This window comes from Pseudomonas sp. B19125, from assembly GCF_044218855.1.
GTDB classification, from domain to species: domain Bacteria; phylum Pseudomonadota; class Gammaproteobacteria; order Pseudomonadales; family Pseudomonadaceae; genus Aquipseudomonas; species Aquipseudomonas edaphica.
In genome coordinates, this window is record NZ_CP162589.1 from 5,942,412 (window position 1) to 5,998,139 (window position 55,728).

Annotated in this window: 57 protein-coding genes and 3 pseudogenes (1 of these 60 cut by a window edge); 21 read left to right on the plus strand and 39 right to left on the minus strand. The window is 59.5% G+C overall.

Translation table 11 applies throughout. The features are described from left to right. A protein-coding gene (gene hisG / locus AB4P96_RS27160; protein ID WP_003188599.1) for an ATP phosphoribosyltransferase crosses the window boundary here: on the minus strand, positions 1-381 show its 5' portion. 255 nt of this gene lie to the left of the window's left edge; 381 of the gene's 636 nt are visible here — the first part of the coding sequence; the start codon lies at positions 379-381; its stop codon lies off the left edge, out of view. Between the two features lie 121 nt (positions 382-502). Between hisG and AB4P96_RS27165 the strand changes: the two are divergent. Next, a pseudogene (locus AB4P96_RS27165) lies at positions 503-598 on the plus strand (N-acetyltransferase); the annotation flags it as partial. Positions 599-622: 24 nt separating this feature from the next. Here the strand turns inward: AB4P96_RS27165 and murA are convergent. The 7 genes from murA to AB4P96_RS27200 all read right to left on the minus strand — a co-directional run bounded on the left by murA (position 623) and on the right by AB4P96_RS27200 (position 5,306). Further along, entirely contained in the window at positions 623-1,888 is a 1,266-nt protein-coding gene (murA, locus tag AB4P96_RS27170; protein WP_017138227.1) for a UDP-N-acetylglucosamine 1-carboxyvinyltransferase, read from the minus strand. A gap of 23 nt (positions 1,889-1,911) precedes the next feature. Then, positions 1,912-2,151, minus strand: coding sequence for a BolA family protein (locus AB4P96_RS27175; RefSeq protein ID WP_017138228.1), 240 nt, complete (start codon positions 2,149-2,151; stop codon positions 1,912-1,914). A 114-nt stretch (positions 2,152-2,265) separates the two neighbouring features. Next, a complete protein-coding gene (locus AB4P96_RS27180; protein WP_099548392.1) occupies positions 2,266-2,571 on the minus strand; it encodes a lipid asymmetry maintenance protein MlaB in 306 nt (101 codons plus the stop codon). Then, positions 2,568-3,221 carry a phospholipid-binding protein MlaC gene (locus AB4P96_RS27185; RefSeq protein ID WP_017138230.1) on the minus strand — a complete coding sequence of 218 codons (654 nt, stop codon included), beginning with the start codon at positions 3,219-3,221 and terminating at the stop codon, positions 2,568-2,570. The genes AB4P96_RS27180 and AB4P96_RS27185 overlap by 4 nt, the downstream gene beginning before the upstream one ends. Positions 3,222-3,232: 11 nt before the next feature. Then, positions 3,233-3,700: an outer membrane lipid asymmetry maintenance protein MlaD gene (gene mlaD / locus AB4P96_RS27190; protein WP_010170575.1), complete on the minus strand. Its 468-nt coding sequence runs from the start codon at positions 3,698-3,700 to the stop codon at positions 3,233-3,235. Further along, positions 3,700-4,497, minus strand: a complete 798-nt coding sequence (mlaE, locus tag AB4P96_RS27195) for a lipid asymmetry maintenance ABC transporter permease subunit MlaE (protein WP_017138231.1) — start codon at positions 4,495-4,497, stop codon at positions 3,700-3,702. Before mlaE ends, mlaD begins: the two co-directional genes overlap by 1 nt. Then, complete coding sequence (locus AB4P96_RS27200; protein WP_005784851.1) at positions 4,497-5,306, minus strand: ATP-binding cassette domain-containing protein; 810 nt, start codon at positions 5,304-5,306, stop codon at positions 4,497-4,499. Before AB4P96_RS27200 ends, mlaE begins: the two co-directional genes overlap by 1 nt. A gap of 287 nt (positions 5,307-5,593) precedes the next feature. Here AB4P96_RS27200 and AB4P96_RS27205 point away from each other — a divergent pair, with 287 nt between their 5' ends. The 10 genes from AB4P96_RS27205 to AB4P96_RS27250 all read left to right on the plus strand — a co-directional run bounded on the left by AB4P96_RS27205 (position 5,594) and on the right by AB4P96_RS27250 (position 12,643). Continuing rightward, positions 5,594-6,568 carry a KpsF/GutQ family sugar-phosphate isomerase gene (locus tag AB4P96_RS27205; protein ID WP_395600310.1) on the plus strand — a complete coding sequence of 325 codons (975 nt, stop codon included), beginning with the start codon at positions 5,594-5,596 and terminating at the stop codon, positions 6,566-6,568. Then, a complete protein-coding gene (locus AB4P96_RS27210; RefSeq protein ID WP_017138233.1) occupies positions 6,569-7,093 on the plus strand; it encodes an HAD family hydrolase in 525 nt (174 codons plus the stop codon). It abuts the gene before it with no gap. 8 nt (positions 7,094-7,101) lie between these two features. Further along, positions 7,102-7,674, plus strand: a complete 573-nt coding sequence (gene lptC / locus AB4P96_RS27215; protein ID WP_017138234.1) for an LPS export ABC transporter periplasmic protein LptC — start codon at positions 7,102-7,104, stop codon at positions 7,672-7,674. Next, positions 7,661-8,233 (plus strand): lipopolysaccharide transport periplasmic protein LptA, encoded by a 573-nt coding sequence (gene lptA, locus AB4P96_RS27220; RefSeq protein ID WP_099548390.1) that lies wholly within the window; start codon positions 7,661-7,663, stop codon positions 8,231-8,233. Before lptC ends, lptA begins: the two co-directional genes overlap by 14 nt. Beyond that, the gene (lptB, locus tag AB4P96_RS27225; protein ID WP_016974288.1) at positions 8,233-8,958 is read left to right on the plus strand and encodes an LPS export ABC transporter ATP-binding protein; all 726 of its coding nucleotides are present in this window, start codon (positions 8,233-8,235) and stop codon (positions 8,956-8,958) included. The genes lptA and lptB overlap by 1 nt, the downstream gene beginning before the upstream one ends. Positions 8,959-9,142: 184 nt before the next feature. Continuing rightward, a complete protein-coding gene (locus AB4P96_RS27230; protein WP_017138236.1) occupies positions 9,143-10,636 on the plus strand; it encodes an RNA polymerase factor sigma-54 in 1,494 nt (497 codons plus the stop codon). Between the two features lie 75 nt (positions 10,637-10,711). Then, positions 10,712-11,017 (plus strand): ribosome hibernation-promoting factor, HPF/YfiA family, encoded by a 306-nt coding sequence (gene hpf, locus AB4P96_RS27235; RefSeq protein WP_017138237.1) that lies wholly within the window; start codon positions 10,712-10,714, stop codon positions 11,015-11,017. A gap of 12 nt (positions 11,018-11,029) precedes the next feature. Further along, positions 11,030-11,494, plus strand: a complete 465-nt coding sequence (gene ptsN, locus AB4P96_RS27240; RefSeq protein ID WP_177033662.1) for a PTS IIA-like nitrogen regulatory protein PtsN — start codon at positions 11,030-11,032, stop codon at positions 11,492-11,494. Positions 11,495-11,496: 2 nt separating this feature from the next. Next, complete coding sequence (rapZ, locus tag AB4P96_RS27245; RefSeq protein WP_017138239.1) at positions 11,497-12,354, plus strand: RNase adapter RapZ; 858 nt, start codon at positions 11,497-11,499, stop codon at positions 12,352-12,354. Between the two features lie 16 nt (positions 12,355-12,370). After that, positions 12,371-12,643, plus strand: coding sequence for an HPr family phosphocarrier protein (locus AB4P96_RS27250; protein WP_017138240.1), 273 nt, complete (start codon positions 12,371-12,373; stop codon positions 12,641-12,643). Positions 12,644-12,680: 37 nt separating this feature from the next. On the opposite strand, the gene AB4P96_RS27255 is transcribed toward AB4P96_RS27250, so the two are convergent. From AB4P96_RS27255 to pmbA, 6 genes are all read right to left on the minus strand, one after another. Continuing rightward, positions 12,681-13,574 carry a ZIP family metal transporter gene (locus AB4P96_RS27255; protein ID WP_177033664.1) on the minus strand — a complete coding sequence of 298 codons (894 nt, stop codon included), beginning with the start codon at positions 13,572-13,574 and terminating at the stop codon, positions 12,681-12,683. Positions 13,575-13,606: 32 nt separating this feature from the next. Then, the gene (locus AB4P96_RS27260) at positions 13,607-14,218 is read right to left on the minus strand and encodes a superoxide dismutase (RefSeq protein WP_017138242.1); all 612 of its coding nucleotides are present in this window, start codon (positions 14,216-14,218) and stop codon (positions 13,607-13,609) included. 1 nt (position 14,219) lies between these two features. After that, complete coding sequence (locus AB4P96_RS27265) at positions 14,220-14,648, minus strand: hypothetical protein (protein ID WP_017138243.1); 429 nt, start codon at positions 14,646-14,648, stop codon at positions 14,220-14,222. Positions 14,649-14,675: 27 nt separating this feature from the next. After that, positions 14,676-16,052, minus strand: coding sequence for a lyase family protein (locus AB4P96_RS27270; protein WP_099548386.1), 1,377 nt, complete (start codon positions 16,050-16,052; stop codon positions 14,676-14,678). Next, entirely contained in the window at positions 16,045-16,440 is a 396-nt protein-coding gene (locus tag AB4P96_RS27275) for a FagA protein (protein ID WP_138449097.1), read from the minus strand. The genes AB4P96_RS27270 and AB4P96_RS27275 overlap by 8 nt, the downstream gene beginning before the upstream one ends. Before the next feature lie 134 nt (positions 16,441-16,574). Then, a complete protein-coding gene (gene pmbA, locus AB4P96_RS27280; protein WP_138449094.1) occupies positions 16,575-17,921 on the minus strand; it encodes a metalloprotease PmbA in 1,347 nt (448 codons plus the stop codon). A 108-nt stretch (positions 17,922-18,029) separates the two neighbouring features. Here pmbA and yjgA point away from each other — a divergent pair, with 108 nt between their 5' ends. Then, positions 18,030-18,551: a ribosome biogenesis factor YjgA gene (gene yjgA / locus AB4P96_RS27285; protein WP_017138246.1), complete on the plus strand. Its 522-nt coding sequence runs from the start codon at positions 18,030-18,032 to the stop codon at positions 18,549-18,551. A gap of 45 nt (positions 18,552-18,596) precedes the next feature. Here the strand turns inward: yjgA and tldD are convergent, their stop codons facing one another. From tldD to mreB, 8 genes are all read right to left on the minus strand, one after another. Further along, a complete protein-coding gene (gene tldD, locus AB4P96_RS27290; protein ID WP_064450712.1) occupies positions 18,597-20,039 on the minus strand; it encodes a metalloprotease TldD in 1,443 nt (480 codons plus the stop codon). A gap of 16 nt (positions 20,040-20,055) precedes the next feature. Next, positions 20,056-20,904: a carbon-nitrogen hydrolase family protein gene (locus AB4P96_RS27295; protein WP_017138248.1), complete on the minus strand. Its 849-nt coding sequence runs from the start codon at positions 20,902-20,904 to the stop codon at positions 20,056-20,058. 48 nt (positions 20,905-20,952) lie between these two features. Further along, positions 20,953-24,768: a YhdP family protein gene (locus AB4P96_RS27300; protein ID WP_177033671.1), complete on the minus strand. Its 3,816-nt coding sequence runs from the start codon at positions 24,766-24,768 to the stop codon at positions 20,953-20,955. Between the two features lie 76 nt (positions 24,769-24,844). After that, entirely contained in the window at positions 24,845-26,302 is a 1,458-nt protein-coding gene (gene rng / locus AB4P96_RS27305; protein ID WP_010213134.1) for a ribonuclease G, read from the minus strand. Positions 26,303-26,373: 71 nt separating this feature from the next. Continuing rightward, positions 26,374-26,970: a Maf family protein gene (locus AB4P96_RS27310; protein WP_395600311.1), complete on the minus strand. Its 597-nt coding sequence runs from the start codon at positions 26,968-26,970 to the stop codon at positions 26,374-26,376. A 51-nt stretch (positions 26,971-27,021) separates the two neighbouring features. Then, positions 27,022-27,510, minus strand: coding sequence for a rod shape-determining protein MreD (gene mreD / locus AB4P96_RS27315; protein ID WP_017138250.1), 489 nt, complete (start codon positions 27,508-27,510; stop codon positions 27,022-27,024). Continuing rightward, entirely contained in the window at positions 27,510-28,592 is a 1,083-nt protein-coding gene (gene mreC, locus AB4P96_RS27320; RefSeq protein ID WP_017138251.1) for a rod shape-determining protein MreC, read from the minus strand. Before mreC ends, mreD begins: the two co-directional genes overlap by 1 nt. 168 nt (positions 28,593-28,760) lie before the next feature. Next, the gene (mreB, locus tag AB4P96_RS27325) at positions 28,761-29,798 is read right to left on the minus strand and encodes a rod shape-determining protein MreB (protein WP_002555108.1); all 1,038 of its coding nucleotides are present in this window, start codon (positions 29,796-29,798) and stop codon (positions 28,761-28,763) included. A gap of 210 nt (positions 29,799-30,008) precedes the next feature. Here mreB and gatC point away from each other — a divergent pair, with 210 nt between their 5' ends. From gatC to AB4P96_RS27355, 6 genes are all read left to right on the plus strand, one after another. Next, positions 30,009-30,296, plus strand: coding sequence for an Asp-tRNA(Asn)/Glu-tRNA(Gln) amidotransferase subunit GatC (gene gatC / locus AB4P96_RS27330; RefSeq protein WP_003188556.1), 288 nt, complete (start codon positions 30,009-30,011; stop codon positions 30,294-30,296). Between the two features lie 16 nt (positions 30,297-30,312). Then, a complete protein-coding gene (gene gatA, locus AB4P96_RS27335; protein ID WP_065911562.1) occupies positions 30,313-31,764 on the plus strand; it encodes an Asp-tRNA(Asn)/Glu-tRNA(Gln) amidotransferase subunit GatA in 1,452 nt (483 codons plus the stop codon). Positions 31,765-31,774: 10 nt separating this feature from the next. Beyond that, on the plus strand, positions 31,775-33,220 hold the full coding sequence (gatB, locus tag AB4P96_RS27340; RefSeq protein WP_017138253.1) for an Asp-tRNA(Asn)/Glu-tRNA(Gln) amidotransferase subunit GatB: 1,446 nt from the start codon (positions 31,775-31,777) through the stop codon (positions 33,218-33,220). Positions 33,221-33,351: 131 nt separating this feature from the next. Continuing rightward, positions 33,352-33,723, plus strand: coding sequence for a septal ring lytic transglycosylase RlpA family protein (locus AB4P96_RS27345; RefSeq protein WP_026013786.1), 372 nt, complete (start codon positions 33,352-33,354; stop codon positions 33,721-33,723). Between the two features lie 56 nt (positions 33,724-33,779). Then, positions 33,780-34,826 (plus strand): calcium/sodium antiporter, encoded by a 1,047-nt coding sequence (locus tag AB4P96_RS27350; RefSeq protein WP_032865800.1) that lies wholly within the window; start codon positions 33,780-33,782, stop codon positions 34,824-34,826. After that, positions 34,823-35,203 (plus strand): carboxymuconolactone decarboxylase family protein, encoded by a 381-nt coding sequence (locus AB4P96_RS27355; RefSeq protein ID WP_017138256.1) that lies wholly within the window; start codon positions 34,823-34,825, stop codon positions 35,201-35,203. The genes AB4P96_RS27350 and AB4P96_RS27355 overlap by 4 nt, the downstream gene beginning before the upstream one ends. 112 nt (positions 35,204-35,315) lie before the next feature. Here the strand turns inward: AB4P96_RS27355 and AB4P96_RS27360 are convergent, their stop codons facing one another. The 5 genes from AB4P96_RS27360 to kdgD all read right to left on the minus strand — a co-directional run bounded on the left by AB4P96_RS27360 (position 35,316) and on the right by kdgD (position 41,958). After that, positions 35,316-36,257 carry an AEC family transporter gene (locus tag AB4P96_RS27360; RefSeq protein WP_017138257.1) on the minus strand — a complete coding sequence of 314 codons (942 nt, stop codon included), beginning with the start codon at positions 36,255-36,257 and terminating at the stop codon, positions 35,316-35,318. Between the two features lie 186 nt (positions 36,258-36,443). Continuing rightward, a complete protein-coding gene (gene garD / locus AB4P96_RS27365; RefSeq protein WP_017138258.1) occupies positions 36,444-37,997 on the minus strand; it encodes a galactarate dehydratase in 1,554 nt (517 codons plus the stop codon). Between the two features lie 11 nt (positions 37,998-38,008). Beyond that, on the minus strand, positions 38,009-39,373 hold the full coding sequence (locus AB4P96_RS27370) for an MFS transporter (protein ID WP_017138259.1): 1,365 nt from the start codon (positions 39,371-39,373) through the stop codon (positions 38,009-38,011). A 173-nt stretch (positions 39,374-39,546) separates the two neighbouring features. After that, complete coding sequence (locus tag AB4P96_RS27375) at positions 39,547-40,992, minus strand: aldehyde dehydrogenase family protein (RefSeq protein WP_017138260.1); 1,446 nt, start codon at positions 40,990-40,992, stop codon at positions 39,547-39,549. A 54-nt stretch (positions 40,993-41,046) separates the two neighbouring features. Next, a complete protein-coding gene (gene kdgD, locus AB4P96_RS27380) occupies positions 41,047-41,958 on the minus strand; it encodes a 5-dehydro-4-deoxyglucarate dehydratase (RefSeq protein WP_017138261.1) in 912 nt (303 codons plus the stop codon). A gap of 236 nt (positions 41,959-42,194) precedes the next feature. Here kdgD and AB4P96_RS27385 point away from each other — a divergent pair, with 236 nt between their 5' ends. Continuing rightward, positions 42,195-43,349, plus strand: coding sequence for a hypothetical protein (locus tag AB4P96_RS27385; RefSeq protein WP_017138262.1), 1,155 nt, complete (start codon positions 42,195-42,197; stop codon positions 43,347-43,349). A gap of 293 nt (positions 43,350-43,642) precedes the next feature. Here the strand turns inward: AB4P96_RS27385 and AB4P96_RS27390 are convergent. From AB4P96_RS27390 to rplM, 10 genes and pseudogenes are all read right to left on the minus strand, one after another. After that, a pseudogene (locus AB4P96_RS27390) lies at positions 43,643-43,750 on the minus strand (GntR family transcriptional regulator); the annotation flags it as partial. A 274-nt stretch (positions 43,751-44,024) separates the two neighbouring features. Continuing rightward, a pseudogene (locus AB4P96_RS27395) lies at positions 44,025-44,129 on the minus strand (GntR family transcriptional regulator); the annotation flags it as partial. Between the two features lie 277 nt (positions 44,130-44,406). Continuing rightward, complete coding sequence (locus AB4P96_RS27400; protein WP_170036261.1) at positions 44,407-45,156, minus strand: FadR/GntR family transcriptional regulator; 750 nt, start codon at positions 45,154-45,156, stop codon at positions 44,407-44,409. A gap of 158 nt (positions 45,157-45,314) precedes the next feature. After that, positions 45,315-45,734, minus strand: coding sequence for a ClpXP protease specificity-enhancing factor (locus tag AB4P96_RS27405; protein ID WP_017138265.1), 420 nt, complete (start codon positions 45,732-45,734; stop codon positions 45,315-45,317). A gap of 17 nt (positions 45,735-45,751) precedes the next feature. Continuing rightward, complete coding sequence (locus tag AB4P96_RS27410) at positions 45,752-46,369, minus strand: glutathione S-transferase N-terminal domain-containing protein (protein ID WP_017138266.1); 618 nt, start codon at positions 46,367-46,369, stop codon at positions 45,752-45,754. Between the two features lie 149 nt (positions 46,370-46,518). Continuing rightward, a complete protein-coding gene (locus tag AB4P96_RS27415; RefSeq protein WP_017138267.1) occupies positions 46,519-47,298 on the minus strand; it encodes a cytochrome c1 in 780 nt (259 codons plus the stop codon). After that, positions 47,298-48,509: a cytochrome bc complex cytochrome b subunit gene (locus AB4P96_RS27420; RefSeq protein WP_017138268.1), complete on the minus strand. Its 1,212-nt coding sequence runs from the start codon at positions 48,507-48,509 to the stop codon at positions 47,298-47,300. Before AB4P96_RS27420 ends, AB4P96_RS27415 begins: the two co-directional genes overlap by 1 nt. Then, positions 48,509-49,105 (minus strand): ubiquinol-cytochrome c reductase iron-sulfur subunit, encoded by a 597-nt coding sequence (petA, locus tag AB4P96_RS27425; RefSeq protein WP_395600312.1) that lies wholly within the window; start codon positions 49,103-49,105, stop codon positions 48,509-48,511. Before petA ends, AB4P96_RS27420 begins: the two co-directional genes overlap by 1 nt. 265 nt (positions 49,106-49,370) lie before the next feature. Further along, the gene (rpsI, locus tag AB4P96_RS27430; protein ID WP_003216038.1) at positions 49,371-49,763 is read right to left on the minus strand and encodes a 30S ribosomal protein S9; all 393 of its coding nucleotides are present in this window, start codon (positions 49,761-49,763) and stop codon (positions 49,371-49,373) included. Between the two features lie 14 nt (positions 49,764-49,777). Further along, a complete protein-coding gene (rplM, locus tag AB4P96_RS27435; RefSeq protein WP_003171742.1) occupies positions 49,778-50,206 on the minus strand; it encodes a 50S ribosomal protein L13 in 429 nt (142 codons plus the stop codon). 248 nt (positions 50,207-50,454) lie between these two features. Between rplM and AB4P96_RS27440 the strand changes: the two genes are divergently transcribed. Then, on the plus strand, positions 50,455-51,495 hold the full coding sequence (locus AB4P96_RS27440) for an NADP(H)-dependent aldo-keto reductase (RefSeq protein WP_017138269.1): 1,041 nt from the start codon (positions 50,455-50,457) through the stop codon (positions 51,493-51,495). Positions 51,496-51,629: 134 nt separating this feature from the next. Here the strand turns inward: AB4P96_RS27440 and AB4P96_RS27445 are convergent, their stop codons facing one another. Next, positions 51,630-52,766 carry an acyl-CoA dehydrogenase family protein gene (locus AB4P96_RS27445; protein ID WP_056859049.1) on the minus strand — a complete coding sequence of 379 codons (1,137 nt, stop codon included), beginning with the start codon at positions 52,764-52,766 and terminating at the stop codon, positions 51,630-51,632. A 220-nt stretch (positions 52,767-52,986) separates the two neighbouring features. Between AB4P96_RS27445 and AB4P96_RS27450 the strand changes: the two genes are divergently transcribed. Further along, positions 52,987-53,907, plus strand: coding sequence for a GlxA family transcriptional regulator (locus AB4P96_RS27450; protein ID WP_169986983.1), 921 nt, complete (start codon positions 52,987-52,989; stop codon positions 53,905-53,907). A 714-nt stretch (positions 53,908-54,621) separates the two neighbouring features. Here the strand turns inward: AB4P96_RS27450 and zapE are convergent. Further along, complete coding sequence (gene zapE / locus AB4P96_RS27455) at positions 54,622-55,716, minus strand: cell division protein ZapE (RefSeq protein ID WP_138451290.1); 1,095 nt, start codon at positions 55,714-55,716, stop codon at positions 54,622-54,624. Positions 55,717-55,728 lie beyond the last annotated feature (12 nt).

The following is a 55,728-nucleotide window of genomic DNA, read 5'->3' on the forward strand; positions in this document are numbered from 1 at the left end:
TTGCTCGGCGTAGTAGCGCTTGGCGACGTTGACGAACTTGGTGGCCACGCGCAGGCGGCCTTTAGGCTCAACGTCACCGACACGGCCGGCGGTCATCAGCTTGCACAGCGCAATACGCAGGTCCAACGGCTCGTAAAGGCCCTGGCCACCGTATTCCATCAGCACATCTTTACCCGCAACACCGAGGTCGGCGGCGCCATGCTCAACGTAGGTCGGCACGTCGGTAGCCCGCACGATCAGCAGGCGAACGTCGTCCTGGGTCGTGGGGATGATCAGCTTGCGGCTCTTGTCCGGATTCTCGGTTGGCACGATGCCCGCTTCAGCCAGAAGCGGCAAAGTGTCGTCAAGGATGCGGCCCTTGGACAGTGCGATGGTCAACATGGGAAACGTCAGTCCTTCATCAGGCTATTGCTGCCCGGTCGCAAACGGCGCCAGACACAGATCGAGGCCATTACAGCCTCGACTTGAAACAAATTCAGCAGGATTAGCTGAAAACACAACCCTGTGGCGAGGGAGCTTGCTCCCGCTGGGTCGCGAAGCGGCCCCCAAGAACGGGACTGCTGCGCAGTCCAGCGGGAGCAAGCTCCCTCGCCACAGGTGACGGTGTTTACAGTTCCAGGAGCTAGCCCGGTACGCGGCGGATTTTAGCGCCGAGCATCTGCAGCTTTTCTTCGATGCACTCGTAACCACGGTCGATGTGGTAGATGCGGTCGATCAAGGTGTCGCCGTCGGCGCACAACGCCGAAATCACCAGGCTGGCCGAGGCACGCAGGTCGGTCGCCATCACTGGCGCGCCCTTGAGCTTGTCGATGCCGGTAACGATGGCGGTGTTGCCTTCGACCTGGATCTTGGCGCCCATGCGGTGCAGTTCATACACGTGCATGAAGCGGTTTTCGAAGATGGTCTCGATCACGGCGCCTGTGCCTTCGGCAATCGCGTTCAAGGAAATGAACTGCGCCTGCATGTCGGTCGGGAACGCCGGGTAAGGAGCCGTACGCACGTTTACGGCTTTTGGCCGCTTGCCGTGCATGTTCAGCTCGATCCAGTCTTCACCGGTAGTGATTTCAGCACCGGCTTCCTTGAGTTTTTCCAGCACGGCTTCCAGGATGGTCGGATCGGTGTCCTTGACCTTGACGCGGCCACCGGTAACGGCAGCGGCAACCAGGTAGGTGCCGGTCTCGATACGGTCCGGCATCACTTTGTAGGTGGCCGAGTGCAGACGCTTCACACCGTCGATAGTGATGGTGTCGGTGCCGGCGCCGGTGATGTTGGCACCCATGGCGATCAGGAAGTTGGCCAGGTCGACTACTTCAGGCTCGCGCGCTGCGTTTTGCAGCACACTGCGACCGTTCGCCAGGGCGGCAGCCATCATGATGTTCTCGGTACCGGTGACGCTGACGGTATCAAAGAAGAAGTTGGCACCGCGCAAACCGCCTTCCGGCGCCTTGGCCTTGATGTAGCCACCTTCTACGTCAATGACCGCGCCCATGGCTTCAAGGCCACGGATGTGCAGGTCGACAGGGCGCGAACCAATCGCGCAACCGCCAGGCAGTGCTACTTCAGCTTCGCCGAAACGGGCAACCATCGGGCCCAGCACCAGGATCGAGGCACGCATGGTTTTCACCAGTTCGTACGGAGCGATCAGGGTCTTGATGGTGCGCGGGTCGATTTCGACAGACAGCTTCTCGTCGATCACCGGCTCAATACCCATGCGACCGAACAGCTCGATCATGGTGGTAATGTCGTGCAGGTGCGGCAGGTTGGCCACAGTTACCGGGCCATCGCACAGCAGGGTCGCTGCCAGGATCGGCAAGGCGGAGTTTTTTGCACCGGAAATGCGGATCTCGCCATCGAGGCGGGCACCACCGGTAATAATCAATTTATCCATAAGAATCTCGACGCCTTGGGGGCTCAGGTACGCTCGGCCCAGGCCGCGCGGCTGAAAAATTTCATAGTAACCGCGTGGATGCTGCCATCGGTGATCCACGGGTTCAAATGGGCATAGATCTGCTGTTGACGCTTGACCGGGCTCAATTTCGCCAGTTCATCGCTAATCACGTTCAGCTGGAAATTGCAGCCTTCGCCTTCAACTTCTACGATCGTTTCCGGCAGCTTTCCTTCAAGGAAGCTTTTAACTTCTAGGGCCTGCATGCTCAACCTCTATCGGCGCCCAGTGCGCACGGGTCGCACATCATACAAAAAAGCCCCGCGCCTGCGAACCCCGCATAGCAGGACTCTGACGGGGGGCTTCTTTAATAATGTGTATTAAGGATGCGCCAACAGTTCGGTAATACCGGAAACCTGAGCGATTTCACGCATGTCCTCGGGCATTGAGCGGATGCTGACCGGCTTCTTGGCGGCTTGCGCATCACGCATGAAGCACAGCAACAACGACAAGCCGACGCTGCTGGACTTGGTCACCGCCGAGCAATCAAGCACCAACGCAGGTGCGTTACTGCTGTTGATCAGCGCCTGACCCTGCTTGCGCAGGTCAGGCCCGGTGCGGTAATCCAGCACGCCACTGAGGAACAACTCGCCGGCGTCACCCAAACGAACAGCCGACTCGGTCATTGCGCAGGCTTCCCGGCTTGTTTGTCGGTTTCTTCCTTGGCTTTGGCGACTTCACCGGCCCAACCATTGATGGTTTTGTCCAGGTTATTGCCATTACGCTGCATCGCATCAGCGAACTGATCGCGGAACAGCTTGCCGATGTTGATGCCGTTGATGATCACGTTGCGCAGTTTCCACTCGCCGTTGACCTTCTCCAGCGTGTACTGCACAGGGTAGATGGCGCCGTTGTTGCCTTTGACGCTCATGTTAACGCTGGTGCGATCACCCGACTCATCCCCGGCTGGGGCGACGGTAATACCTTGGTTGTTGTACTCCAGCAGGGCGTTGCCGTAGAACTGGAACAGGCCCTTCTTGAAGTTTTCCTGGAATGTTTGCATTTGCGCAGGGGTAGCCTTGCGCGAATACTTGACCGTCATGATGCTACGGGAAATGCCTTCGGCATCGACCACCGGGCCCACAATGGTATTCAGTGCTTCGTAAAACCTGGTCGGGTCTTGCTTGTACTGCTCTTTGTTGGCAGTCAGGTCAGCCAACATCTTGTTGGTGGTGTCCTGCACCAGATCGTGCGCAGAACCGCCGGCAGCGGCATTAGCCATCAGCGGCAGCGCTGCCAGCAGCACCAGCAGGCCACGTCGCAAGGTAGAGATCATGAACAGGTTCCTCATTTGGCGTCTTTATTGACCGTATTGAGCAGGAATTTACCGATCAAGTCTTCAAGCACCAGCGACGACTGTGTGTCGTGGATTGTCGAACCATCCTTGAGCAGGGCTGTTTCCCCACCCACGCTGATGCCGATGTACTTCTCGCCCAGCAGCCCAGCAGTGAGGATAGATGCAGTGGAGTCAGTCGGCAGATTATCTACCTTCTTGTCGACTTGCATGGTCACCCGGCCAGTGAAGCTGTCGCGATCCAGATCGATTGCCGTGACCTTGCCGATGGTTACACCGGCCATGGTCACTTTAGCTCTGACCGTCAAACCAGCAATATTGTCGAAGTACGCGTAAAGCTTATAAGTATCGGCGGTGGGGCTGGCCGAAAGGCCGCTGACTCGCAGGGCGAGCAACAGTAAAGCCAGGATGCCAGCCAGCAAGAAAAGGCCGACACCGATTTCCACAGTGCGGTTTTGCATCAGAAATCTCCAAACATCAAGGCGGTCAAAATGAAGTCAAGGCCCAGTACCGCCAGCGAGGCGTACACAACGGTCTTGGTGGTGGCGCGACTGATCCCTTCTGAAGTGGGCTCACAGTCATAGCCTTGGAATACGGCGATCCAGGTCACTACAAAGGCGAAAACGATGCTTTTGATGATGCCATTGAGCACGTCGCCGCTGAAGGTCACGCTGTTTTGCATGTTGCCCCAGTAGGAGCCGTCATAGACGCCCAACCAGTCAACCGCCACCCACGAACCACCCCAGATGCCCACCACGCTGAAAATCATCGCCAGCAGCGGCAGGGATATGAAGCCGGCCCACAGGCGCGGGGCAACAATATACTTGAGCGGGTCGACGCCGATCATTTCCAGGCTGGACAACTGCTCGGTGGACTTCATGTTGCCGATTTCGGCGGTCAATGCAGAACCCGCACGGCCAGCGAACAGCAAAGCGGTGACCACCGGCCCCAGCTCACGCAGCAGCGTCAGGGCAACCATCTGCCCGACTGCCTGCTCCGAACCGTAGCTGGAGAGGATATTGAACCCCTGCAACGCCAGCACCATACCGATGAATATCCCGGACACCACGATGATGACCAGGGACATCACGCCCACCGAATGCAGCTGTCTCAACAACAGGCCAAAACCGCCGCCAATGCCGCCACGCCCGAGCAGCGCGTGAAACAGAAAAATTGTCGAACGCCCCAGGACCTCGACCAAGTCAATGCCGGAACGGCCGAAAAGGCGAACCTTCTCGAGTAAAGATGTCTTGCGCATCAGCGCTTCCCCAGAAGATCTGAGCGGTAGTCCGCTGCCGGAAAATGAAAAGGCACCGGGCCATCGGGATCGCCGGTCATGAATTGGCGAATGCGCGGGTTATCAGCGTTCATCAGTTCTTCAGGCGTACCCTGCCCCAGCACCTGGCCATCGCCGACCACATAAAGGTAGTCAGCAATGCTCGCGGTTTCGGCCAGGTCGTGGGAAACCACGATGCTGGTGATCCCCAACGCATCGTTGAGCAGGCGGATCAGGCGCACCAGCACGCCCATGGCGATCGGGTCCTGGCCTACGAACGGCTCGTCATACATGAGGATCTGCGGATCGAGAGCAATAGCCCGCGCCAGCGCAACACGACGCTTCATGCCACCGGACAACTCGTCGGGCATCAGGTCGATGGCACCGCGCAAGCCCACGGCTTGCAGTTTGAGCAGCACAATGTCACGAATCATTTCATCGGACAGCTGGGTATGCACCCGCAGCGGAAACGCTACGTTTTCGAAAACGTCGAGGTCGGTAAACAGGGCGCCGCTCTGGAACAGCACGCCCATATGCTTGCGCGCATCGAACAGATCGCTGCGCGACAGGGTCGGCAGGTTCTGGCCGTTGACCCACACTTCGCCGGCGCTGGGCCGCAATTGCATGCCCATCAGGCGCAACAAAGTGGTCTTGCCGCAACCGGAAGGCCCCATGATGCCCGTGACTTTGCCGCGGGGAATGCGAATATCGACGTTATTGAAGATGCTGCGCGAACCGCGCTTGAAGGTAAGACCCTTCAGCTCGACCGCGTAGGCGTTATCGGCACTCATCTAATCTCCTTGGGATGCAGCCTTTCACTCAGACACCATGCTTGCGACTTTCGTTTGCAACAGATGCACAAAAGTTAGCGGCATGGGGTGGGCCGACCGAACTGGCGGCGAACTATATCACTGCTGGTACAGAGCCCCCAAGGCCGGAACAGCGCTTGTTCAGATTCGGGACAGGGAAAACACGTGGCTGAGCATAAATCCCAGGCACCTGCAGAATAACTAGCGTGAGGGATTTGATCATTACCGCTATAATCGCCGACTTTTCGTCAGGCTATACGATTTCAGACATGAGCCAATCCAGCGACCTTATTCAATCCGCACAACGCACCATCCGCCTCGAGCTTGAAGCCGTAGAAGGTTTACTGGCCCATATCGACGCAGATTTCGTACGCGCCTGCGAGATGATTCTGGCCAGCACGGGCCGCGTTGTGGTGGTCGGCATGGGCAAATCCGGCCACGTCGGCAACAAGATCGCCGCCACCCTGGCCAGCACCGGGACCACGGCGTTTTTCGTGCACCCGGCCGAAGCCAGCCACGGTGACATGGGCATGATCACCAAGGATGACATTATCCTGGCGCTGTCGAACTCGGGCACCACCAACGAAATCGTGACCTTGCTGCCCTTGATCAAGCGCCTGGGCATCAAGATGATCAGCCTCACCGGCAACCCGGAATCCACGCTGGCCAAGGCTGCCGAAGTCAATTTGAACGTGCACGTGGCCCACGAAGCCTGCCCGCTTAACCTGGCACCGACCTCCTCCACCACCGCCGCCCTGGTCATGGGCGACGCCCTGGCCGTGGCGTTGCTGGAAGCTCGTGGCTTTACCGCTGAAGACTTCGCGTTTTCGCACCCTGGCGGCGCGCTGGGTCGTCGCCTGCTGCTCAAAGTGGAAAACGTCATGCACTCGGGGGATGAGCTGCCCCACGTGCAACGCGGCACCTTGCTCAAAGACGCGCTGATGGAAATGACCCGCAAGGGCCTGGGCATGACCGTAATCCTGGAAGCCGACGGGCGTCTGGCCGGAGTCTTCACCGACGGCGACCTGCGCCGCACCCTGGACCGCACCATCGATATCCACACCGCGACCATTGATGCGGTGATGACGCCCCACGGCAAGACCGCCCGCCCCGAGATGCTTGCAGCCGAAGCGCTGAAGATCATGGAAGACCATAAGATTGGCGCGCTGGTGGTGGTCAATAGTGACGACCGTCCGATCGGCGCCCTGAACATGCACGACTTGCTGCGTGTGGGAGTGATGTAAATGACCAGCGACCTGATGCAACGCGGCAAACACATCAAACTGGCGATTTTCGACGTGGACGGCGTGCTGACCGACGGCCGCCTGTACTTTCTCGAAGATGGCAGCGAATTCAAGACCTTTAACACCCTCGACGGCCAGGGCATCAAAATGTTGATGGCCGCCGGTGTGCAAACGGCAATTATCAGTGGTCGAAAGACACCGGTTGTGGAACGCCGCGCACAAAACCTGGGGATTCCTCACCTGTATCAAGGCCGTGAGGATAAACTGGTGGTTCTGGACGAGCTTCTTGGCCAACTCAACCTAAGCTATGAGCAGGTTGCATACCTGGGTGATGATCTGCCTGACCTGCCGGTCATTCGCCGAGTGGGCCTGGGCATGGCCGTCGCCAATGCAGCGGCATTTGTTCGTGAACACGCCCATGGCATTACTGTCGCACGTGGCGGTGAAGGCGCTGCCCGCGAGTTCTGCGAATTGATCCTGCGTGCCCAGGGCAGTCTTGAAGCGGCCCACGCCGCCTACTTATAGAGCGTTTTATGCTGAGCAAAAAGATTCGCAACTTCCTGTTATTCGGGGTCATCGCCGCGCTGTTCCTGGCGGTGGGCTACTGGAATATCAGCCCGGAGCGCTTTCTCGACAAGCCTGTAGCACAGGTTGACGAGGGGCTGATCGACAATTTCGCCACCAATGCCTATACGGTGCAGTTCATGCCTGACGGCAAGGTCCAATACGAGATGACCTCCGATAAGGTGGAGCACGTCAAAGCCTCCGACGTCAGCTTGCTGACCAACCCGGACCTGAACCTGTTCCGCGGCACCGACTTTCCGTGGCACGTCACCAGCAAACGTGGCGAGGTCAATGCGGACGGCACCCAGGTTGAGTTGATCGACTCGGTACGCGTTGCGCGCACCGATGAACACAAGCGTGACACCATCATCACCAGCAGTCGCATGACCGTTTTCCCACAACAGCAATATGCGCAGACCGAGCAAGACGTTAGAATTGACGGCGCTGGCGGTGTATCGACTGGCAAGGGAATGAAAGCGTATTTGAAAGAAAGCAGGATACACCTGCTATCGAACGTAAGAGGACAGTATGAGGCTCGTTAAAACCCTCCCTATTTTGCTCGGTCTGGGCGCAGCACTGGGAAGCGTGAGCGCCTGGGCTCTGCCGAACGATAGCCAGCAACCGATCCATATCTCGGCTGACGATGCGCAGCTGGATGATAAACAAGGCGTCGCGACCTACACCGGTGGCGTGATCATCACCCAGGGCTCGATGAAGATTACCGGCAACACGGTAACGCTGACTCGCACCCCGGCTGGCGACATCGACGTGGTGACTTCGGTGGGCAACCTGGCTTACTTCGAACAGAAGCAGGCGGCTGCCGACCCGGCACCGATGAAAGGCTACGGCAAGACCATCCAGTATCACGCCCAGCAGAACCGCATTATCCTGATTGACCAGGCACGGGTTGTCAGTACTGACGGCAATACCACCGAAGGTGAAAAAATCACCTACGACACCGTCAAGCAGATCGCTACCGCCGGTCGCGCCAATGGCACAAAAATCGGCACACCGAAGCCGCGCATCGACATGGTTATCCAGCCGAAGCAGAAAGACGCTGCCGCCCCTGCGCCAAAACCCGCTGCGAAGAAGACGAACTGATGGCAACCCTGAAAGCCCAGCATCTGGCCAAAGCTTATAAAAGCCGTCAGGTCGTACGCGACGTCAGCCTGTCGATCGACAGCGGCCAGATCGTCGGCTTGCTCGGCCCCAACGGCGCCGGCAAGACCACCTGCTTCTATATGATTGTTGGCCTGGTCCAGGCGGATCAGGGCCGTGTATTGATTGACGACCTGGACGTAAGCCACCAGCCCATGCACGGTCGTGCACGCGCCGGCATCGGCTATCTTCCCCAGGAAGCGTCGATCTTCCGCAAACTGTCAGTGTCCGACAACATCATGGCGATCCTCGAGACCCGCAAGGAACTCGACCGTGACGGCCGTCGCAAAGAGCTGGAAAGCCTGTTGCAGGAGTTCCATATCAACCACATCCGCGACAACCTCGGCATGAGCTTGTCCGGTGGCGAGCGTCGCCGTGTGGAAATCGCACGTGCCCTGGCCACCGCACCGAAGTTCATCCTGCTGGACGAACCTTTCGCCGGTGTCGACCCGATCTCGGTTGGCGATATCAAGCAGATCATCCATCACCTCAAGGCCAAGGGTATCGGTGTACTGATCACCGACCACAACGTGCGTGAGACCCTCGATATCTGCGAAACCGCCTATATCGTTAACGATGGGCAACTGATTGCAGAAGGTGACTCCGCCACTATCCTGGCCAATGAACTGGTGAAGGAAGTGTACCTGGGTCACGAGTTCCGCCTGTAAACACGGTGGTATCAGGCCATTGCCCGGGGCGCGTGCAAGTCAATAAAAACCTCAGTTTTTTTATTGTTACCGCGCTCTAGGCAAAGCCCCTGATATCAGGCATATAATTTGCTTATGTTTGGCGCTCACGCGCCCTGTCGTGGATGGCGCATTGCGCCGGCGAATAAGGTGTTAAGCCCCTGCCATGAAACCATCGCTAGTCCTGAGAATGGGCCAGCAGCTGACGATGACACCGCAGCTGCAACAGGCCATCCGCCTGCTCCAATTGTCGACCCTGGACCTGCAACAGGAAATCCAGGAGGCCCTGGAGTCCAATCCGATGCTCGAACGCCAGGAAGAAGGCGACGACTTCGACAATGCAGACCCGCTGGCCGACAACATCGAGCAAAAACCCAACCCCGACGTGCAGGAACCGTCCTATCAGGAAACCGCCCCTACGGTGGACAACCTTGAGGAAGGTGAATGGAACGAACGCATTCCCAACGAGCTTCCCGTGGACACCGCCTGGGAAGACGTCTACCAGACCAGCGCCAGCAGCCTGCCCAGCAATGACGACGACGAGTGGGACTTCACCACTCGCACGTCCGCCGGTGAGAGCCTGCAGAGCCACTTGCTGTGGCAACTGAACCTGGCGCCGATGTCCGATACCGATCGCCTGATCGCCGTAACCCTGATCGACTGCATCAACAATCAGGGCTACCTGGACGAAACGCTCGACGAGATTCTTGAAGCCTTCGACCCGGAACTGGACATCGAACTGGACGAAATCGAAGCCGTCCTGCATCGCATCCAACAGTTCGAGCCTGCCGGCATTGGCGCTCGCACCTTAAGCGAATGCCTGTTGCTGCAACTGCGCCAACTGCCGGCCAAGACCCCGTGGCTCGCCGAAGCCCAGCGCCTGGTCACCGACTACATCGACCTGCTGGGCAGCCGCGACTACAGCCAGTTGATGCGCCGCATGAAGCTCAAGGAAGACGACCTGCGCCAGGTCATCGAGCTGGTACAGAGCCTCAACCCGCGCCCCGGCTCGCAGATCGAGTCCAGCGAAGCCGAATATGTCGTGCCCGACGTGATCGTGCGCAAAGACAACGAACGCTGGCTGGTGGAGTTGAACCAGGAATCGGTGCCTCGCCTGCGGGTCAACCCACAATACGCAGGCTTTGTGCGCCGCGCCGACACCAGTGCCGACAACACCTTCATGCGCAACCAGTTGCAGGAAGCGCGCTGGTTCATCAAGAGCCTGCAAAGCCGTAACGAAACCCTGATGAAAGTGGCCACCCAGATCGTCGAGCACCAGCGCGGCTTCCTGGAATATGGCGACGAGGCGATGAAGCCACTGGTTCTGCACGACATTGCCGAAGCGGTAGGTATGCATGAATCGACGATTTCACGGGTAACCACGCAGAAATTCATGCATACCCCACGGGGTATTTATGAGCTGAAATACTTTTTCTCCAGCCACGTCAGCACCTCCGAAGGCGGTGAATGCTCGTCCACGGCGATCCGCGCGATCATCAAAAAACTGGTTGCGGCGGAAAATCAGAAAAAGCCATTGAGTGACAGTAAGATCGCTGGTTTACTGGAGGCACAAGGCATTCAGGTCGCCCGTCGAACCGTCGCCAAGTACCGCGAGTCCCTCGGGATCGCGCCTTCCAGCGAGCGTAAGCGTTTGATGTGACGGGCGGGCCATAGCGTTCCAGTGGTGGGTATTCCTACCCACCGCTTTATGCACTGGCAACGAAGGAGAAGCTGTATGCAAGTCAACATCAGTGGACACCATGTAGAAGTCACCCCTCCATTGCGCGAATACGTCGAGCAGAAGCTGAAACGGCTTGAGGGTCATTTCGACAAAATCACCAATGTGCAAGTCATCATGAAGGTCGACAAGCTTCAGCAGAAAATTGAGGCGACTCTCCAGATACCCGGTGGCGAAGTAGTCGCCAATGCCGAGCATGAAGACATGTATGCATCAATTGATGCCTTGACTGACAAGCTTGACCGCCAACTTAAAAAGCATAAGGAAAAGCAGCAGAGCCTTCTTCAAGGCACAGGCCGCTAACACTCCCCACCCATGATCCGACTTGAAACTATCCTGACCCCCGGCCGTTCCCTTGTGAACGTGCCGGGCGGCAGCAAAAAGAAAGCCCTCGAACAAATTGCCAACCTGATCGCGCGCGAAGTGTCGGATCTGGAGATGCAGGATGTATTCGACGCGCTGATCGCCCGTGAAAAACTCGGTTCAACCGGTTTTGGCAACGGCATCGCCATTCCTCATTGCCGCCTCAAAGGCTGCGAGACCCCCGTCAGCGCCCTGCTCCACCTCGAAGCCCCCATCGATTTCGACGCCATCGACGGTGCCCCGGTTGACCTGCTGTTCGTTCTGCTGGTCCCGCAAGCCGCCACCGATGCGCACCTGGAACTGCTTCGGCAGATAGCCAGCATGCTCGACCGCAAAGAAGTACGCGACAGACTGCGCAGTGCCAGCAGCAACGAGGCGCTTTATCAGGTTGTACTCGATGAGCAAAGCGGGCAGTAACCATGCGTTTGATCATCGTCAGCGGCCGCTCCGGCTCGGGTAAAAGCACCGCCCTCAATGTTCTGGAGGACAACGGTTTCTACTGCATCGACAACCTGCCGGCGGGCCTGCTGCCGGAATTGGCCGAACGCGCCCTGATCCACACTGAACTGCCGCAGCCACTGGTGGCCGTCTCGATTGACGCCCGCAACCTGCCCAGCCATCTCGAGCGCTTCCCGCAACTGCTCGAGGAAGTACGCGCCAAGCATATTCACTGCGATGTGCTGTACCTGGATGCCGACGAGGAAACGCTGCTCAAGCGTTTCTCCGAAACCCGTCGACGTCACCCTCTCAGCAGCCCGCATCGCTCCCTGGCCGAAGCCATAGAGGATGAGACCACGCTGCTGGGGCCGATCATTGACCTCGCGGATCTCAAGATCAACACCACGGACCTCAACCTGTATCAGTTGCGCGATGCCATCAAGCTGCGCCTGCTGAACCAGCCGGAGCCAGGCACGGCTTTTCTGGTTGAGTCGTTCGGGTTCAAGCGCGGGATGCCGGTGGATGCCGACCTGGTGTTCGACGTGCGCTGCCTGCCCAACCCCTACTGGAAGCCGGAGCTGCGTGATCAGTCTGGTTTGGACCAGCCAGTAGCCGAGTACCTGGCTGCGCAACCGGATGTCGAGGAGATGTTCCAGGATATCTCCAGCTACCTGCTCAAATGGTTACCGCGCTTTGCCGCAAGTAATCGGGCTTATGTCACCATTGCCATCGGCTGCACCGGCGGCCACCACCGTTCCGTCTACCTGACCGAACGCCTGGGCCAGGTGCTGCAACAAACCCTCAAGAACGTCCAGGTTCGCCACCGCGACCTTAGCTGAAAGGAACACCCCCGCGATGCCCGCTCTGGAAATTGAAATCATCAACAAGTTGGGCCTGCACGCCCGCGCCTCGGCCAAATTTGTCGGCGTTGCCGGGCAGTTCCCTTGCCAGATCCGCGCCGGGCGCACGCCGGAATCGATGGTCGACGGCAAAAGCATCATGGCCATGATGATGCTGGCTGCGGGCAAGGGCACCAAGATTCACTTGAAGACGGAAGGCGAACAAGAGCAGGAAGCGATGGACGCCCTGGTTAAGTTGATCAATAACTACTTTGACGAGGGTGAGTAAACCCACCCTTTGAGACAGGTGTGAGGCTGCAATGGCCTCACCCTAATGCGGTATCCATCACCATCATCAAACAAAACCCGACGCACAACCCCAGGCTGGCAAGCTTTTCGTGACCGTTGCGGCGCGATTCCGGGATCACTTCGTGAGTCACCACCAGCAACATAGCCCCCGCCGCCAGCGCAAGCCCCAATGGCAACAGAACCTCAGCCAGGCTCACCAACCACGCACACAGCACGGCAAACACCGGCTCGACCAAGCCTGACGCGGCGCCGATCAAGAACGCCTTGACCCGCGACATGCCCGCGCCTGCCAACACCAGTGCAATCACCAAACCTTCCGGCACATCCTGCAAGGCAATGCCCATGGCCAGGCTGTCGGCGTCCGGCATGCCGCCACCGGCAGAAACGCCCACTGCCATACCTTCCGGAATGTTGTGAGCAATGATGGCGAACACAAACAACCAGATACGCGGCGCAATCACGGGTTTATCCGACGTACCCACCAGCATTTCCGGGCTCGCACCGGAAACCTTGCGGTCTACCAGATACAGCCCGAACGCCCCCAGCATGATGCCGAAGCTGATCAAACCACTGGCGCCCCAAGGCGAGAGCCCCAGGCCTTCGGCAGCCGCAATGCCCGGTACGATCAGCGAGAAAGCCGTCGCCGCCAACATTACCCCGGCACCAAAGCCCAGCAAGGTATCGCTCAGCGCTACCGGCATGCGGCGTATGACCAGCACGGGCACCGCGCCCAGTGCCGTGCCGAGCGCGCAGATAGCGCCGCCCTGCAAGGCGCGCAGGATACGCGGTTCAAGGTTTAGCCAGGCCAGCCCATGGGCCACCAGCAATGCAGTCCCTGCCAACAGCAACAGCGAGCCAAACGCATAACGAAACATTCGCCCGCTGCTGATCGCCAGTGTTTCAGTGCCCATAGTCGGCCTTAGATCTTGTTATAGGTTGAATATCAGGCCAGGGCGGCCTGGTAGCGTGCGGCGACTTCCGGCCAGTTGATCACGCTATAAAAGGCGTTGATGTATTCCGGGCGACGGTTCTGATACAGCAGGTAATAGGCGTGCTCCCACACGTCCAGGCCCAGGATTGGCGTGTTGCCGCTCATCAACGGGCTGTCCTGATTGCCACTGCTTTCCACCACCAGCGTCTTTTGCGGGGTGACACTCAGCCATGCCCAGCCGCTGCCGAAGCGGGTCAAGGCGGCCTTGGTGAAGGCCTCTTTGAAACTGTCGAAGCCGCCCAAATGCTCGTCGATGGCTTTGCCCAGCGCGCCGTCAGGTTTACCGCCGCCCTTTGGAGACATCACCGCCCAGAACAACGAGTGGTTGGCGTGACCACCCCCTTGGTTGATCACGGCAGCACGCAGCTTTTCCGGCAGTTGCTGCACGCTGGACACCAACTTCTCTACCGGCCAACCCGCAAACTCCGTGCCTTCGACCGCTGCATTGAGGTTGTTGATGTAGGTTTGGTGATGCTTGGTGTAGTGAATCTCCATGGTTTGCGCATCAATATGCGGCTCCAGGGCGTCGTAGGCGTAAGGCAGGGCAGGCAAGGTGTAGGTCATATCAATGTGCTCCGTAGTGTGGAGTGATCGGTTGCGCCGCAGTACCGCCCAGCAGGCGATGGGTACGCGGGTACTCGCCGTGATCGCTGATGAAATTCAACAGTTCGACGTAGGTCTTGCTGCTCTGGCGCAACGCCGCCTCGCGCAATTGCGGGTTCAGACGCGGGTCCTGCATGGTCTGCAACAGCCGTTGGTGAATGGCGCACAGGTATTCCGCGCTTTCCTCCGGCTGGTTCAGGCGCAGGTGCAGGTCCGCCAGGTTGTGGTGGGAAATGACGCAAGCCGCCACTGCTTCGTCGGCATCCGCCCAACGCTCGAACAACACTTGCGCCAGGGCCAGGGCTTGCAAATAGGCCTCACGAGCGTCGACCAGCTCGCCCGCCATAAAACAGCGATTGGCCCGTTCGATCGTGCGTTTCCAGTGCTCCATGGTGCGCCTCCAAAGCAGGGTCGGTGATTACACGCCGCCGGCCGTGAGCTTTTCCGGGTCCAGCAGGATCTCCAGTTGGCTACGTGACAAGTCGGTGTGCTCAAGAGCGACATCGATCACCGGGCGGCCTTGCTGATAGGCTTTCTTGGCGATTTCAGCGGCCTTTTGGTAGCCAATGATCGGGTTGAGTGCGGTGACCAGGATCGGGTTACGCGACAGCGCTTCCTTAAGCTTGGCTTCGTTGACCTTGAAGCTGGCGATGGCTTTGTCGGCCAGCAGGAGGCTGGCATTGGCCAGCAATTCGAGGCTGCTGAGCAGGTTCTGGGCGATGATCGGCAGCATCACGTTCAGCTCGAAGTTGCCGGACTGACCCGCCACAGTGATCACCGTGTCATTGCCGATGACCTGGGCGGCAACCATGGCGGTGGCCTCCGGAATCACTGGATTGACCTTGCCCGGCATGATCGAGGAGCCTGGCTGCAAGCCTTCCAATTCGATTTCACCCAAGCCTGCGAGCGGGCCGGAGTTCATCCAGCGCAGGTCGTTGGCGATTTTCATCAGCGATACCGCAGTGGCTTTCAACTGGCCGGAAACGGCAACGGCGGTGTCCTGGGAGCCGATCAGCGCGAACAGGTTCTTGCCGGGGGTGAATTTCACCCCGCTAAGGATGCTCAGTTGCTGACTGAAACGCGCAGCAAATTCGGGGTGCGCATTGATCCCGGTACCAACCGCCGTGCCACCCTGTGCCAGCGCCTGCAAGCTCGGCAGCAAATCCTGCAAATGGCCGATATTGGCCTTGAGCTGTTGCGCCCAACCATTAAGCACCTGGCTCATGCGCACCGGCATGGCGTCCATCAGGTGCGTTCGGCCGGTCTTGATGAACGGGTGGACCTCTTCGCCCTTTTGCTCGATGACTTGCACCAAGTGCAGCAAGGCCGGCAGCGTTTGCTCATGCAGCACCAAGGCTGCGCTGACGTGGATGGTGGTTGGGATAATGTCGTTGCTGCTTTGGCCACAGTTCACATGATCATTGGGGTTAACCGCTTCACCCAGCAAACGGCTGGCCAAGGTCGCAATCACTTCGTTGGCATTCATGTTCGAGCTGGTGCCGGAGCCTGTCTGGAAAATATCCACCGGGAAGTGCGGCATGAAGTTGCCTTCGAGCAAGCCCTGGGCCGCGTCAACGATGGCCTTGCCCTGCCCTTCGCTGATTTGCTTGAGGTCGACATTGACCTTCGCGGCGGCGGCCTTGGCCAGGATCAGGGCGCGAATGAATTGCGCCGGCATGCGTTGATGACTGATCGGAAAATTGTTCACCGCGCGCTGGGTCTGCGCGCCATACAAAGCCTCGGCAGGCACTTGCAGCTCGCCCATGCTGTCGCGTTCGATACGGGTGTTACTCATCGTTTGATCCTTGCACCAGGTCGGAGTGAGAAATAGACGGCAGCAATTCGCAGGTCGCCAATTGCCAGGCAAAGGTCTGCCAGCGCTTGAGGCGGCAGGCACAGTGGGAAAGTTTTTCCAGGTCGCGAAGTGGGCGCCAGGCCTGGTCCAGGCACATGGATCGCCAGTGCCAGGGCAAGGCGATGTCGCCCGCGGTGTCGATCAAAAGGCGGAATGACGTTTCGGCGATCGTCCACGGATGGGTCGCGGTGCAGCACGCCAGGTATCGCCCTTCGTTGAGGTAATGTTCGATCAGTCGCGGTTCATTAGGATCAAGGCCGCAGCGAATCTGACGACTCATCCAACGCCAACTTTCCAGGTACGGATCCTCATGCAGGACAGAACTCATGATCCATGCTCATTCGGTAATGATATTTATTATTAAATGATATTGAGAATCAAAACAAGAGCAGCAAATTGCAGCCATTAAAAAAGGCACGCCATCTTGAGGATGGCGTGCCTTTTTGATGAAGCGTCGCGCCGTTAACTGCCGGCGACGGTCATCCGCTCAATCAGCACCGAACCGGTGCGAATGTTGCTGCGCAGCTCCAGGTCATTACCCACTGCGACGATCTGCTTGAACATATCGCGCATGTTGCCGGCAATAGTCACTTCCTGGACGGCGAATTGAATCTCGCCATTTTCTACCCAGAAACCCGCCGCACCGCGTGAATAATCACCGGTCACCATGTTCAGGCCACTGCCCATCAGCTCGGTGACCAGCAGGCCTCGGCCCATACGACGCAACAGCGCTGCCTGGTCTTCATCGCCATGGGTGACGAACAGGTTGTGCACGCCACCGGCGTTCGCCGTGCTTGGCAGGCCCAGCTTGCGACCGGCGTAAGTGCCCAGCACGTAGGACACCAACTCGCCCTTTTCGACAAACGGTTTGGCATAGGTGGCCAGGCCATCACCATCGAATGAGGAACTGCCCATGGCACGCATCAGGTGCGGGCGCTCATCAATCGTCAGCCATTCAGGAAACAGTTTCTGGCCAATCGCGCCTTCAAGGAACGAAGATTTTCGGTACAGGTTGCCACCGGAAATCGCGCCAAGGAAACTGCCGAACAAACCACCAGCCAGCTCAGCCGAGAACAGCACCGGCACCTCACACGTTGGTACCGGGCGTGCGCCCAGGCGGCTCGCTGCACGTTGCGCCGCGCGCTGACCGATGCTGACTGGATCGGCGAGCAATTCGCCCTGGCGGCTCACGTCGTACCAGTAATCGCGCTGCATCTGGCCATTGGCTTCGGCGATCATCACGCAGCTCAAGCTATGGCGAGTGGAGGCATAACCACCGATAAAACCATGGCTGTTACCGTAGACACGGCAGCCTTGATGAGTGCTCAACGTGGTGCCATCAGCGTTCTTGATGCGGGCATCGGCATCAAACGCCGCTGCTTCGCAGATCAGTGCCTTTTCGATCGCTTGCTCGGGCGTGATGTCCCAGGCGTGAAACAGATCGAAATCCTTCAAGTCCTTGGCCATCAGCGCTTTGTCGGCCAGGCCCGAGCTTTCATCCTCGGAGGTGTGCTTGGCAATCGCCAGCGCCGCCGCCACGGTTTCACGAATTGCTTCCGGCCCACTGGCGGAAGTACTGGCCGAGCCTTTGCGCTGCCCGGCATACAACGTGATACCAAAACCCTGGTCGCGATTGAATTCAACAGTTTCCACTTCACGCTGGCGCACCGACGTCGACAGCCCCTGCTCCAGCGACACGGCTACTTCACAGGCGCTGGCCCCCTGGCGCTTGGCCTCGGCAAGGATCTGCTCGACTTGTTCCTGCAGTGCCGGTAACGCTTGCGGACCGACGCTTTGGGCTGCACTCATGGTTTTCTCCACTCAAATTCTGCTTTCGGTTAAGGCCATCGAGCGACCGGGCCGGACAAGCGGCCCCCGACTGGTTATCATGGCGGCGTTTCTTTGCGGACTGCCACCATGGTTGATTCTTACGACGACTCCCTCGATGGGGAGAAAAGCAAAACCCAGGTCAAACGCGAGCTGCATGCGCTGGTTGACCTCGGCGAGCGCCTTACAACGCTCAAGAAAGACTTGATTGCCAAATTGCCACTGACCGACGAAATGCGCCGGGCGCTTGCGGATGCTCCCAAGCACACCGCGAATATCGCGCGTAAACGGCACATCATGTTTATCGGCAAGCTGATGCGCGATCAGGACACTGATGCCATTCTGGCCTTGCTCGATCAAACCGATGCCTCCACTCGCCAGTACAACGAACGCTTCCATAACCTGGAGCGCTGGCGTGACCGCCTGATCTCGGGCGATGACGCGGTGCTGGAGAAATTCGTGCTGGACTACCCGGACGCGGACCGCCAGCAACTGCGCTCCCTGATCCGTCAGGCCCAGCACGAGCAGGCGCATAACAAGGCGCCGGCCACCAGCCGTAAAATCTTCAAATACATCCGTGAGCTGGACGAGACTCAACGCGGCCTGCGTTGACCCTCTTCCCCGGGTGGCGGTCTTCGCCACCCGAAGCTCCGGCCATTACGACCCCGTGCCACCCACGGTGATCGCATCGATTTTCAAGGTTGGCTGACCGACGCCGACTGGCACCGACTGCCCATCCTTACCGCAGGTGCCCACGCCGCTGTCCAGCGACAGGTCATTACCGACCATCGACACCTTGCTCATGGCTTCCGGCCCATTGCCAATCAACGTCGCCCCTTTGACCGGCGCGGTAATCTTGCCGTCTTCGATCAGGTACGCTTCGCTGGTGGAGAACACAAACTTGCCGCTGGTGATATCGACCTGGCCGCCGCCGAGGTTGGCGCAGTAGATCCCGCGTTTTACCGAGGCGATGATTTCTGCAGGGTCGCTTTCGCCACCGAGCATGTAGGTGTTGGTCATGCGCGGCATCGGCAGGTGCGCGTAAGACTCGCGACGGCCGTTACCGGTACGCGCCACACCCATGAGGCGGGCGTTGAGCTTGTCCTGCATATAGCCCTTGAGCACGCCGTTTTCAATCAGCGTGGTGCATTCGGTCGGCGTGCCTTCGTCGTCGACACTCAACGAGCCACGCCGGCCAGCCAGGGTGCCGTCATCGACAATGGTGCAGAGTTTGGATGCAACCATTTCGCCCATGCGCCCGCTGTAGGCCGAACTGCCTTTGCGGTTGAAGTCGCCTTCCAGGCCGTGGCCCACGGCTTCGTGCAGCAGCACGCCAGACCAGCCCGAGCCCAACACCACCGGCAAGGTACCGGCCGGCGCCGGAATGGCTTCCAGGTTGACCAGCGCCTGACGCAGCGCTTCACGGGCGTAACCCATGGCGCGGTCTTCAGCGAGGAAATAACGGTAGTCGGTACGCCCGCCACCGCCGTGACCACCGCGCTCGCGGCGGCCGTTCTGCTCAACAATGACACTCACGTTGAAACGCACCAGCGGCCGCACGTCCGCCGCCAGCCCGCCGTCCGTGGACGCCACCAGAATGCGCTCCCACACGCCAGCCATGCTCACCGTTACTTGCTGAATACGCGGGTCGAGCGCACGAGTGGCCGCATCGATACGCTTGAGCAAATCGACCTTTTCCGCGCGGCTGATCACCTCCAGCGGGTTATCCGGCGCGTACAGCTGGGCCACGTCCTGAGTGCTGAAAGCCTGCACAGTGCCGTTCTGGCCGGCGCGGGAAATCGAGCGTGCCGCGCGCGCCGCCAGGCCGAGGGCTTCAAGGGTGATGGCGTTGCTGTAGGCAAAACCAGTCTTTTCACCGGATTGCGCGCGCACGCCTACGCCTTGGTCAAGGTTGAAACTGCCTTCCTTGACGATGCCGTCTTCGAGGGCCCACGACTCGGAAATCTGGCCCTGGAAATACAGGTCGGCCGCGTCGATGCCCGGCCCGGCCAGATCACCGAGCACGGTTTGCAAACTTTCGATGGTCACGCCACCGGGTGCCAGGAGGTGTTCACTGACTGAGGACAACAACTCGCTCATAGGTTTGGCCTTAAATTCATCGTTCTGAAGCAGGCCGCTGCGCGCCCTGCGAGAAAAAGCGCCGATGATTGACCACCGGCATGCGCGCCCGTATCGACGCTTGTTCACTGCTATCGCGTTCGGCCAACAACACCGCTTCGCCTTGATCCTGTTGTGTCAGCACACGCCCCCAAGGGTCGACAATGGCTGCGTGGCCAAAGGTTTCCCGTGGCCCCGGGTGCGCACCGCCTTGAGCGGCGGCCAATAAATAGCACTGGGTTTCGATGGCTCGCGCCCGAATCAGTACATCCCAATGTGCCGCGCCGGTCACCGCCGTAAAGGCCGAAGGCGCGGTAATCAACTCCGCCCCCGCTGCACGCAGCTCGCTGTACAGCTCGGGAAACCGCAAGTCGTAGCACACCGTCAGGCCCAAGCGCCCCACCGGCGTGTCCGCCACCACCACATTGCTCCCGAAAGCATAGTCGTCAGATTCGCGATAACGCCCCCTGGCATCTGCAACATCGACATCAAACAGGTGCAATTTGTCGTACCGGGCGACGATTTCGCCCTGATCATCGATCAATAGCGAGCAAGCGTTGGACTTGGCGTGCGGTTGGTCCTTGGGCGGCAACGGCAAAGTGCCGGCCACTATCCATAAGGTGAGGTCGCGGGCGGTCTGTTTCAACCAGGGCAGGATCGGGCCTTCGCCCAAGGCTTCGGCGCGACCGATATCGGCCACGTCGCGGCGACCCATGGCAGCGAAGTTCTCCGGCAGTACCGCAAGCTTCGCACCGCCCGCTGCCGCCTGCTCCAGCAAGCGCCGGGCCTGGGCCAGGTTGGCCAGCACATCGCTCTGGCTGACCATTTGAATTACCGCAAAGGGCATGGGCCGACACTCCATAATAGGCATGCGGCCATGCTACTCCACAGGCTCTCAGTTTGGCTTTTCAAATGGCTTGTCGAAGGTGATTTTTGGATCCTTCCACGGGCCTTGAACCTTGTATTGCACGCTGGCGAAGCGCGAAACACGGTCACCGATCAGCTTGTCGATCAGGAACAACGCGCCGCCAATGGCGGGCGCGCCGACAATCAGCGCGGCAATCGGCAGGTTGTTGGTCACCGGCAACGTGACCAGCAGCTTGGCGTCGACACGGTCAGCCACCAGGTCCAGGGTGCCATTGAGCTCGAGGTTGGTGGACGGGCCGGTCATGGTGATGGGTTCACGGGTGACGAACACCCCATCACTGGCGGCCAGCAAGCCTTTGACCCGGTCATAACTCAAGCCCTTGCCGAGCAGGTCCGAGAAGTCCAGGCGCAAACGGCGACCGATCGAATTGAAGTTGAGCAAACCAAACACCCGCAAGGCCTGGGCGCCACCTTCCACTTCGACAAACTGGCCTTTACGGAATGACGCATCCAGGCTACCGGAGAAACGCTTGGGGCCAACCCAGGCCGGCGAACCCGGCCAACGGCCATCCACATCCAGGTGGAAGTCTTCGCTGGTCACGGTCGGCGCAAAACCCCAGCCCTTGAGCACGTCGGCAATGTTCTTGCCGTCCAGGCGGCCCTTGTACCAGCTGCTGCTGGCGCCGGGCGCGCCTTCCCAACCGCCGGCACCATTAAGCTGCATGCCCTTGAGGCCGAGGTTGAGGTTGTTGAAGGCCAGGCCTTTGGCAGTCGGGCGGATCTTCAGCGACCAGGCGCCCACCAGGTCGGGGCCCTGGAACAGCTGGTTGATGGCGATATCCAGCGCGGGGATGTCCTTGGGGTCGATATCCGCCAACGGGTCCGGTGCGTTTTCGTCGGCCTGCGCGGTCGGGTCCACCGCCGGCAGCTTCACGTATTGCAGGTTGATCGCAATCGGCGCGCCCTTGGCGTCCGGCAGGTTGACCGTGCCCTTGGCCTGCTGGCTGTCGAGCTGCAAACCCCAGGCGGCAGGCTTGCGGTCCAGCTGAAGGTTGGCCTGATCAAGCTGGGTGCCAAAACCGATCAGTTTGCCCACTTTGAAGTCGGCACCACTGAGCAACTGTTTGGCGCTGCCGCCTGGGTCGTTACCGGCGTAGCGGTTGGCGAGTTTTTTCCATGGGTCAATATCCAGTTCCGACAGCACACCGCGAATACGCAAGCCTTTGGCTGCGGGCAACACAGCATTGCCGGCGCCAAGGAACAACTCCCCGCGCCCATCATTGAATTTGTCCGGCGGCGAGGCAAAGGTAAAGCTCGCCAATTCGCCGTAGTCGAACCAGTAACGACGCTCGGCACCTTGCAACGTCATGCGGAACACACTGTCACGGCCTTGGCTGGCAGGCATGCCGAAGGGCGCCGGCAGGTCTACCGCCACACCCTTCATATTGGAACTGACCATCAGTTGGCTGTCGGCGCCGTCCAGTGTGAGTTGCAGCTGGTACGGAATATCACCGGACACTGGCAACGGCTGGCTGATTTTTAACCAATCGGTCAGGCGCTTGACCGTGACCTGGCCCTTGGCGGTGACGCGGGTACTGATGTTGCCTGGCTTGCCATCGGCAACAATTTGCGCGGTGATCGGTCGATCGAATGCCTGGGCCGAGATGTTCTGGCCACTCAAGCCCTTGCTGCTGTCGAAGCGGAAATCGCCCTTGAGCTGTGTCAGGTCCAAGGTCGGCTCCGCCAATTGAAGACGGGCTTTGTCGGTCTTGAAGTCCACCACGATCTTCGGCTCGGTGCCTTTGACCAGCGGAATGTCCAGGTCCAGATTGCCTTGCAGGTCGCCGTCGCCCTTCCAGCCGGCAAAGGTTGAACCCGTGCCTATCGGCGCGTCCTGAAGGATCTTCAAACCATCACCCAGGCCGCCCGCAAACCCACCGGTGATCAGCAGGTGGCTGTCTTTACCGGCCGGTGCGTGGGGAATATTGACGTACACGTCCTTGACCTTGGTGTCGAGCAATTGGCCCTTGCTGGCCAGGATGCGCACGCCGCTCTCCTCGACAAACACTTCGCCATTGACCTTGCTCACATGCGGCCAACCCGGCTGGAAGGCCAGTTCGGCGTCATGCACCTTGAAGAACAAGCTGATGTTGCGCGCAGCGGGCAGCGCGTCATGGTTGAGCGAACCTTGGTACTGGAAGAACCCTTGGTCCACGGCGCCTTTAAGAATTGCGGTGCGCAGCCATTCATCCAGGGACGGGCTCAACACGGCCGGCAAATACTTGGGCGTGAAACGACCATCGCCATCGACCATACCGACCCGCAGGTCCATGTAGTCTTCCTGGGCATGGTCGAAGTGCAGGCGAATCAGGAAGTCGGCAGCCACTTTGCCCTCCTCGCCCAGCACCTTGATGTAAGGGGCAATCAGGGTGAAGCCTTCTTTATCCAGCTTCCATGTCAGGCGCGCGTTGGCCTGGATGTACTGCCAGGGCTTGGCGAAGATCGGGTACAGGTGCAGGGAAAAATCCTTGCTGTCCATACGCAACTCACCTTGGCCCAAATCGCCACTGATACTCCCGGATACGTTCCGTGCGGCTGGCGCACCGAAGTACGCGTCAAAACCGATGCGTTCAAGGTTGGCGGCGAAGCTGAGTTTTTTATCGGTGGCGTCCTGCGGACGGAAATCCACCAACACATTGCGCAACACGCCCGTGGCCTTGAGGTGCTCGATGGTTTTGGCAAAACCTTCCGGCAATGGCGCCAAGGCATTCAACAGCGGGGTAACAGGGGTCAGGTCAAGGCGGTCAGCCTGAAGCTTCCAGGTTTCCTGGTCTTTGTCGGTCGCCACGCTTTGTTGCAGTTGCAGGTGTGATTCCCAGCGGGTATCGCCGATGTTCATCGCCAGTGAATCGAACAACACCTTAAGGCCACTGTCACTGCGTTGCAGGTAGGCGGTCAGGGCGAGGTTTTCGATATGCACAGGTTTGCGGTCGGCGTAACTGCCCTTTACTTGCGGTGAGTTGAGGCGCACCACGGCACTTTGGACGGTGCCTTTGCCCCAATTGAGCCAGAACTCGCCACCGGCTTTGAACTGAGTGAGCTTCCATTGCTGGGTCAGCCTGGCGGGAATCCATTTGGCCCAGTCACTTTGAGGCAGGCTCAGGTAGGCTTCGACTTCGCCCTCTTTCCATGCGCTTGCACGAATACGGCTACGAAGGCTCAGCGCCAAAGGCTGGCCGTCCGGCAGGGTGAGGCGTGCATCCAGGCGTTGGCGGGTGTTGCCGGTATGCAGGCTCAGGCCCACATAGGTCAGGGTCAACGGCGCTTGCTCGAACGGCTGCAATGTCACCTGGCTGTCGAGCAACGACACGCGCTTGACCATCTGCATGCGCGTGAGCAACTGCTGCGGGTCCAACGGCTGGTCATCCTGCACCGGCAAACCTTGCAGCGCCCAGTGGCCGTCCTGGTCTTCCTTGACACTCAACTGCAGGCCGCTGACTTCCAGGTGGGCGATGCGCACTTCGCGCGCCATCAGGCTGGCCCAGATATCCGGCACCACTTCAACCTGATCCAGGCGCAAGGCGCTGTTGCCTTCGCCGACCATCACGTCGTGGGCCAGCAATATCGGCGCGAAACCACTCCAGCGCCCTTCGAGGCTGCCGATGTGCAGGGGCATCTCCACCGCAGCCTGCGCCTTGGCTTCAACTTCGGCGCGGTACTCCGCCACCAGTGGGACCAACTCACGACCCAGGCTCACGTACACCGCCGCCAGTACCAGCAGCAAGGCGCACAGGCCCAGGCCCCAACGGGTCAAGGCGGCAAAAAAGCGTGTCAGACGCTCCATGTCAGGCGACCCTCAAGGCAGTTAGCGGACGGCAGATCAACGCCTGCCGGTCTCGAATAAAGAAAGCGATTGGGGATCAGAGCAGCACCACGTCGTATTGTTCCTGGGAATACATGGTTTCGACCTGGAAACGAATGGTACGCCCGATAAAACCCTCAAGCTCAGCAACGTTACCGGACTCTTCATCCAGCAATCGGTCGACCACTTTCTGGTTGGCAAGCACTCTATAGCCTTCCGCCTGGTAGGCACGTGCCTCCCGTAAGATTTCGCGGAAAATCTCGTAGCAAACCGTTTCCGGGGTCTTCAACTTTCCACGCCCCTGGCAACTGCTGCACGGCTCGCACAGCACTTGCTCAAGGCTTTCGCGGGTGCGCTTGCGGGTCATCTGCACAAGACCAAGCTCGGTGATCCCGATAATGTTGGTCTTGGCGTGGTCACGCTCCAGTTGCTTCTCCAGGGTGCGCAGCACTTGGCGCTGGTGCTCTTCGTCTTCCATGTCGATGAAGTCGATAATGATGATGCCGCCCAGGTTGCGCAGGCGCAGTTGACGGGCAATCGCGGTGGCCGCTTCGAGGTTGGTCTTGAAGATGGTTTCTTCGAGGTTGCGATGGCCCACGAACGCGCCGGTGTTGACATCGATGGTGGTCATGGCTTCGGCCGGATCGACCACCAGATAGCCGCCGGACTTGAGCGGCACTTTGCGCTCCAGGGCTTTCTGGATTTCATCTTCGACGCCATACAGGTCGAAGATCGGCCGCTCGCCAGGATAATGCTCCAGGCGGTCGGCAATTTCCGGCATCAGCTCGGCCACGAATTGCGTAGTGCGCTGGAAGGTTTCCCGCGAGTCGATGCGAATTTTCTCGATCTTCGGGCTGACCAGGTCACGCAAGGTACGCAACGCCAGACCGAGGTCCTCATAAATGACACTCGGCGCACCAATGGTTTTGATCTGTGCGCCGATCTGGTCCCAGAGCCTGCGCAGGTAGCGGATGTCCATGAGGATTTCGTCAGCACCGGCGCCTTCTGCCGCAGTACGCAAAATAAACCCACCCGCTTCCTTGATGCCCTCGGCCGCCACGCAGTCGCTGACCACCTTTTTCAGGCGCTCACGCTCGGCTTCGTCTTCAATCTTGAGGGAAATACCCACATGCGCGGTACGCGGCATGTACACCAGATAGCGCGAGGGGATCGACAGTTGCGTCGTCAGCCGCGCGCCTTTTGAACCGATCGGATCCTTGGTGACTTGCACCACCAGGCTCTGCCCTTCGTGCACCAGGGCGCTGATGCTTTCCACCGCCGGGCCTTCACGCAGGGAAATTTCCGAGGCGTGGATAAACGCGGCACGGTCCAGGCCGATGTCGACGAAAGCCGCCTGCATGCCCGGTAATACGCGCACCACCTTGCCTTTATAGATATTGCCGACAATACCGCGCTTCTGGGTGCGCTCGACGTGCACTTCCTGCAGAACACCGTTTTCTACCACCGCCACGCGCGATTCCATCGGCGTGATATTGATCAGAATCTCTTCACTCATGGCTGGGTCTCGTTCAGGCGTTTTCACAATAGTGACCGATCGCTTAAGGCTTGGCGCGCAAATAAAGGCGTTCAGCGCGCGGTAAGGTTTTGCCAACAGGGTATGCCGAATTGGCCGAGCAGTTGCGCGGTTTCGCACACCGGCAGGCCGACCACAGCGGAATAGCTGCCATTGAGCCCGGCGACAAACACCGAACCCAGCCCCTGGATAGCATAGCCGCCGGCCTTGTCCGCAGGTTCGCCACTGTGCCAGTAGGTTGTAGCTTCCTGGACAGAAATAGCGCGAAAACGTACACGACTGCTTACACAACGCGTTTCGCAACGATGGCCGTCGGTGAGGGCAATGGCAGTGAGCACTTCATGTTCACGACCTGAAAGCGCCATCAGCATCGCCAAGGCATCGGCTTGGTCCACGGGCTTGCCAAGGATCTGGCCATCCACGATCACCGCCGTGTCCGCACCCAGCACACAGGCCTGCACACTTTGTTCAAGCGCAGCAAAACCCGCCTCGGCCTTGCCGCGCGCAAGGCGCTCGACGTAGGCAACGGCGGGTTCATTAGTAAGAGGGGTTTCATCAATGGCGGCGCTGACCACGGTGAAAGGCACACCGATCTGGGTCAACAGTTCACGCCGCCTCGGTGAGCCCGAGGCCAGGTAAAGCGAATTCATTGCAGACTCTCCCTGTAGAGTTTGATAACCAGGCAGAGCCTCGCAATCCATTCAATTGATTTTATAGCGACGACGTAACCCACGCAGGCCGAAACTGACCCAAGGCCACAGCAGCGCACTGACCAACGCTGGCAACACCAGCGCCAAGGTCGGTTGGCGGTTGCCGGTCAAGGCACTGAGCCACAGTTGCACCAACTGCGCCAGGCCGAAGATCACCAGGATCACCAGGCACTGTTGCCACATCGGGAACATGCGCAAACGCTGCTGCAACGACAGCACCAGGAAAGTAATCAGCGTGAGGATCAATGCGTTCTGACCCAGCAAGGTGCCATAGAGCACGTCTTCCGCCAAGCCCAGGCACATCGCCGTGACCATCCCGACTTTATGCGGCAGGGTCAGCGACCAGAACGCGAGCAACAACGCGAGCCAGAGCGGTCGCAGGATCTCCATGAATTGCGGCAGCGGCGAGACGCTGAGCAATAAGCCGATGGCGAAGGTCAGCCAGACGATCCAACCATTGCGTGAATGAGTACCGGCCATTATTCCTCCCTCTGCCGCGTGGTTGCCGGGGCAGCGGCCGCTGGTCGAGCGGCTGGTGTGGCGGCAGGCGTCGACGCAGGCGGTTTGGTTGCGGCGGGTTTCGCCGGGCGGGCGTTGTGGGTGGCAGGTTTAACGGGCGTCGCCACCGGCGCTGCCGGAGTTGCCACCGGTGCAGGCGGCCCAACAAATGCGGGCTTGGGCACCGTTGCGGGAACGATCGGCGTTATACCGTTCTGCTTGTCTTCCGCTTCCTGGGCCTGGGCGGCGTCGTTGGCGCGCTCTTCCGGAGTGCGATTGTCGCTGAATACCAGCAACAGATAGCGGCTGCGGTTCAAGGCAGCGGTTGGCACGGCACGCACGATAGCGAAAGGCTGGCCGGAATCGTGGATCACTTCCTTGACCGTCGCCACCGGGTAACCCGCCGGGAAGCGCTGACCCAAACCGGAGCTGACCAGCAGGTCGCCTTCCTTGATATCGGCGGTGTCGGCAACGTGACGCAACTCCAGACGCTCCGGGTTGCCGGTGCCGCTGGCAATCGCGCGCAGGCCGTTACGGTTGACCTGTACCGGAATGCTGTGGGTGGTGTCCGTCAGCAACAATACCCGTGAGGTGTAGGGCATAAGCTCCACCACCTGGCCCATCAGGCCACGGGCATCAAGCACCGGTTGGCCCAGCACGACACCGTCGCGCTCACCCTTGTTGATGATGATGCGGTGGGTAAAGGGATTTGGGTCCATGCCGATCAACTCGGCCACTTCGACCTTCTCGTTGACCAATGCCGAAGAATTGAGCAACTCGCGCAGCCGAACGTTCTGCTCGGTGAGGGCCGCGAGCTTTTGCATGCGCCCCTGCAACAGCAGGTTTTCAGTCTTGAGTTTTTCGTTCTCGGCGACCAGCTCGGTGCGGCTGCCGAATTGGCTGGCCACGCCCTGGTAGAGCCGTTGCGGCAGGTCGGTGATCCAGTAAGTCTGCATCAACACCAGCGACATCTGGCTGCGCACGGGCTTGAGCAGTGCAAAGCGGGCATCGACCACCATCAGCGCGACCGAAAGCACGACCAGCACCAACAAGCGCACGCCCAATGAGGGGCCTTTGGCGAAAAGCGGTTTAATAAGCCGCTCCTCCCAGGCAAATGTTCTCTTTATTCATACGGCATCAAACCGGCCTGGATGCAGATTGAAGAAGATAAACGCCAACAGGCAGCACTGCAAAGTGCTGCCTGCGAGCGAAGCATGGCGCAACCAACGATCTTATTCGCTGGAGAGCAGGTCCATGGTGTGTTTATCCATCATTTCCAGTGCACGACCACCGCCACGGGCGACGCAGGTCAGCGGGTCTTCGGCGACGATCACCGGCAGGCCGGTTTCCTGGGCCAGCAGCTTGTCGAGGTCGCGCAGCAAGGCGCCACCACCGGTCAGCACCAGGCCACGCTCGGCGATATCGGAAGCCAGTTCCGGCGGCGATTGCTCCAGGGCGCTTTTCACAGCCTGAACGATGGTGGCCAGCGACTCTTGCAGAGCTTCCAGCACTTCATTGGAGTTCAGGGTGAAGGCACGTGGAACGCCTTCGGCCAGGTTGCGACCACGAACGTCGACTTCGCGAACTTCGCCGCCCGGGTAAGCGGTGCCGATTTCCTGCTTGATGCGCTCAGCGGTAGATTCGCCGATCAGGCTGCCGTAGTTACGACGTACATACGTGATGATCGCTTCGTCGAAACGGTCGCCGCCTACACGCACAGATTCGGCATACACCACACCGTTCAGGGAAATCAGGGCGATCTCGGTAGTACCACCACCGATATCCACCACCATCGAACCGCGCGCTTCCTCAACCGGCAGGCCGGCGCCGATTGCGGCAGCCATAGGCTCTTCGATCAGGAACACTTCACGGGCACCGGCACCAAGGGCCGATTCACGGATGGCACGACGCTCCACCTGGGTGGACTTGCACGGAACGCAGATCAGCACACGTGGGCTGGGCTGCAGAAAACTGTTTTCGTGAACTTTGTTGATGAAGTACTGCAGCATCTTTTCGCAGACGCTGAAGTCGGCGATCACGCCGTCTTTCATCGGACGAATGGCAGCAATATTGCCTGGTGTACGGCCGAGCATGCGCTTGGCCTCGGTGCCTACGGCAACGACACTTTTCTGATTACCATGGGTCCGAATGGCCACAACCGATGGCTCATTCAGAACGATACCGCGCTCGCGCACGTAAATAAGGGTGTTGGCAGTGCCCAGGTCAATGGAAAGATCGCTGGAAAACATGCCACGCAGTTTCTTGAACATGGGGAAAGGACCCTAGGCAACGCGTGGGTAAAAAAGTGCGGCAAACTCTAACAACGACAGGGATTTTGGGCAAGGCGCCAATGTGCTAAATTGGCCGACTTTCTGTGCACCAACCCCCACAATCGCGGCCTTATGACCGTAGAAATGCGGTAGTGTTCCGACAATCTAACACACGGATGCCCTCCGTTCTGTTTTCCACTGGAGAAACCCATGGCGCTTGAACGCTCCGACGTGGAAAAAATCGCGCATCTGGCCTCGCTTGGCCTTAATGACGCCGATCTTCCACAGACCACCGCAGCCCTGAACAGCATTCTCGGGCTGGTCGACCAAATGCAGGCCGTAAATACCGACGGCATCGAGCCCCTGGCTCACCCGCTGGAAGCCAGCCAGCGCCTGCGTGCAGACGTTGTGACCGAGCGAAATAATCGCGAGGCCTACCAGTCCATCGCGCCAGCGGTCGAAAACGGCCTGTACCTGGTTCCGAAAGTCATCGACTAAAGGGAAAGAGCCTTTCATGCATCACATGACTCTGGCCGAGATCGCCCGCGGTCTCGCCGACAAAAAGTTTTCTTCCGAAGAGCTGACCCAGACCCTGCTGGCGCGAATTGCCGCGCTGGATCCCAAGGTCAACAGCTTTATCAGCCTCACCGAGGAACTGGCCCTGAGCCAGGCCAAGGCCGCCGACGCACGTCGCGCCAACGGTGAAAACGGCGCACTGCTGGGCGCACCCATCGCCCACAAAGACCTGTTCTGCACCCAGGGCATTCGCACCAGCTGCGGCTCGAAGATGCTCGACAACTTCAAGGCACCCTACGATGCCACCGTAGTGTCCAAGCTGGCGGCCGCCGGGGCCGTGACCCTGGGCAAGACCAACATGGACGAATTCGCCATGGGTTCGGCCAACGAGTCGAGCTACTACGGTGCGGTAAAAAACCCGTGGAACCTGGAGCACGTGCCCGGCGGTTCCTCCGGCGGCTCGGCTGCTGCTGTTGCCGCGCGTTTCCTGCCGGCGGCCACGGCCACCGACACCGGCGGCTCGATCCGCCAGCCCGCCGCTTTCACCAACCTCACTGGTTTGAAGCCGACCTACGGTCGCGTTTCCCGTTGGGGCATGATTGCCTATGCCTCCAGCCTCGATCAGGGCGGCCCGCTGGCACGCACGGCTGAAGACTGCGCAATATTGTTACAAGGTATGGCCGGGTTCGATAAACAGGACTCCACCAGCATCGATGAGCCGGTGCCGGACTACAGCGCCAGCCTTAATACCTCGCTTAAAGGCCTGCGTATCGGCGTGCCGAAAGAGTATTTCAGCGCCGGTCTCGACCCGCGTATCGCCGAACTGGTGCACAACAGCATTAAAGAGCTGGAAAAGCTCGGTGCCGTGATCAAGGAAATCAGCCTGCCGAACAACCAGCACGCGATTCCTGCGTACTACGTGATCGCGCCGGCAGAAGCCTCCTCGAACCTGTCGCGTTTCGACGGCGTGCGCTTCGGCTACCGCTGCGAAAACCCGAAAGACCTTACCGACCTGTACAAACGCTCCCGTGGCGAAGGCTTCGGTGCCGAAGTACAACGCCGGATCATGGTCGGTGCCTACGCGCTTTCCGCCGGTTACTACGACGCGTACTACCTCAAGGCGCAAAAGATCCGTCGCCTGATCAAGAACGACTTCATGGCCGCCTTTGAAGAAGTCGACGTGATCCTCGGCCCGACCACGCCGAACCCGGCCTGGAAGATCGGCGCCAAGACCGGCGACCCGATCGCCGAGTACCTGGAAGACCTCTACACCATCACCGCCAACCTCGCGGGCTTGCCGGGCTTGTCCATGCCCGCAGGTTTCGTCGATGGCCTGCCGGTCGGCGTGCAATTGCTCGCCCCGTATTTCCAGGAAGGCCGCCTGCTCAATGTGGCGCACCAGTACCAGTTGAACACCGACTGGCACACTCGCACCCCTACCGGCTTCTGAGGAGAACACTATGCAATGGGAAGTTGTGATCGGGCTGGAGATTCATACCCAGCTCGCCACCCAATCGAAGATTTTCTCCGGTAGCGCCACCACGTTCGGCGCAGAACCCAACACCCAGGCCAGCCTGGTCGACCTGGGCATGCCCGGCGTACTGCCAGTGCTGAACGAGGAAGCGGTGCGCATGGCGGTGATGTTCGGCCTGGCGATTGACGCCGAGATCGGCCAGCACAACGTGTTCGCGCGCAAGAACTACTTCTACCCGGACCTGCCCAAGGGCTACCAGATCAGCCAGATGGAATTGCCGATCGTCGGCAAGGGCTACCTGGATATCCCGCTGGAAGACGGCACCATCAAGCGTGTCGGCGTGACCCGTGCGCACCTGGAAGAAGATGCCGGCAAGAGCCTGCATGAAGAATTCAACGGCGCCACCGGTATCGACCTGAACCGCGCCGGTACGCCGCTGCTGGAGATCGTTTCCGAGCCGGACATGCGCAGCGCCAAGGAAGCCGTGGCCTACGTCAAGACCATCCACGCGCTGGTGCGCTACTTGGGCATCTGCGACGGCAACATGGCCGAAGGTTCGCTGCGTTGCGACTGCAACGTGTCGGTGCGGCCAAAAGGCCAGGCCGAGTACGGCACACGCTGCGAGATCAAGAACGTCAACTCGTTCCGCTTCATCGAGAAGGCGATCAACACCGAAGTGCGTCGCCAGATCGAGCTGATCGAAGACGGCGGCAAGGTGATCCAGCAAACGCGCCTGTACGACCCGAACAAAGACGAAACCCGTGCCATGCGCAGTAAAGAGGAAGCCAACGACTACCGTTACTTCCCCGACCCGGACCTGTTGCCGGTGATCATTGAGGACTCGTTCCTCAATGACGTGCGTGCCACCCTGCCGGAACTGCCGCCGCAAAAACGCGAGCGTTTCCAGGAACAGTTCGGCCTGTCGGTCTACGATGCCAGCGTATTGGCCTCCAGCCGTGAGCAAGCCAACTACTTCGAAAAAGTCGTGAGCATTGCCGGCGACGCCAAGCTGGCGGCCAACTGGGTGATGGTTGAGCTGGGCAGCCTGTTGAACAAACAGGGCCTGGAGATCGACGAAGCCCCGGTGACCGCCGAGCAGTTGGGCGGCATGCTGCTGCGCATCAAAGACAACACTATCTCCGGCAAAATCGCCAAGACCGTGTTTGAAGCGATGGCCGCAGGCGAAGGCAGCGCCGACGACATCATCGAGAAGCGTGGCCTCAAGCAAGTCACCGACAGCGGCGCTATTTCGGCCGTGCTCGATGAGATGCTGGCCGCCAATGCTGAGCAAGTTGAACAATACCGTGCGGCAGACGAAGCCAAGCGCGGCAAGATGTTCGGCTTCTTTGTCGGCCAGGCGATGAAAGCCTCCAAAGGCAAAGCCAACCCGCAACAGGTGAACGAACTGCTCAAAAGCAAGCTCGAAGGCTGACACTTGATCGTTCCCACGCTCCGCGTGGGAACGCCTCACTGGACGCTCCGCGTCCGCTTTTGTGACGCGGAGCGTCACGGGCTGCATTCCCACGCAGAGCGTGGGAACGATCAATTGGGGGTTTGTTGAACATGAAGCGTCTACTCGGCCTCCTGGCCCTGTTCTCTCTGCTGGCCGGTTGCGCCAGCGGCCTCATCGACCCCAACGGCTACGACGAAACCGGCACCGCCTCCTATTACGGCGCCAAGCACCATGGCAATAGAACCGCCAGCGGTGAACCCTTCAACCAGAACGCCCTGACCGCCGCCCATCGGCGCCTGCCCTTCGGCACGCGGGTCAAGGTGACCAATCTCGACAACAACAGATCCGTCGTGCTGCGCATCAATGATCGCGGCCCGCACACCCGTGGCCGTCTGATCGATGTTTCCCGCAAGGCGGCTGAGCAACTCGGTATGCTGGGCAGCGGCACCGCACGGGTTCGCGTGCAAGCGCTGAGCAACTGACAGGAGCCTTGGCCATTTCCGTACTCACCGCCCTCTCGCCCTTCAGCCTGCTCGAATTGGTCAGCGGCCTGCTGCTGCTGATTCTCGGCGCCGAAATCCTGGTGCGCGCCGCCGTGCGCCTGGCGGCCAGCCTCAAGGTGCGGCCGCTGATCATCGGCTTGAGCATCGTTGCCTTCGGCAGCAGCGCGCCGCAAATGACCGTCAGCCTGCAAGCCACCCTGGCCGGCAATACCGATATCGCCGTGGGCAGCGTGATCGGCAGCAGCATATTCAACATCCTCGTCACCCTGGGCCTGTCTGCGCTGATCATCCCGCTGCGGGTGTCGCGACAACTGGTGCGCCTGGACATCCCGGTGATGATTTGCGCCGCGCTGCTGGTGTTTACCCTGTCGGCCAATGAAACGTTGACGCCCGTTGACGGGCTGGTACTGCTCGCAGCGCTGGTGGCCTACCTGGGTGTGCTGCATTACCAGACCCGCCATTCCCGGCGCCCGCGCACGCTGGACACCGTGGCCAGAGCGCCGTGGTTGAGCAGCGTGTTGCTGATGCTCGGCGGGCTGCTGATTCTGGTGCTGGCCGGGCATTTGCTGCTGGGCGCGGCGGTGGACGTGGCGAGCGACCTGGGCCTGTCGGAGCGCATCGTCGGCCTGACCTTGATCGGCGTCGGCACTTCGTTGCCGTGCCTGGCCACTTCGCTGATTGCCGCCGTGCGCGGCGAGCGCGAGATTGCCGTGGGCAATGTGATCGGCAGCAGCCTGTTCAACCTGCTCGGTGTGCTGGGGTTTACCGCGTTGGTAGCGCCGTCACCGCTGTCGGTATCGCCCAACGCCCTCGATTTCGACTTGCCGGTAATGCTCGGCGTGGTGGCGCTGTGCCTGCCGGTGTTCTACACCGGTTACCGAGTCACCCGCGCCGAAGGCCTGGTCTTTCTGGGCCTGTACCTGGTGTACGCATTGCATGTGGTCTCGTTCACGTTCGGCATGCCCTTGGCTACCCGTCTTGAAAAACTGATGCTGTATTACGTCCTGCCGGCGCTGGTGGCGTTTCTGGTACTCAGCACGCTGCGAGCCTGGCGCCGCCAACACAAGAGGGAAGCGCAATGACCGATCAGAGAAAGCCCGGGGTTGAGATGCGTCGCCAGGTGATGGGCGACGTGTTCGTCGATCGCGCCCTGGGCAACGCCACCGAGTTCACCCAGCCACTGCAGGATTTTGTCAACGAACATGCCTGGGGCAGCGTGTGGAATCGCGAAGGCTTGCCCTTAAAGACCCGCAGCCTGATCACCCTCGCGGCCCTGACCGCACTCAAGTGCCCACAGGAACTCAAGGGCCACGTGCGCGGCGCACTGAACAATGGCTGCACGGTGGAAGAGATTCGCGAAGCGCTGCTGCATTGCGCGGTGTACGCGGGTGTGCCGGCGGCGATTGATGCGTTTCGGGCGGCGCAGGAAGTGATTGAGGCGTATCAGGCAGACCAGTAGTGACTGTTAGATAGCCATCGCAGGCAAGCCAGCTCCCACATTTGAACTGTGAATACATTCAAAATGTGGGAGCTGGCTTGCCTGCGATTGGCCCTCAAGCACACCACAAACCTTAGATCCACCCACCCGCCTGCAACACAAAAATCCCGATATTGGTGGTCACCGCCGCCATCAACGTGGTGATCACAATAATCGCCGCCGCCAACTCATGGTTGCCCTCAGCCGCCCTGGCCATGACAAAACTCGCCGCCGCCGTCGGCGCGCCGAAATACAGAAACAAAATCCCCAATTCCGGCCCACGAAAGCCCAGCAGCCACGCGCCCAACGTCGCGAATAGCGGCAGGCCGATCATCTTCACCAGGCTGGCACTCAAGGCCATGCTCCCGCTTTTGCGCAAGGCCGCCAATGACAAGGTGCCGCCGATGCAGATCAGCGCCAGCGGCAAGGTCATGTCCGCCAGATACTGCCCGGACGACTCCAGCCACCCCGGCAAGCCGATCTTGAAGATCGCGAACGGCGCGGCGACGATCACACTGATGATCAGCGGGTTGGCTATCACGCTTTTGAAAATGCTCCACGGGTCGGACTTGATCACCGGGCTGTACACCGCCAGCACAATGGTCGACAGCGTGTTGTAGAACAGGATCACCAGCGCCGCGAGAATCGCGCCAAGGGAGATGCCGTAGTCGCCGTACATGCTGGCCGCCAGCGCCAGGCCGATCACGCCGTTATTGCCGCGAAACGCGCCCTGGGCATAAATGCCACGGTCTTCACGCGGGCAGCGAAAGATCGCCCAGCCCCAGGCCAGGGCAAAGCTCAGCAGCGTGGCAACGGCAAAGTAGATCAACAAACCGGGTTTGAGCGCCGAATGCAGGTCGGCGTGGAGGATGCCGAGAAACAGCAGCGCCGGCATGGTGACGTTGAACACCAGCGACGATGCAACGTGGATGAAGTTGTCGTTGATCCAGTTGATGCGCTTGAGCAGCACCCCCAAAAACAGCATGGCAAACACCGGCGCGGTGATGGTCAGGGTGGTGAGGAAGATAGCCAGCATGCCGGGGAGAACCTTGGTGGGTGTCGTCAGGTGGCTAATGATAAGCCATGCAGCCCGGTTCGTCTGGGCAACCCCGAGCAAATGTGGGAGCTGGCTTGCCTGCGATGGCGCAGTGTCAGTCGATGCATTCGTTACTGATACACCGCCATCGCAGGCAAGCCAGCTCCCACAGAGTCCGTGCTGGTCTCAGGTGATGGGCGCGGGGTTGAACAGGGTGATGTCGTTATGCAGTTTATGCCGCTGCGCCCACGTCTGTTTCTTGCCGCTGGCCACATCCAGGTAGAAGTGGAACAGCTCCCAGCCCAGCTCCTCGATGGTCGCACGCCCGGTGGCGATACGCCCGGCGTCGATATCGATCAAGTCCGGCCAGCGCTGCGCCAGTTCCGTGCGCGTTGAGACCTTCACCACCGGTGCCATCGCCAGCCCGTAAGGCGTGCCACGCCCGGTGGTGAACACATGCAGGTTCATCCCGGCCGCCAGTTGCAAGGTGCCACAGACAAAGTCGCTGGCCGGCGTGGCGCAAAAGATCAGGCCCTTGCCCTTGAACCGCTCACCCGGGCCAAGCACGCCATTGATCGCGCTGCTGCCGGATTTGACGATGGAGCCCAGGGACTTCTCGACAATGTTCGACAACCCGCCCTTCTTGTTACCCGGCGTGGTGTTGGCGCTGCGATCCGCCTCACCCTTGGCCAGGTAACGGTCGTACCAGTCCATTTCCCTGACAAGTTCCTGGGCAACTTCCTTGCTCTCGGCGCGCGACGTCAGCAGGTAGATGGCGTCGCGCACTTCGGTGACTTCGGAAAACATCACCGTCGCCCCGGCTCGCAACAGCAAATCCGAGGCATAGCCCAGCGCCGGGTTGGCGGTGATGCCGGAAAACGCATCACTACCGCCGCATTGCATGCCCAGGATCAGTTCGGACGCCGGCACGGTTTCCCGGCGACGCTGGTCGAGCTTCTTCAAGCGGGTTTCGGCCAGTGCCATGATCTGCTCGATCATTTCGGTAAACCCGTGGCTGGAGTCCTGCAAGCGGTACAGCCAAGGCTCACTGAGGTCGACAGAACTGTCGTTGTCGTGCATCACCTGCCCGGCCTGCAGCTTTTCGCAGCCCAGGCTGATCACCAGCGCTTCGCCGCCCAGGTTCGGGTTGCGTGCCAGGTTGCGCACGGTGCGGATCGGGATGTAGGCATCGGTCGCGGTGATGGCCACGCCACAGCCGTAGCTGTGGGTCAGCGCCACCACGTCGTCAACGTGCGGGTACTTGGGCAGCAACTCGTCCTTGATGCGCTTGACCGCATGGTCCAGCACACCAGTGACGCATTGCACCGTGGTGGTGATGCCGAGGATATTGCGCGTGCCCACGGTGCCGTCAGCGTTGCGGTAGCCCTCAAACGTGAAGCCTTCCAACGGCGCCTGGGTTGCTGGCACCTCGGTCGACAGCGGCAAGCTGTCCAGCGGCGGCGCAGTCGGCATGCGCAATTGGTCTTCCTGCACCCAACTGCCACGCGGAATCGGCGCCAGCGCATAGCCGATGGTCTGGCCGTAGCGAATAATCTCACCGCCTTCGGGGATATCTTCCAGGGTCACCTTGTGGCTCTGTGGAATGAAATCCACGGTGACCAGGCCGTCCGGAAACTCGGTGCCAGCCGGCACGCCCTGGTCGTTCACCACGATCACCACATTGTCGCGCGCGTGCAAACGAATCGAGCGCGGCGAGTCGGCATGTTCAATCAACTGCATTACATCGCCCCTCAGGAGTGCGCTTGGGTAAGGTTAGTCAGTTCCGGCCCTTTGCTTGGCGGCTCTTTGAGCACCACGCGCTTGATCGGGCCGACGATCACCAAGTAGCTGAACACCGCCAACAGCGCGTTGGCGCCGACGAACACCAACGCCCACTTGAACGAGCCGGTGGTGGCGATGATGTAACCAATGACGATCGGCGTGCTGATGGACGCCAGGTTGCCAAACATATTGAACAAGCCGCCACTGAGCCCGGCGATTTGTTTCGGCGAGGTGTCGGACACCACCGCCCAACCCAGTGCGCCAACGCCTTTACCGAAGAAGGCCAGGGCCATAAAGCCCACCACCATCCATTCGATATCCACGTAGTTGCACGCCACGATGCTGCACGACACCAGCAAGCCACCAATGATTGGCGCCTTGCGCGCGAAGGTCAGCGAATGCCCCCGGCGCAACAGGTAATCGGAAATCAAACCGCCCAACACGCCGCCGATAAACCCACAGATGGCCGGCAAGGATGCAATGAACCCCGCCTTGAGAATGGTCATGCCACGCTCCTGCACCAGGTACACCGGGAACCAGGTCAGGAAGAAATAGGTGATGCCATTGATGCAGTACTGGCCCAGGTACACGCCGAGCATCATGCGGTTGGTGAGCAGTTGGCGGATGTAATCCCACTTCGGCCCGTCGGTTTTCTGGCCTTTGGTTTTGTCCTGGTCCATGTCGACCATCGCACCGTTGGCCGCGATGTGGTTGAACTCGGCTTCGTTGATCATCGGATGCTGGCGCGGGCTGTGGATAAGTTTCAGCCAGATCAGCGAGAACAGGATGCCGATGCCGCCCATCACGATAAACACGTGCTGCCAGCCGAAGCTGTAGACGATCCAGCCCATCAGCGGTGCAAACAGTACCGTAGCGAAGTACTGCGCCGAGTTGAAAATCGCCGAAGCAGTGCCGCGTTCGGCCGTAGGAAACCACGCCGCCACAATACGGGCGTTTCCGGGAAACGAAGGCGCCTCAGCCAGGCCCACCAAAAAACGCAGCATAAACAGCGCAACAATCGCGGTGGAAACCCCGAACTCACCCACATAGCCTTGCAGCACGGTGAACAGCGACCAGGTGAAGATGCTCAGCGCGTAGATTTTTTTTGAACCGAACCGGTCCAGCAGCCAGCCACCGGGGATTTGCCCGGCCACGTAGGCCCAACCGAATGCAGAGAAGATATAACCGAGGGTGACCGCGTCGATGCCGAGGTCTTTTTGCAGGCTGGAGCCGGCGATGGCGATAGTGGCTCGGTCGGCGTAGTTGATCGTGGTCACCAGGAACAGCATGAGCAGGATCAAATAGCGGACGTGAGTCGGCTTGGTCGCTTGCATGAAGATGTACTCCCACTAATTATTTTTTTTGCGGGTAATGGTCTTGTTGTATGCGGGACCGGCTTTGTGTGGGAGCTGGCTTGCCTGCGATACAGGCACCGCGGTGTGTCAGGTACACCGCAGTGATGCTATCGCAGGCAAGCCAGCTCCCACACAAGCAGGGCTCGCAGGTGTTACGAACCGATGTAGCTGGTTTTCACCACTGTGTAGAACTCTTGCGCATAGCGACCTTGCTCACGCGAACCATAGGACGAACCCTTTCGGCCACCGAACGGCACGTGATAATCCACGCCAGCAGTCGGCAGGTTGACCATCACCATCCCGGCCTGGGAGTGGCGCTTGAAGTGGTTGGCGTACTTGAGCGAGGTGGTGGCGATGCCCGCCGACAGGCCGAACTCGGTGTCATTGGCCATGGCCAGCGCCGCCTCGTAATCCGCAACACGCACCACATTGGCCACCGGGCCGAAGATCTCCTCACGGCTGATACGCATGGCGGCTTCGCTGTCGGCAAACAGCGTCGGCGCCAGGTAGTAACCTTCGGTGTCACAGGTCACCAGGCCGCCACCGCTGACCAGCCGCGCGCCTTCGCTTTGGCCGATGTCGATGTACTTCATGTCCTGGTCCAACTGGGCCTGGGAGACCACCGGGCCAATGTCTGTGCCGCTTTTGAGCGCGTGGCCGACTTTGATCGACTTCATGCGCTCGGCCATGGCCGCGACGAACTGGTCGTGGATACCGGCGGTGACGATCAAGCGGCTGGAGGCGGTGCAACGCTGGCCGGTGGAGTAGAACGCGCTCTGTACCGACAGCTCGACGGCCTGTTTGAGGTCGGCGTCATCGAGGATGATCTGCGGGTTTTTACCGCCCATCTCCAACTGTACTTTGGCCTGGCGCGACACGCAGCTGACCGCGATCTGACGCCCGACGCCAACCGAACCGGTAAAACTGATGCCGTCGACTTTCGGGCTGTTGACCAACACATCGCCGACCACACGGCCGCTGCCCATCACCAGGTTGAACACACCGGCCGGGAAACCGGCGCGGGAGATGATTTCGGCCAAGGCCCAGGCGCAACCCGGCACCAGTTCAGCCGGTTTGATCACTACGCAGTTGCCGTAGGCCAGGGCCGGAGCGATTTTCCACGCAGGGATGGCAATCGGGAAGTTCCACGGCGTGATCAGGCCGACCACACCGAGGGCTTCGCGAGTGACTTCCACATTCACGCCTGGGCGCACCGATGGCACGTAATCGCCAGACAAGCGCAGGCATTCGCCCGCGAAGAATTTGAAGATGTTACCGGCGCGGGTCACTTCGCCGATGGCTTCGGGCAGGGTCTTGCCCTCTTCCCGAGCCAGCAAGGTGCCAAGTTCTTCGCGGCGGGCGAGAATTTCGCTGCCGACTTTATCCAGTGCATCGTGGCGTGCCTGGATGCCGGACGTCGACCAGGCCGGGAACGCGGCGCGGGCGGCATCGATGGCGGCGTTGACTTGGGCTACATCGGCCTTGGCGTATTCGCCAATGACATCGGACAACTCCGACGGATTGATGTTATTGCAGTAGTCGGCACCGGCCACCCACTCGCCATTGATGTAGTTTTCAAAACGTTTGGCTTGGGACACAAATCTTCTCCTGACGCAAAAGGCCGCTGATTACTCAGCGGCCTTGTTGATAAGTTACTGCGGACCTTGCTTGTCGATCAGCGCGGCCAGGGCTTCGTATTCTTCCGGCAGCAGGTCGGTCAGCGGCGTGCGCACCGGGCCTGCGTCGTAACCAGCAATTTTGGCGCCCGCCTTGACGATGCTCACCGCGTAACCGGCTTTACGGTTGCGGATATCGAGGTAAGGCAGGAAGAAGTTGTCGATGATTTTGGCAACAGTGGCGTGATCGTCCTGGGCAATCGCGTGGTAGAAGTCCATCGCGGTTTTCGGGATGAAGTTGAACACCGCCGAGGAGTACACCGGCACGCCCAGGGCCTTGTAGGCAGCGGCGTAAACCTCGGCAGTCGGCAGGCCGCCGAGGTAGCTGAAACGGTCGCCGAGACGGCGGCGGATCGACACCATCAGCTCGATATCACCCAGGCCATCTTTGTAGCCGATCAGGTTCGGGCAGCGCTCGGCCAGGCGTTCGAGCAAGGGTGCAGTCAGGCGGCAAACATTGCGGTTGTAGACCACTACGCCGATTTTGACCGACTTGCACACGGCCTCAACGTGGGCGGCGACGCCGTCCTGGCTGGCTTCGGTCAGGTAGTGCGGCAACAGCAGCAAGCCTTTGGCGCCAAGACGCTCGGCTTCCTGCGCATATTCGATGGCCTGACGGGTCGAACCGCCGACACCGGCGAGGATCGGCACGCTGGTGGCGCAGGTATCAACAGCGGTCTTCACCACTTGGGAATATTCGCTGGCGGCCAGGGAGAAAAACTCACCGGTGCCGCCGGCGGCGAACAAGGCGGTGGCGCCATAAGGGGCCAGCCATTCCAGACGCTTGATGTAGCCCGCCTGGTGGAAGTCACCCTGGGCATTGAAATCGGTTACCGGAAAAGACAGCAGACCGTGGGAGAGGATGGACTTCAGTTCTTGTGGATTCATTATTCGAACACCCTGGATGAAGACTTTCTGTCGAAAGGTTGTTGTTGGTTTTGATGATGTCGTACGTCATCGTACAACTATAAAATGATTCGTCAACTGCAATTCATCGGGCTTCATCCGCAGGCACGTGTTTAAACGCAGCTTCTTGACGTAGGAAATTATTCCTCTATGCTCTGAATGACTGTATGCATATACAGTTATTACGGAAGATTCCTACGACATAGCAAGGAGCTAACATGTCAGGTCTTGAACTCGCAGCACCCGAAAAAACACCGCCCACCCTACGTTTTGAAGGCGGTGAACACACTGCCATCGGCGATGACACGCTGCTGCGTTTCGTCAAGGACGCCCCGGCGATTCCTGCGCGGCAAGTCGAATTGCACCTGCCCAACGGTCTGGCGCTGACCTACGGCCAAGTGATTGCCCTGGGCGGTGACTTCTATGGCATTCCCGGCCAGGCCATCAGCGATGGCGCCTCCCCGGCCGACCGTGTGCAACGTTTTACCGCCGCTTTCAACTCACTGGCGGTGCTACCGGCCTCGCGTGAAGAAGCCGGGAAAATCCTCGCAGTCATGCAAAAGGAGATCAACGCGGTCAACCAGGCCATCCGCGACGGCAAACAACCCCATGAAGCCTATGACGCGCTGGGTGATACGTTGTCCGAAGAATGGAACCGCATTACCGGCGGCGGCAGTGCGGTTTCGGCGCTGATTCCACTGGGGCGTTACTTGAAGCTGGCAGCAGACAACGCCGACCACTTTGGCGAATGGGCGCTGTCGGCGTACCTGGCCGGCCATACGGCGGCACTGCAACAGGCGGTCATCGCGCACCAGACTGGCACCGACCAGGCGCTGGAACTGGCGTATGCAATGAACAGCTTTGCCGATCACTTTTTGACCGATCTGTTTTCTGCCGGCCACCTGCGCGTGCCGCGCAAGCAATTGGCGGCGGTGGTCACGCCAGGAGAGTTGGGCTCACTGATCAGCCGCTTCATGCACGACGAAGACAGCAAGTTCGGGCTCAAGGTACGCAATGCCAAGGGTGATCAATGGCACGCCTATGGGGACAAGCGCTACTTCGATGCGATCGACGCGGACAATCGGGCCATGGTTAAACGTGCAGTGCAGGCCTCGGCCGATGAGATCTTCGAGACCTTTATCAGCGGTGTCGCGCCCTCCCCGGCCAGCTTCAAGGCACCGCTGTATGTGCCGGACCTGAATGCTGCGCAGAACCCGGCGAACAACTTTTCGCCGCTGTTCAAGATGGAGGGTGACAAGGTGCTGCGCCGCAAGGACGTGAATGACCTGAACGACAAGCACTGGACCAATGATTGGTGGGGCTGGAGCACTTACCTGCTGCTCAAGGACTACAAGCCCAACCAGCCGGCCTGACACTGATCGTACCAACCGACCTGCCACTGATCATTCCCACGCTCTGCGTGGGAATACATCCTGTGACGCTCTGCGTCACCTTGCACGGGGCTTGAGATACTCGCGCACATCGGGACGCGGAGCGCCCAGGGCGGCATTCCTACGCAGAGCGTGGGAACGATCAACTCCAGGCCAAGGAGATCAAAATGTGGGAGCTGGCTTGCCTGCGATAGCGGTGCGTGCACACAGTATCAGTTGCCTGACACTCAGCCATCGCAGGCAAGCCAGCTCCCACACTAGAGCGTGTTTGGCGGTTAACCGCGCTGCGCCTCTGCCTCTTCATGGGCATGGCGCAGCCGCTCACGGCTGTTGGTCAAATGCAGGCGCATGGCCGCGCGAGCCGCGTCCGAATCCTGGCGGGCACGCGGAATGATCGTTCCCACGCTCTGCGTGGGAATACATCCTGTGACGCTCTGCGTCACCTTGCACGGGGCTTGAGATACTCGCGCACATCGGGACGCGGAGCGTCCAGGGCGGCATTCCCACGCAGAGCGTGGGAACGATCAACTCCAGGCCAAGGAGATCAAAATGTGGGAGCTGGCTTGCCTGCGATAGCGGTGCGTGCACACAGTATCAGTTGCCTGACACTCAGCCATCGCAGGCAAGCCAGCTCCCACACTAGAACGGGTTTGGCGGTTAACCGCGCTGTGCTTGCGCCTCTTCATGGGCATGGCGCAGCCGCTCACGGCTGTTGGTCAAATGCAGGCGCATGGCCGCGCGGGCCGCGTCCGAATTCAGGCGGGTACGCGGAATGATTGTTCCCACGCTCTGCGTGGGAATACATCCTGTAACGCTCTGCGTCACCTTGCACGGGGCTTGAGATACTCGCGCACATAGGGACGCGGAGCGTCCAGGGCGGCATTCCTACGCAGAGCGTGGGAACGATCAACTCCAGGCCAAGGAGATCAAAATGTGGGAGCTGGCTTGCCTGCGATAGCGGTGCGTGCACACAGTATCAGTTGCCTGACACTCAGCCATCGCAGGCAAGCCAGCTCCCACACTAGGGCGTGTTTGGCGGTTAACCGCGCTGTGCTTGCGCCTCTTCATGGGCATGGCGCAGCCGCTCACGGCTGTTGGTCAAATGCAGGCGCATGGCCGCGCGGGCCGCATCCGAATCCTGGCGGGCAATCGCCTCATAAATCTCTTCGTGTTCACGGCTCAGGCGGCCCATGTAGTGCTGCTGGTCATCATGGGCCAGACGCGCCGAATTCAGGCGGGTACGCGGAATGATGCTGGTACCCAGGTGGGTCATGATGTCGGTGAAGTAGCGGTTGCCGGTGGACAGCGCAATTTCCAGATGGAACGCAAAGTCTGACGCCACCGCATCCCCTGCGTGGGCCGCGCTTTCATTCAACGCATCAAGGGCCGCGCGCATGGCTGCCAGCTGTTCGTCACTGCGGCGCAACGCGGCAAGGCCAGCCGATTCCACTTCCAGGCTGATACGCAACTCAAGAATCGCCAGCACATCCCGCAGTGTCACCACCGTGGCCGGGTCGATCCGGAAACCGCTCGGGCTTGGCGTGTCCAACACAAAGGTGCCGATACCGTGGCGGGTTTCCACCTGCCCCGCCGCCTGCAAACGTGAGATAGCCTCACGCACCACCGTGCGGCTGACCCCATGGGCTTCCATGATGGCCGACTCGGTGGGCAACTTGTCGCCACGCTTGAGCTGGCCGTCGCGGATCTGCTCGGACAACACCGTGACCAATTCCTGGGCAAGGCTGCGGCGCTTGCGGGGAAGACGAGGGGCGATGTTGGCGTTTTCCATGACGAATGATCTTTCTCGGCGAACTTGAGTCCGCATCATAGCCCATGGCGGTTGTACGATCACCGTTCTGTCACGACTTTCATCCATATCCTTTGCGCAAAAAAATGCCCCGGCACAGGCCGAGGCATTTTTAGACTTCACCCAAGGGTGAACGCCGCTTACTTCACCACTTTCAGGCTTGGCCGACCGCTTGGACGCGGCGGCTCGGAGTCTGGTGGCGGTACATCATCACCGTCCTCGCCTTCGATCGTTTCGTCGTCCTCGAAAGGCGATTCCAGATCAAACACCATGCCCTGGCCATTTTCCCGGGCATAGATCCCGAGGATGGCACCAATCGGCACGAACAGCGTATGCGGCACGCCGCCAAAACGCCCTTCGAAGCTGACGGCTTCATTGTCCATGTGCAAGTGACGCACTGCACTCGGTGATACGTTCAGCACGATCTGCCCGTCACTGGCAAAACCCTGCGGCACGTCAACCTTGGGAAATTCAGAGTTGACCAGCATGTGCGGGGTGCAATCGTTGTCCACAATCCACTCATAGAGCGCGCGGACCAAATAGGGTCGACTGGAGTTCATCAGCGGCTCCTTAAGCCTTAGCGCATGTCGCGTTCGACACCAGACAGACTCGCCTGGAAAGCCTCACGCGCAAACTGGCGCTCCATGTAATCAAGCAACGGCTTGGCCGGCCGTGGCAGTTCAATGCCCAGGATCGGCAAGCGCCAGAGTATGGGTAATAGGCAGCAATCCACCAAGCTTTGTTCCTCACTGAGGAAAAAAGGCTTGTCGGCGAACAGCGGCGAAACGCCGGTCAGGCTCTCGCGCAATTCCTTGCGCGCTTGCACACGAACGGCTTCTTTACTGCGCGTATCCAGGATCACATCCACCAGCCCGCACCAGTCACGCTGGATCCGATGGATCAGCAGGCGGCTGTTGGCACGCGCCACCGGATACACCGGCAGCAAAGGCGGATGCGGGTAACGCTCATCCAGGTATTCCATCACCACGGTTGACTCCCACAACGCCAGGTCACGATCGACCAGGGTGGGCAAGCTGCCGTAAGGGTTCACTTCGATCAGTTTCGGCGGATGACGACCTGCCTCCACACTGATGATCTCGGCGCTGACACCCTTCTCTGCGAGCACGATGCGTACTCGGTGGGAATAGTGGTCGGCGGGGTCGGAGTAACAGGCCAACCGATTGGTCACGCCCATGGCGGTCCTCCTCGCTTGTTGAAATTATGGAAAGCTCAAAAACGAGCGCGCCCAGAGAGCATCCCTGTAGTGCCTGGTTCAACCAGACCGCTACGTATTCAGAGATGCCGCTGGGCGCGCAAGATTAACAGCAATTGCTTACGGTTGGATCAATGCACATCCTTCCAGTATTCGCGTTTAAGCAGATAAGCGAATACGAAGAAGAAGGCCAGGTACAGCAACACATACGTACCGATGCGCTGATGCTGCAATTTGACCGGGTTGGCCGAGTAGGCCAGGAAGGTCACCAGATTCTTGACCTTCTCGTCGAACTGCTCTTCGTTCAGCGTACCGGTCTTGGGCACGATGGTCAGTTGATCGCACGCTTCGTGTGTCAAAGGCGTGCCGGTCAACGGATCATATTGCTTCTTGCCGTCTTCAACGACCTGAACCTGCTTGCATCCTACCACTTGGCGACCCTGCAGGCCGACCAGAACGTTAGGCATACCGACGTTCGGGAAGACTTTGTTGTTCACGCCGTAAGGGCGCGCCGGGTCTTCGTAGAAGGATTTGAGGTAGCCATAGAGCCAATCGGTGCCGCGCACGCGCGCCACCAGGGTCAGGTCGGGCGGCGCAGCGCCGAACCAGGCCTTGGCATCCGCAGGCTGCATGCCGATGTTCATGTGGTCGCCGATCTTGGCGCCGGTGAACACGGCGTGGCTGAGCATCACGTCATGGGGAATGCCCAGGTCATCGGCGACACGCTCGTAACGCTGGAACTTGGCGCTGTGGCAGCCCATGCAGTAGTTGGTGAACGTACGCAGGCCATCTTGCATGGCGGCCTTGTCGGACACGTCGATATCGACTTTTTCCAGCTCCGCGCCGTGCTCGGCAGCGAAGGACAGTAGCGGCAGCGCCGCAAGGATCAAAGCAACGAATAACTTTTTCATCAGCCAGTCACCCTTTCCGGAACCGGTTTGGTCTTCTCGAGCCGGGTGTAGAACGGCATCAGAATGAAGTAGGCGAAGTACAGGAAGGTGCAGACCTGCGACAGCAGCGTGCGCTCAGGGGTCGGCGCCAATACGCCCAACACACCCAGGATCACGAATGCAATGCAGAACACCCACAGCCAGATCTTGCTCAGCCAGCCTTTGTAGCGCATCGACTTGACCGGGCTGCGGTCGAGCCATGGCAGTACGAACAGCAGCGCAATCGACGCGCCCATGGCCATTACGCCCATGAGCTTGTCGGGGATCGCCCGCAAGATCGCGTAGAACGGCGTGAAGTACCAGACCGGTGCAATGTGCTCAGGCGTCTTGAAGGCGTTGGCCTGTTCGAAGTTAGGCTTCTCCAAGAAATAACCACCCATCTCCGGGAAAAAGAACACGATCGAGCAGAAGATGAACAGGAAGACCACCACACCGACAATGTCTTTGACGGTGTAATACGGATGGAACGGAATGCCATCCAGCGGAATGCCGTTTTCATCTTTATGCTTTTTGATGTCCACACCATCGGGGTTGTTCGAACCCACTTCGTGCAGCGCCAGGATGTGCAGCACCACCAGGCCCAGAATCACGATAGGCAATGCAACGACATGCAACGCAAAGAAGCGGTTCAAGGTGATGCCGGAGATCAGGTAGTCACCGCGAATCCACTGGGTCAGGTCGTTGCCGATCACCGGGATCGCACCAAACAGCGAGATGATCACCTGGGCGCCCCAGTACGACATCTGGCCCCACGGCAGCAGGTAACCCATGAAGGCCTCGGCCATCAGCGCCAGGTAGATCAGCATGCCGAAGACCCACACCAGTTCGCGTGGCTTCTGGTACGAGCCGTAGAGCAGGCCGCGGAACATGTGCATATACACGACGATGAAGAACGCCGATGCGCCGGTGGAGTGCAGCAGGCGCAGGATCGAGCCGTACTCGACGTCACGCATGATGTACTCGACGGAGGCGAACGCCTCTTCCGCCGACGGCGTGTAGCTCATCGTCAGCCACACACCGGTGACGATCTGGTTGACCAGCACCAGCAAGGCCAGCGAGCCGAAGAAGTAGAAGAAGTTGAAGTTTTTTGGCGCGTAATATTTGCTGAGATGGTCTTCCCACATTTTAGTGGCGGGGAAGCGCGCATCCACCCAATCCATGAACTTGCTCATCAGGCTTTCTCCCCCTCGTCGACGCCAATGACAATGACACTGTCAGTCTCGTAGTGATGTGGCGGCACTGGCAGGTTCAGTGGTGCGGGTTGTGACTTGTAGACGCGACCGGCGAGGTCGTAATGGGAGCCGTGGCAAGGGCAGAAGTAGCCACCGACCCAATCCTTGCCAAGGTCGGCAGGAGCAACTTCCGGGCGGAAGGTAGGCGAGCAACCCAAGTGGGTGCAGATACCGATCAGCAGCAGGATCTCTGGCTTGATCGAACGAATTTCCTTATCGACGTAGGTGGGCTGGTCGGAGTTCTTCGAGTCGGGGTCAGACAGTTGACCTTCGATTTTCTTCAGATTCCCCAGGATCTCCTCAGTACGACGAACGATGAAGACCGGCTGACCGCGCCACTCAGCAATCATCTGCTGGCCTGGGTCGATCTTGCTGACATTCACCTTCACCGGTGCACCTGCGGCTTTCGCCTTGGCACTGGGAAACCATGACCCCACGAACGGGACCGCAGCCCCCACCGCTCCTGCAGCACCCACCACGGATGTGGCTGCTACCAAGAAGCGACGCCGGCCTGCATTCACGCCGTCATTGCTCATTCAGTCCTCTCCCATCAGCTTTTTGGCCTGTTAAATCAGGCGTCTACTAAGTGTTGAATCTTTACTTATAAAAATTTTGTCGGATGGTAATGAAAAGCCCCACGTATGACAAGGGAATTGCCCTGGGCTCAGCCTCCAGGCCTTGTAGTATAGGGCGTCTACGGATGTGGCAAGTTGTCACGGCGAAATTTATGCATAAATCGCAGGCAATAAAAAACGCCCAGCTCCGTGAGGAGTTGGGCGTTTTTGTGGAACGTAAAGCGAATTAACGCTTCGAGTACTGCGGACGCTTACGCGCTTTACGCAGACCGACTTTCTTACGTTCAACTTCACGAGCATCGCGAGTTACGAAGCCAGCTTTGCGCAGAGCGCCACGCAGGGTTTCGTCGTACTGCATCAGAGCGCGAGTGATACCGTGGCGGATTGCGCCAGCTTGACCACTTACACCGCCACCGATAACGGTGACGTAGATGTCGAACTTTTCAACAGTCTCGGTCAGTTCCAGCGGCTGACGAACTACCATGCGGGCAGTTTCGCGACCGAAGAAGTTTTCCAGAGTGCGGTTGTTGATCGAGATGTTACCAGTACCCGGACGCAGGAAAACGCGAGCGGTAGCGGTTTTGCGACGGCCAGTGCCGTAATTTTGAGTCGCCGACATAATGAACTATTCCGTTAAAACTTCAGTTCTTGGGGCTGCTGAGCAGCATGAGGGTGTACAGCGCCCGCATAGACTTTCAGCTTGCGAAACATATCGCGACCCAGTGGGCCCTTAGGCAGCATACCTTTGACCGCGATTTCGATCGGGGCTTCAGGCTTCTTGGAGATCAGGCCTTCGAAGTTCGAAGACTTGATACCGCCTGGGAAACCGGAGTGACGGTAGTACATTTTGTCTTGCGCTTTGTTGCCGGTAACACGTACCTGCTCGGCGTTGATGATGACAATGTAGTCACCGGTGTCAACGTGAGGGGTGTACTCAGGCTTGTGCTTGCCACGCAGACGGCTGGCGACTTCAGTGGCCAGACGACCCAGGGTCTGACCAGCGGCGTCGACGACAAACCAGTCGCGCTGAACTGTTTCCGGTTTTGCAGTAAAAGTTGTCATTCTTTAATAGCCTCAGGGGCCGCCCTGTAAATTAGACGGCGGATCTTACTGAATAGTGCGTACTTTGACAAGTCAAAGGCAGCCGGATACAGACGCTATCGGGGGCTCGGGTCGGCGCGTCCGTTCAACGGCAAGATTCTTCGGCAGGCGGCGCATCACTTCCACTGCAGAAAGAGGTGGGCAATTATGCAGATTGCGAAAAAAAATTCAACCTGCTTTTATGATTGTTTTCCCCGAAGGAGTACCCGATGGATTATCGACAGCTGGGCCGCACCGATCTGAACGTAAGCGCGATCGCCTTGGGCACCATGACTTGGGGTGAGCAGAACAGCGAGGCAGAGGCCTTCGCACAGATCGAACGGGCCAAGGCCGCAGGGATCAACTTCCTCGACACCGCAGAAATGTACCCGGTGCCGCCCAAGGCCGACACCTATGCCACCACCGAGCGTTATATCGGTAATTACTTCAAGAGCCGCGGCGACCGTGCCGACTGGATCCTCGCCAGCAAGATCGCCGGCCCCGGCAATACCATCGACTATATCCGCGACGGCCACCTGCGCCACAACCGCAAGCACATCGTCGACGCCCTGGATGCCAGCCTCAAACGCCTGCAAACCGACTGGATCGACCTCTACCAGTTGCACTGGCCGGAGCGCAGCACCAACTTCTTTGGCCAATTGAGCTACAAGCACAAGGACGAAGACGACCTGACCCCGCTGGAAGAAACCCTCGAGGCGCTGGACGAGCAGGTAAAAGCCGGCAAGATCCGCCACATCGGCCTGTCCAACGAAACCCCGTGGGGCACCATGAAGTTCCTGGCCCTGGCCGAAGCCCGTGGCTGGACCCGCGCCGTGTCGATCCAGAACCCCTACAACCTGCTCAACCGCAGCTTTGAAGTGGGTTTGGCGGAAGTGGCTATTCGCGAGCAATGCGGCTTGCTGGCCTATTCGCCGCTGGCATTCGGCATGCTCAGCGGCAAATACGAAAATGGCGCCCGCCCGGCCAAGGCGCGCCTCACCGAGTACAGCCGTTTCAGCCGCTACTTCAACCCGCAGTCGGAAGCCGCGTGCAGCCGTTATGTGGCCCTGGCGCGGGAACATGGCCTGGACCCGGCGCAGATGGCGCTGGCATTTGTGACGCAACAGCCGTTTGTGACCAGTAATATTATTGGGGCCACGAGCCTGGAGCAGCTGGACAGCAACATTGCCAGTGCTGATTTGAAGCTGTCCAAGGAAGTGCTGGAAGGGATTGAGGCGATTCAGAAGGATCATCCGAACCCAGCGCCTTGATTGAGCCGAAATGATCGTTCCCACGCTCTGCGTGGGAATGCCGCCCTGGACGCTCCGCGTCCGCGCTTGAAGGTATGACGCAGAGCGTCACCGGATGCATTCCCACGCAGAGCGTGGGAACGATCCGATGGGCGTCAAAGCGCCCGCGCAATAATCTCCTTCATGATCTCATTGGTCCCCGCATAAATGCGCTGCACCCGCGCATCCGCCCAAGCCCGCGCAATCGGGTATTCCCACATAAAGCCGTAGCCACCGTGCAACTGCACGCACTCGTCGAGCACCTTGCATTGCAGGTCCGTGGCCCAGTACTTGGCCATCGCGGCAGTGGGCACATCAAGCTTGCCTTCCAGGTGCAGCGCCATGCATTTGTCGACAAACACGCGGCCGATCTGAATCTCGGTGGCCATCTCCGCCAGTTTGAATCGAGTGTTTTGAAAGTCGGCAATCGCCTTGCCGAACGCCTTGCGCTCGCGGGTGTAGTCCAGGGTCCACTGCAGCGCGGCTTCGGCGGATGACAGCGCGCCAATCGCCACCGTCAGGCGCTCCTGAGGCAGTTCCTGCATCAGGTAGGCGAAGCCCATGCCCGCCTGGCCCAGCAGGTTTTCCTTGGGCACGCGTACATCCTGAAAGAACAGTTCCGAGGTGTCCTGGGCCTTCATGCCGACCTTCTCCAGGCGCTTGCCCTTGTCGAAGCCCGGCGTATCGGCTTCCACCAGAAACAGGCTGGTGCCCTTGGCGCCGGCCTTGGGGTCGGTCTTGGCCACGACAATGACCAGCTCGGCGAGGTAGCCGTTGGTGATGAAGGTCTTGGAGCCGTTGATCACATACTCATCGCCGTCCAACACGGCGGTGGTCTTGACGCCCTGCAAGTCAGAGCCGGCGCCCGGTTCGGTCATCGCAATGGCCGTGACCATCTCGCCGGAGATCAATTTGGGCAGGTACTTTTGCTTCAGTGCCTCACTGCCGTAATGCAGGATGTACGGCGCGACGATGTCCGAATGCAGGGAAAAGCCAATGCCGGTAAGGCCCAGGCGGCTGATCTCTTCGATCACCACCGCGCTGTACAAAAAGTCCGCGCCCAGCCCGCCATATTCTTCCGGCAGATGGGAGCACAGCATCCCCGCCTCCCCCGCCTTGCTCCACAGGTTACGGTCGATGTAACCCTGCTTTTCCCACTGCCCATGGAACGGCGCGGCGTGTTTTTCGAGGAAGGTACGCACGCTCTCGCGGAAGAGTTCGTGCTCCGAGCTGAACAAGGTTCTGGGGATCATGGGTCACCTGCGTGGATTGTCGGACAAAGACCAGCCCACAGAGCCTATGCCGCGAAGGCGTCACAGGACACTGGACACATGCGACAAAAAATAAGACGATCCAGCCGTCTGGTGACCACTTTCCCCTATAAGAATAAATGAAATTATGTCTAACCAAATCTCCACGCCCTTGCGGCGCGTCAGCATTTTGGCCATTGATCGGGTATTCGCTTCCACCCTCATGCAAGCCAAGGATTTCTTCCACCTCGCCAGCCTGCGTTACGGCAAGCAGCAAGGCCTGGGCCTGACCCCGGCATTTGAAACGCGCCTGGTCAGCCCCGACGGGCAATCGGTACGCAGCTTCAGCGATGTGATCATGCCGGTGGACGGCGGCCTGGAAAACGCCGACATCATCGTGTTGCCGGCCTTCTGGGACGACTTCGACGCGCTGTGCACCCGTTACCCGCAAGTGCTGCCCTGGCTGCGCGAGCAACATGCGCGTGGCGCGGTGCTGTGCGGCGAAGCCACCGGGGTGTTCTGGCTCGCCGAAGCCGGGTTGCTCGATGGCAAGGAGGCGACCACTTACTGGCGCTTCTTCAACGCCTTCAGCGAGCGTTTCCCCAAGGTACAGCTCAACCAGGACAAGCACCTCACCGACGCCGACAACCTGTACTGCGCCGGCGGCACCACCTCGGCGTGCGACCTTTACATCTACCTGATCGAACGCTTCTGCGGCGCCAACATTGCCCAGGCCGTGGCCCGCGACATTCTTTACGAAGTGCAGCGCAGCTACGCGCCAGGGCGCATCGGTTTTGGCGGGCAGAAGCTGCACCAGGACGTGATCATCCTGCAGATCCAGCACTGGCTGGAAGAGCACTTTGCCGACAAGTTCCGCTTCGAAGACGTCGCCCGGGAACACGGCATGAGCATCCGTAACTTCATGCGCCGCTTCCAGACGGCCACCGGCGACAAGCCGCTGCATTACCTGCAAAGGCTGCGCATCGAGACGGCCAAAGGCCTGCTTTCAGGCAGCCGCAAGAGCATCAAGACCATCAGCTATGAAGTGGGATACGACGATGCGAGCTTCTTCGCGCGGCTGTTCAGGCAGCACACCGAGCTGTCGCCGAACCAGTATCGCCAGCAGTTCCAGCAAGCCGCCTGACCCAAAGTAAACACAAACCCATGTGGGAGCTGGCTTGCCTGCGATGGCGGTGGATCAGTGAGTACATTTGTTCCTGAACCACCGCCATCGCGGGCAAGCCCGGCTCCCACAGGTGATCTCCATTGTTCTGGAGAACACCCATAAAAAAAATGCCTGCATCACTGCAGACCGCGTAAGCCAAGGTAACCACAAACCCATGTGGGAGCTGGCTTGCCTGCGATGGCGGTGGATCAGTGAGTACATTTGTTCCTGAACCACCGCCATCGCGGGCAAGCCCGGCTCCCACAGGTGATCTCCATTGTTCTGGAGAACACCCATAAAAAAGGCCTGCATCACTGCAGGCCGCGTAAGCCAAGGTAACCACAAACCCATGTGGGAGCTGGCTTGCCTGCGATGGCGGTGTATCAGTGAGTACATTTGTTCCTGACCCACCGCCATCGCGGGCAAGCCCGGCTCCCACAGGTGATCTCCATTGTTATGGAGAACACCCATAAAAAAGGCCTGCATCACTGCAGGCCGCGTAAGCCAAGGTAACCACAAACCCATGTGGGAGCTGGCTTGCCTGCGATAGCGGTGTATCAGTGAGTACATTTGTTCCTGACCCACCGCCATCGCGGGCAAGCCCGGCTCCCACATTTGATCTCCATTGTTATGGAGAACACCCATAAAAAAGGCCTGCATCACTGCAGGCCTTGGTCATTTCATGCACATCGCTTACGGCTTGTGCCCGCGCGACAGGAACTCGTGGGACTGCATCTCCAGCAAGCGGCTCAGCGTGCGCTGGAATTCGAAGTTCAAGCGACCGCCCGTGTAGAGGTCCTTGAGCTCGACTTCGGCCGAGATGATCAGCTTGACGTTACGGTCGTAGAATTCGTCGACCATGTTGATGAACCGGCGCGCAATGTCGTCCGTGGTGACGCTCATTTGCTCCACACCGCTCAAGATCACCGCGTGGAAGATCTTGCCCAGCTCGATGTAGTCGTTCTGGCTACGCGGGCCGTCGCAGAGCTGGCGGAACTCGAACCAGGCCACGTCATCGCAGGTACGCAGGGCGATGATTTCGCGGTTCTCGATCATCAGCTTGTCGTTTTCCACCGCCTGGGTGCATTCCGGCGTCAGCGCGCGGAAGCTCTTTTTCAGGCTTTCATGCGCCGCTTCATTCAGCGGGAAGTGGAACAGCTCGGCCTGCTCAAGGTGACGCAAACGATAGTCGACGCCGCTGTCGACGTTGACGATTTCGGTGTTCTGCTTGATCAGCGCGATGGCCGGCAGGAAACGTGCGCGTTGCAGGCCGTCCTTGTACAAGCCATCGGGAACGATGTTCGAGGTGGCGACCAGGGTCACGCCGTTCTTGAACAGCTCTTCCATCAAGGTACCGAGGATCATGGCATCGGTAATGTCGGAGACGAAGAACTCATCGAAGCAGATCACCCTTGCCTCTTCGGAGAAGCGCTTGGCGATGATGGTCAGCGGGTTTTTCTCGCCCGGCAGGGTCTTCATCTCTTCGTGCACACGCTTCATGAAGCGGTGGAAGTGCGTACGGACCTTTTCCTTGAACGGCAGCGCTTCGAAGAAGGTGTCGACCAGATAAGTCTTGCCGCGGCCCACGCCACCCCAGAAATACAGGCCTTTGACCGGCGTGTGGTCTTTCTTGCCAAACAGCTTGCTGAACATCCCTGGCTTGTTGTGCGAGGCCGCGACCAGGTCGTCGTACAGGCGCTGCAAATGACGCACCGCATTTTCCTGGGCCGCGTCATGGAAGAATTCAGGGCGTTTCAGATCAGCTTGATATCGTTCTAGGGGCGTCATAATTTCGTTAGC

What these genes read in the sequence shown, in the direction of transcription:
- murA (WP_017138227.1), bottom strand. Translation starts at nt 1,888, where the DNA reads ATGGATAAATTGATTATTACCGGTGGTGCCCGCCTCGATGGCGAGATC.
- AB4P96_RS27175 (WP_017138228.1), bottom strand. Translation starts at nt 2,151, where the DNA reads ATGCAGGCCCTAGAAGTTAAAAGCTTCCTTGAAGGAAAGCTGCCGGAA.
- AB4P96_RS27180 (WP_099548392.1), bottom strand. Translation starts at nt 2,571, where the DNA reads ATGACCGAGTCGGCTGTTCGTTTGGGTGACGCCGGCGAGTTGTTCCTC.
- AB4P96_RS27185 (WP_017138230.1), bottom strand. Translation starts at nt 3,221, where the DNA reads ATGATCTCTACCTTGCGACGTGGCCTGCTGGTGCTGCTGGCAGCGCTG.
- mlaD (WP_010170575.1), bottom strand. Translation starts at nt 3,700, where the DNA reads ATGCAAAACCGCACTGTGGAAATCGGTGTCGGCCTTTTCTTGCTGGCT.
- mlaE (WP_017138231.1), bottom strand. Translation starts at nt 4,497, where the DNA reads ATGCGCAAGACATCTTTACTCGAGAAGGTTCGCCTTTTCGGCCGTTCC.
- AB4P96_RS27200 (WP_005784851.1), bottom strand. Translation starts at nt 5,306, where the DNA reads ATGAGTGCCGATAACGCCTACGCGGTCGAGCTGAAGGGTCTTACCTTC.
- AB4P96_RS27205 (WP_395600310.1), top strand. Translation starts at nt 5,594, where the DNA reads ATGAGCCAATCCAGCGACCTTATTCAATCCGCACAACGCACCATCCGC.
- AB4P96_RS27210 (WP_017138233.1), top strand. Translation starts at nt 6,569, where the DNA reads ATGACCAGCGACCTGATGCAACGCGGCAAACACATCAAACTGGCGATT.
- lptC (WP_017138234.1), top strand. Translation starts at nt 7,102, where the DNA reads ATGCTGAGCAAAAAGATTCGCAACTTCCTGTTATTCGGGGTCATCGCC.
- lptA (WP_099548390.1), top strand. Translation starts at nt 7,661, where the DNA reads ATGAGGCTCGTTAAAACCCTCCCTATTTTGCTCGGTCTGGGCGCAGCA.
- lptB (WP_016974288.1), top strand. Translation starts at nt 8,233, where the DNA reads ATGGCAACCCTGAAAGCCCAGCATCTGGCCAAAGCTTATAAAAGCCGT.
- AB4P96_RS27230 (WP_017138236.1), top strand. Translation starts at nt 9,143, where the DNA reads ATGAAACCATCGCTAGTCCTGAGAATGGGCCAGCAGCTGACGATGACA.
- hpf (WP_017138237.1), top strand. Translation starts at nt 10,712, where the DNA reads ATGCAAGTCAACATCAGTGGACACCATGTAGAAGTCACCCCTCCATTG.
- ptsN (WP_177033662.1), top strand. Translation starts at nt 11,030, where the DNA reads ATGATCCGACTTGAAACTATCCTGACCCCCGGCCGTTCCCTTGTGAAC.
- rapZ (WP_017138239.1), top strand. Translation starts at nt 11,497, where the DNA reads ATGCGTTTGATCATCGTCAGCGGCCGCTCCGGCTCGGGTAAAAGCACC.
- AB4P96_RS27250 (WP_017138240.1), top strand. Translation starts at nt 12,371, where the DNA reads ATGCCCGCTCTGGAAATTGAAATCATCAACAAGTTGGGCCTGCACGCC.
- AB4P96_RS27255 (WP_177033664.1), bottom strand. Translation starts at nt 13,574, where the DNA reads ATGGGCACTGAAACACTGGCGATCAGCAGCGGGCGAATGTTTCGTTAT.
- AB4P96_RS27260 (WP_017138242.1), bottom strand. Translation starts at nt 14,218, where the DNA reads ATGACCTACACCTTGCCTGCCCTGCCTTACGCCTACGACGCCCTGGAG.
- AB4P96_RS27265 (WP_017138243.1), bottom strand. Translation starts at nt 14,648, where the DNA reads ATGGAGCACTGGAAACGCACGATCGAACGGGCCAATCGCTGTTTTATG.
- AB4P96_RS27270 (WP_099548386.1), bottom strand. Translation starts at nt 16,052, where the DNA reads ATGAGTAACACCCGTATCGAACGCGACAGCATGGGCGAGCTGCAAGTG.
- AB4P96_RS27275 (WP_138449097.1), bottom strand. Translation starts at nt 16,440, where the DNA reads ATGAGTTCTGTCCTGCATGAGGATCCGTACCTGGAAAGTTGGCGTTGG.
- pmbA (WP_138449094.1), bottom strand. Translation starts at nt 17,921, where the DNA reads ATGAGTGCAGCCCAAAGCGTCGGTCCGCAAGCGTTACCGGCACTGCAG.
- yjgA (WP_017138246.1), top strand. Translation starts at nt 18,030, where the DNA reads ATGGTTGATTCTTACGACGACTCCCTCGATGGGGAGAAAAGCAAAACC.
- tldD (WP_064450712.1), bottom strand. Translation starts at nt 20,039, where the DNA reads ATGAGCGAGTTGTTGTCCTCAGTCAGTGAACACCTCCTGGCACCCGGT.
- AB4P96_RS27295 (WP_017138248.1), bottom strand. Translation starts at nt 20,904, where the DNA reads ATGCCCTTTGCGGTAATTCAAATGGTCAGCCAGAGCGATGTGCTGGCC.
- AB4P96_RS27300 (WP_177033671.1), bottom strand. Translation starts at nt 24,768, where the DNA reads ATGGAGCGTCTGACACGCTTTTTTGCCGCCTTGACCCGTTGGGGCCTG.
- rng (WP_010213134.1), bottom strand. Translation starts at nt 26,302, where the DNA reads ATGAGTGAAGAGATTCTGATCAATATCACGCCGATGGAATCGCGCGTG.
- AB4P96_RS27310 (WP_395600311.1), bottom strand. Translation starts at nt 26,970, where the DNA reads ATGAATTCGCTTTACCTGGCCTCGGGCTCACCGAGGCGGCGTGAACTG.
- mreD (WP_017138250.1), bottom strand. Translation starts at nt 27,510, where the DNA reads ATGGCCGGTACTCATTCACGCAATGGTTGGATCGTCTGGCTGACCTTC.
- mreB (WP_002555108.1), bottom strand. Translation starts at nt 29,798, where the DNA reads ATGTTCAAGAAACTGCGTGGCATGTTTTCCAGCGATCTTTCCATTGAC.
- gatC (WP_003188556.1), top strand. Translation starts at nt 30,009, where the DNA reads ATGGCGCTTGAACGCTCCGACGTGGAAAAAATCGCGCATCTGGCCTCG.
- gatA (WP_065911562.1), top strand. Translation starts at nt 30,313, where the DNA reads ATGCATCACATGACTCTGGCCGAGATCGCCCGCGGTCTCGCCGACAAA.
- gatB (WP_017138253.1), top strand. Translation starts at nt 31,775, where the DNA reads ATGCAATGGGAAGTTGTGATCGGGCTGGAGATTCATACCCAGCTCGCC.
- AB4P96_RS27345 (WP_026013786.1), top strand. Translation starts at nt 33,352, where the DNA reads ATGAAGCGTCTACTCGGCCTCCTGGCCCTGTTCTCTCTGCTGGCCGGT.
- AB4P96_RS27355 (WP_017138256.1), top strand. Translation starts at nt 34,823, where the DNA reads ATGACCGATCAGAGAAAGCCCGGGGTTGAGATGCGTCGCCAGGTGATG.
- AB4P96_RS27360 (WP_017138257.1), bottom strand. Translation starts at nt 36,257, where the DNA reads ATGCTGGCTATCTTCCTCACCACCCTGACCATCACCGCGCCGGTGTTT.
- garD (WP_017138258.1), bottom strand. Translation starts at nt 37,997, where the DNA reads ATGCAGTTGATTGAACATGCCGACTCGCCGCGCTCGATTCGTTTGCAC.
- AB4P96_RS27370 (WP_017138259.1), bottom strand. Translation starts at nt 39,373, where the DNA reads ATGCAAGCGACCAAGCCGACTCACGTCCGCTATTTGATCCTGCTCATG.
- kdgD (WP_017138261.1), bottom strand. Translation starts at nt 41,958, where the DNA reads ATGAATCCACAAGAACTGAAGTCCATCCTCTCCCACGGTCTGCTGTCT.
- AB4P96_RS27385 (WP_017138262.1), top strand. Translation starts at nt 42,195, where the DNA reads ATGTCAGGTCTTGAACTCGCAGCACCCGAAAAAACACCGCCCACCCTA.
- AB4P96_RS27400 (WP_170036261.1), bottom strand. Translation starts at nt 45,156, where the DNA reads ATGGAAAACGCCAACATCGCCCCTCGTCTTCCCCGCAAGCGCCGCAGC.
- AB4P96_RS27405 (WP_017138265.1), bottom strand. Translation starts at nt 45,734, where the DNA reads ATGAACTCCAGTCGACCCTATTTGGTCCGCGCGCTCTATGAGTGGATT.
- AB4P96_RS27410 (WP_017138266.1), bottom strand. Translation starts at nt 46,369, where the DNA reads ATGGGCGTGACCAATCGGTTGGCCTGTTACTCCGACCCCGCCGACCAC.
- AB4P96_RS27415 (WP_017138267.1), bottom strand. Translation starts at nt 47,298, where the DNA reads ATGAAAAAGTTATTCGTTGCTTTGATCCTTGCGGCGCTGCCGCTACTG.
- AB4P96_RS27420 (WP_017138268.1), bottom strand. Translation starts at nt 48,509, where the DNA reads ATGAGCAAGTTCATGGATTGGGTGGATGCGCGCTTCCCCGCCACTAAA.
- petA (WP_395600312.1), bottom strand. Translation starts at nt 49,105, where the DNA reads ATGAGCAATGACGGCGTGAATGCAGGCCGGCGTCGCTTCTTGGTAGCA.
- rpsI (WP_003216038.1), bottom strand. Translation starts at nt 49,763, where the DNA reads ATGTCGGCGACTCAAAATTACGGCACTGGCCGTCGCAAAACCGCTACC.
- rplM (WP_003171742.1), bottom strand. Translation starts at nt 50,206, where the DNA reads ATGACAACTTTTACTGCAAAACCGGAAACAGTTCAGCGCGACTGGTTT.
- AB4P96_RS27440 (WP_017138269.1), top strand. Translation starts at nt 50,455, where the DNA reads ATGGATTATCGACAGCTGGGCCGCACCGATCTGAACGTAAGCGCGATC.
- AB4P96_RS27445 (WP_056859049.1), bottom strand. Translation starts at nt 52,766, where the DNA reads ATGATCCCCAGAACCTTGTTCAGCTCGGAGCACGAACTCTTCCGCGAG.
- AB4P96_RS27450 (WP_169986983.1), top strand. Translation starts at nt 52,987, where the DNA reads ATGCAAGCCAAGGATTTCTTCCACCTCGCCAGCCTGCGTTACGGCAAG.
- zapE (WP_138451290.1), bottom strand. Translation starts at nt 55,716, where the DNA reads ATGACGCCCCTAGAACGATATCAAGCTGATCTGAAACGCCCTGAATTC.